Source organism: Cerasicoccus maritimus (assembly GCA_031296935.1).
In the GTDB taxonomy this organism is placed as follows: Bacteria; Verrucomicrobiota; Verrucomicrobiia; order Opitutales; family Cerasicoccaceae; genus Cerasicoccus; species Cerasicoccus maritimus.
In genome coordinates this window covers 1-57671 of sequence record JAVDPD010000025.1, presented here as the reverse complement: position 1 = coordinate 57671, position 57671 = coordinate 1, and the positions used below count along the sequence as shown (strand labels likewise).

At 55.4% G+C, this 57671-nt stretch carries 45 protein-coding genes and 2 tRNA genes (1 of these 47 running past the window's edge); 27 read left to right on the top strand and 20 right to left on the bottom strand.

Annotated elements, in window-relative coordinates:
- The 5 genes from pilM to RBB62_RS14995 form a co-directional block, all read left to right on the top strand.
- A protein-coding gene (gene pilM, locus RBB62_RS15015) for a pilus assembly protein PilM (protein ID WP_309399816.1) crosses the window boundary here: on the top strand, positions 1 to 258 show its 3' end. It extends 1383 nt beyond the left edge of the window; 258 of the gene's 1641 nt are visible here — the last part of the coding sequence; its start codon lies off the left edge, out of view; the stop codon is at positions 256 to 258.
- Positions 259 to 264: 6 nt separating this feature from the next.
- The gene (locus RBB62_RS15010; RefSeq protein WP_309399815.1) at positions 265 to 1350 is read left to right on the top strand and encodes an Amuc_1100 family pilus-like protein; all 1086 of its coding nucleotides are present in this window, start codon (positions 265 to 267) and stop codon (positions 1348 to 1350) included.
- Position 1351: 1 nt separating this feature from the next.
- A complete protein-coding gene (locus tag RBB62_RS15005) occupies positions 1352 to 2272 on the top strand; it encodes a hypothetical protein (RefSeq protein ID WP_309399814.1) in 921 nt (306 codons plus the stop codon).
- Positions 2273 to 2471: 199 nt separating this feature from the next.
- Positions 2472 to 5078, top strand: coding sequence for a type II secretion system protein GspD (locus RBB62_RS15000; protein WP_309399813.1), 2607 nt, complete (start codon positions 2472 to 2474; stop codon positions 5076 to 5078).
- A gap of 110 nt (positions 5079 to 5188) precedes the next feature.
- On the top strand, positions 5189 to 6067 hold the full coding sequence (locus RBB62_RS14995; protein ID WP_309399811.1) for a 5'-3' exonuclease: 879 nt from the start codon (positions 5189 to 5191) through the stop codon (positions 6065 to 6067).
- A 23-nt stretch (positions 6068 to 6090) separates the two neighbouring features.
- Here RBB62_RS14995 and RBB62_RS14990 read toward each other — a convergent pair whose 3' ends face one another.
- Both RBB62_RS14990 and bcp read right to left on the bottom strand, forming a co-directional pair.
- Positions 6091 to 6819, bottom strand: coding sequence for a response regulator transcription factor (locus RBB62_RS14990; protein WP_309399810.1), 729 nt, complete (start codon positions 6817 to 6819; stop codon positions 6091 to 6093).
- Between the two features lie 7 nt (positions 6820 to 6826).
- Positions 6827 to 7303 (bottom strand): thioredoxin-dependent thiol peroxidase, encoded by a 477-nt coding sequence (gene bcp, locus RBB62_RS14985; protein WP_309399809.1) that lies wholly within the window; start codon positions 7301 to 7303, stop codon positions 6827 to 6829.
- A 137-nt stretch (positions 7304 to 7440) separates the two neighbouring features.
- Between bcp and hisG the strand changes: the two genes are divergently transcribed.
- Positions 7441 to 8304: an ATP phosphoribosyltransferase gene (gene hisG / locus RBB62_RS14980; RefSeq protein ID WP_309399807.1), complete on the top strand. Its 864-nt coding sequence runs from the start codon at positions 7441 to 7443 to the stop codon at positions 8302 to 8304.
- A gap of 158 nt (positions 8305 to 8462) precedes the next feature.
- Here the strand turns inward: hisG and RBB62_RS14975 are convergent, their stop codons facing one another.
- Positions 8463 to 9314 carry a helix-turn-helix domain-containing protein gene (locus RBB62_RS14975; RefSeq protein ID WP_309399806.1) on the bottom strand — a complete coding sequence of 284 codons (852 nt, stop codon included), beginning with the start codon at positions 9312 to 9314 and terminating at the stop codon, positions 8463 to 8465.
- A gap of 78 nt (positions 9315 to 9392) precedes the next feature.
- On the opposite strand from RBB62_RS14975, the gene nagB reads away from it, so the two are divergent.
- Genes nagB through RBB62_RS14960 form a run of 3 tightly spaced genes read left to right on the top strand, consistent with a single transcriptional unit; the run spans position 9393 to position 13581 of the window.
- The gene (gene nagB / locus RBB62_RS14970; RefSeq protein ID WP_309399804.1) at positions 9393 to 11318 is read left to right on the top strand and encodes a glucosamine-6-phosphate deaminase; all 1926 of its coding nucleotides are present in this window, start codon (positions 9393 to 9395) and stop codon (positions 11316 to 11318) included.
- Between the two features lie 50 nt (positions 11319 to 11368).
- On the top strand, positions 11369 to 12724 hold the full coding sequence (locus tag RBB62_RS14965; RefSeq protein ID WP_309399802.1) for a hypothetical protein: 1356 nt from the start codon (positions 11369 to 11371) through the stop codon (positions 12722 to 12724).
- The gene (locus RBB62_RS14960; protein WP_309399800.1) at positions 12724 to 13581 is read left to right on the top strand and encodes a PIG-L deacetylase family protein; all 858 of its coding nucleotides are present in this window, start codon (positions 12724 to 12726) and stop codon (positions 13579 to 13581) included. The genes RBB62_RS14965 and RBB62_RS14960 overlap by 1 nt, the downstream gene beginning before the upstream one ends.
- A gap of 189 nt (positions 13582 to 13770) precedes the next feature.
- Here RBB62_RS14960 and RBB62_RS14955 read toward each other — a convergent pair whose 3' ends face one another.
- Genes RBB62_RS14955 through RBB62_RS14945 form a run of 3 tightly spaced genes read right to left on the bottom strand, consistent with a single transcriptional unit; the run spans position 13771 to position 16895 of the window.
- Positions 13771 to 15384, bottom strand: a complete 1614-nt coding sequence (locus RBB62_RS14955; protein ID WP_309399798.1) for an ABC transporter substrate-binding protein — start codon at positions 15382 to 15384, stop codon at positions 13771 to 13773.
- Positions 15385 to 15389: 5 nt separating this feature from the next.
- Positions 15390 to 15815 (bottom strand): hypothetical protein, encoded by a 426-nt coding sequence (locus tag RBB62_RS14950; protein ID WP_309399797.1) that lies wholly within the window; start codon positions 15813 to 15815, stop codon positions 15390 to 15392.
- Between the two features lie 6 nt (positions 15816 to 15821).
- Positions 15822 to 16895: an ABC transporter ATP-binding protein gene (locus RBB62_RS14945; protein WP_309399796.1), complete on the bottom strand. Its 1074-nt coding sequence runs from the start codon at positions 16893 to 16895 to the stop codon at positions 15822 to 15824.
- Positions 16896 to 17084: 189 nt separating this feature from the next.
- Here RBB62_RS14945 and RBB62_RS14940 point away from each other — a divergent pair, with 189 nt between their 5' ends.
- From RBB62_RS14940 to RBB62_RS14920, 5 genes are all read left to right on the top strand, one after another.
- A complete protein-coding gene (locus tag RBB62_RS14940; protein ID WP_309399794.1) occupies positions 17085 to 17810 on the top strand; it encodes a tetratricopeptide repeat protein in 726 nt (241 codons plus the stop codon).
- A complete protein-coding gene (hpt, locus tag RBB62_RS14935) occupies positions 17797 to 18372 on the top strand; it encodes a hypoxanthine phosphoribosyltransferase (protein WP_309399793.1) in 576 nt (191 codons plus the stop codon). Before RBB62_RS14940 ends, hpt begins: the two co-directional genes overlap by 14 nt.
- Positions 18373 to 18464: 92 nt before the next feature.
- The gene (locus tag RBB62_RS14930; RefSeq protein ID WP_309399792.1) at positions 18465 to 18884 is read left to right on the top strand and encodes a SufE family protein; all 420 of its coding nucleotides are present in this window, start codon (positions 18465 to 18467) and stop codon (positions 18882 to 18884) included.
- Between the two features lie 92 nt (positions 18885 to 18976).
- Positions 18977 to 19567 carry a response regulator gene (locus RBB62_RS14925; protein WP_309399791.1) on the top strand — a complete coding sequence of 197 codons (591 nt, stop codon included), beginning with the start codon at positions 18977 to 18979 and terminating at the stop codon, positions 19565 to 19567.
- Positions 19568 to 19691: 124 nt separating this feature from the next.
- Positions 19692 to 19777 (top strand) — tRNA-Leu (locus tag RBB62_RS14920).
- Between the two features lie 31 nt (positions 19778 to 19808).
- Here RBB62_RS14920 and tsaE read toward each other — a convergent pair.
- Positions 19809 to 20255, bottom strand: coding sequence for a tRNA (adenosine(37)-N6)-threonylcarbamoyltransferase complex ATPase subunit type 1 TsaE (gene tsaE / locus RBB62_RS14915; protein ID WP_309399790.1), 447 nt, complete (start codon positions 20253 to 20255; stop codon positions 19809 to 19811).
- A gap of 2 nt (positions 20256 to 20257) precedes the next feature.
- Between tsaE and RBB62_RS14910 the strand changes: the two genes are divergently transcribed.
- Together RBB62_RS14910 and secA are read left to right on the top strand one after the other, a co-directional pair.
- A complete protein-coding gene (locus RBB62_RS14910; protein WP_309399789.1) occupies positions 20258 to 21439 on the top strand; it encodes an SHD1 domain-containing protein in 1182 nt (393 codons plus the stop codon).
- A gap of 114 nt (positions 21440 to 21553) precedes the next feature.
- Complete coding sequence (gene secA, locus RBB62_RS14905; protein WP_309399788.1) at positions 21554 to 24643, top strand: preprotein translocase subunit SecA; 3090 nt, start codon at positions 21554 to 21556, stop codon at positions 24641 to 24643.
- 18 nt (positions 24644 to 24661) lie between these two features.
- Here the strand turns inward: secA and RBB62_RS14900 are convergent, their stop codons facing one another.
- Positions 24662 to 25417, bottom strand: a complete 756-nt coding sequence (locus tag RBB62_RS14900) for a class I SAM-dependent methyltransferase (RefSeq protein WP_309399786.1) — start codon at positions 25415 to 25417, stop codon at positions 24662 to 24664.
- Between the two features lie 7 nt (positions 25418 to 25424).
- On the bottom strand, positions 25425 to 26081 hold the full coding sequence (gene rsmG / locus RBB62_RS14895) for a 16S rRNA (guanine(527)-N(7))-methyltransferase RsmG (RefSeq protein ID WP_309399784.1): 657 nt from the start codon (positions 26079 to 26081) through the stop codon (positions 25425 to 25427).
- A gap of 106 nt (positions 26082 to 26187) precedes the next feature.
- On the opposite strand from rsmG, the gene RBB62_RS14890 reads away from it, so the two are divergent.
- The 4 genes from RBB62_RS14890 (at position 26188) to RBB62_RS14875 (ending at position 34137) form a co-directional block, all read left to right on the top strand.
- On the top strand, positions 26188 to 30105 hold the full coding sequence (locus RBB62_RS14890) for a methionine synthase (RefSeq protein ID WP_309399783.1): 3918 nt from the start codon (positions 26188 to 26190) through the stop codon (positions 30103 to 30105).
- A 68-nt stretch (positions 30106 to 30173) separates the two neighbouring features.
- Positions 30174 to 31109 carry a polysaccharide deacetylase family protein gene (locus tag RBB62_RS14885; RefSeq protein WP_309399782.1) on the top strand — a complete coding sequence of 312 codons (936 nt, stop codon included), beginning with the start codon at positions 30174 to 30176 and terminating at the stop codon, positions 31107 to 31109.
- A gap of 109 nt (positions 31110 to 31218) precedes the next feature.
- A complete protein-coding gene (locus RBB62_RS14880) occupies positions 31219 to 31977 on the top strand; it encodes a PEP-CTERM sorting domain-containing protein (protein ID WP_309399781.1) in 759 nt (252 codons plus the stop codon).
- Between the two features lie 90 nt (positions 31978 to 32067).
- Positions 32068 to 34137: an ArnT family glycosyltransferase gene (locus RBB62_RS14875; protein ID WP_309399779.1), complete on the top strand. Its 2070-nt coding sequence runs from the start codon at positions 32068 to 32070 to the stop codon at positions 34135 to 34137.
- 6 nt (positions 34138 to 34143) lie between these two features.
- Here RBB62_RS14875 and RBB62_RS14870 read toward each other — a convergent pair whose 3' ends face one another.
- Positions 34144 to 36243 (bottom strand): ATP-dependent helicase, encoded by a 2100-nt coding sequence (locus tag RBB62_RS14870; RefSeq protein WP_309399777.1) that lies wholly within the window; start codon positions 36241 to 36243, stop codon positions 34144 to 34146.
- 281 nt (positions 36244 to 36524) lie between these two features.
- Between RBB62_RS14870 and RBB62_RS14865 the strand changes: the two genes are divergently transcribed.
- From RBB62_RS14865 to RBB62_RS14855, 3 genes are all read left to right on the top strand, one after another.
- Positions 36525 to 36740 carry a DNA-directed RNA polymerase subunit omega gene (locus RBB62_RS14865; RefSeq protein WP_309399776.1) on the top strand — a complete coding sequence of 72 codons (216 nt, stop codon included), beginning with the start codon at positions 36525 to 36527 and terminating at the stop codon, positions 36738 to 36740.
- A gap of 76 nt (positions 36741 to 36816) precedes the next feature.
- Complete coding sequence (gene smpB, locus RBB62_RS14860; protein WP_309399775.1) at positions 36817 to 37290, top strand: SsrA-binding protein SmpB; 474 nt, start codon at positions 36817 to 36819, stop codon at positions 37288 to 37290.
- A 213-nt stretch (positions 37291 to 37503) separates the two neighbouring features.
- Complete coding sequence (locus tag RBB62_RS14855; RefSeq protein WP_309399774.1) at positions 37504 to 37977, top strand: tRNA (cytidine(34)-2'-O)-methyltransferase; 474 nt, start codon at positions 37504 to 37506, stop codon at positions 37975 to 37977.
- Positions 37978 to 38197: 220 nt separating this feature from the next.
- On the opposite strand, the gene RBB62_RS14850 is transcribed toward RBB62_RS14855, so the two are convergent.
- Positions 38198 to 39823, bottom strand: a complete 1626-nt coding sequence (locus RBB62_RS14850; RefSeq protein ID WP_309399773.1) for an FAD-dependent monooxygenase — start codon at positions 39821 to 39823, stop codon at positions 38198 to 38200.
- Between the two features lie 510 nt (positions 39824 to 40333).
- On the opposite strand from RBB62_RS14850, the gene RBB62_RS14845 reads away from it, so the two are divergent.
- A complete protein-coding gene (locus RBB62_RS14845; RefSeq protein ID WP_309399772.1) occupies positions 40334 to 41335 on the top strand; it encodes an NAD(P)H-dependent glycerol-3-phosphate dehydrogenase in 1002 nt (333 codons plus the stop codon).
- 227 nt (positions 41336 to 41562) lie between these two features.
- Here RBB62_RS14845 and RBB62_RS14840 read toward each other — a convergent pair whose 3' ends face one another.
- The 3 genes from RBB62_RS14840 to RBB62_RS14830 form a co-directional block, all read right to left on the bottom strand.
- Positions 41563 to 44064, bottom strand: coding sequence for a choice-of-anchor Q domain-containing protein (locus RBB62_RS14840; RefSeq protein WP_309399771.1), 2502 nt, complete (start codon positions 44062 to 44064; stop codon positions 41563 to 41565).
- A gap of 794 nt (positions 44065 to 44858) precedes the next feature.
- Positions 44859 to 45383, bottom strand: a complete 525-nt coding sequence (locus tag RBB62_RS14835; RefSeq protein ID WP_309399770.1) for a hypothetical protein — start codon at positions 45381 to 45383, stop codon at positions 44859 to 44861.
- A gap of 67 nt (positions 45384 to 45450) precedes the next feature.
- Positions 45451 to 47004, bottom strand: a complete 1554-nt coding sequence (locus tag RBB62_RS14830) for an exosortase/archaeosortase family protein (RefSeq protein WP_309399768.1) — start codon at positions 47002 to 47004, stop codon at positions 45451 to 45453.
- 137 nt (positions 47005 to 47141) lie between these two features.
- Here RBB62_RS14830 and RBB62_RS14825 point away from each other — a divergent pair, with 137 nt between their 5' ends.
- Positions 47142 to 47930: an aspartyl/asparaginyl beta-hydroxylase domain-containing protein gene (locus RBB62_RS14825; RefSeq protein ID WP_309399766.1), complete on the top strand. Its 789-nt coding sequence runs from the start codon at positions 47142 to 47144 to the stop codon at positions 47928 to 47930.
- 69 nt (positions 47931 to 47999) lie between these two features.
- The gene (locus RBB62_RS14820; RefSeq protein ID WP_309399765.1) at positions 48000 to 50417 is read left to right on the top strand and encodes a monovalent cation:proton antiporter family protein; all 2418 of its coding nucleotides are present in this window, start codon (positions 48000 to 48002) and stop codon (positions 50415 to 50417) included.
- A gap of 60 nt (positions 50418 to 50477) precedes the next feature.
- On the opposite strand, the gene RBB62_RS14815 is transcribed toward RBB62_RS14820, so the two are convergent.
- The 6 genes from RBB62_RS14815 to RBB62_RS14790 all read right to left on the bottom strand — a co-directional run bounded on the left by RBB62_RS14815 (position 50478) and on the right by RBB62_RS14790 (position 55803).
- Positions 50478 to 50562: transfer RNA gene (locus RBB62_RS14815), tRNA-Leu, on the bottom strand.
- 118 nt (positions 50563 to 50680) lie between these two features.
- Positions 50681 to 52693 (bottom strand): hypothetical protein, encoded by a 2013-nt coding sequence (locus tag RBB62_RS14810; protein WP_309399763.1) that lies wholly within the window; start codon positions 52691 to 52693, stop codon positions 50681 to 50683.
- Positions 52693 to 53115, bottom strand: coding sequence for an ExbD/TolR family protein (locus RBB62_RS14805; protein WP_309399762.1), 423 nt, complete (start codon positions 53113 to 53115; stop codon positions 52693 to 52695). The genes RBB62_RS14810 and RBB62_RS14805 overlap by 1 nt, the downstream gene beginning before the upstream one ends.
- Entirely contained in the window at positions 53115 to 53663 is a 549-nt protein-coding gene (locus RBB62_RS14800) for an ExbD/TolR family protein (RefSeq protein WP_309399761.1), read from the bottom strand. Before RBB62_RS14800 ends, RBB62_RS14805 begins: the two co-directional genes overlap by 1 nt.
- Positions 53664 to 54404, bottom strand: coding sequence for a MotA/TolQ/ExbB proton channel family protein (locus RBB62_RS14795; protein ID WP_309399760.1), 741 nt, complete (start codon positions 54402 to 54404; stop codon positions 53664 to 53666).
- A gap of 427 nt (positions 54405 to 54831) precedes the next feature.
- Positions 54832 to 55803: a sugar ABC transporter substrate-binding protein gene (locus RBB62_RS14790; RefSeq protein ID WP_309399758.1), complete on the bottom strand. Its 972-nt coding sequence runs from the start codon at positions 55801 to 55803 to the stop codon at positions 54832 to 54834.
- 64 nt (positions 55804 to 55867) lie between these two features.
- Between RBB62_RS14790 and RBB62_RS14785 the strand changes: the two genes are divergently transcribed.
- A complete protein-coding gene (locus tag RBB62_RS14785) occupies positions 55868 to 57253 on the top strand; it encodes a DNA recombination protein RmuC (RefSeq protein ID WP_309399757.1) in 1386 nt (461 codons plus the stop codon).
- Positions 57254 to 57671 lie beyond the last annotated feature (418 nt).

Below are 57671 nucleotides of genomic sequence, written 5' to 3'. Positions count from 1 at the left end.
TGGCTTGAAGATTTGAAACTCGACCGCGCTGCTTCTGGTAACCTCGATCTATCGGGTCGTCTACTCATTAAGAACTGGGACCCGGAAAATCCGACTCAGAGTTACGACCAGGCCTATCAGCGTGTGAATCAACTACTGGAAAGCTTCAAAGCTTCAGAATTTATCAGTGATGTGAAGGACCAATCTTTTGATGATAGCAACCCACGCATCCTGAAGTTCGATTTCTCTTTGGTCATCAACCCCGAACGTCCTCTTTAAGTCCACATGAATAAATTGAAACAGAACCCGGTATTCAGCGCGTTGGTCGTGTTGTTCATACTGCTGTTCATCGGCGGTATCGCCATGTTCTTCGTCTTGAAGGGCCAGGTGGACAAAGAAAAGAAAGCAGTTAAATCCGCTGCGAGTCAGCTGAATATGGCTCTCTCGCTCAGCCCGGCACCGACTCAGGCAAATCTGGAGGCCGCCGAAAAGAATGTAGACTTGCTGACCAAGGCGCTCGACGCACGTGTCAAATCGACGCTCGGGGCCAAGCCTAATTTACTCAAGGCGACTGCGCCGACCAGTGGCACTCAAATGCTGTTCCAACTCCGCGCCTACAGCAAGGAGTTCGCCCAGGTAGCTTCCCGCACCGTTCCGATCAACGTCAGCCAGGCTGAAATTGAAAAGCTCGAAGCTTCCGGTAAGCCTTTGCCCAGCACCACTATTCCGGCCGACTTCGCCTTTGGCTTCAGTCGCTATATCGACTCTGGTGAGCCGCCTGCGGATGACGATGTCGCTCAGGTAAATCAGCAGAAGGAAATTTTGACTTACATCCTCCGCAAGCTTTTCAATACGAGCCCGGTTGGCATCGTATCGGTTAGTCGCAGTCCAGCGGAAATCGAAGCTCTGATGGCTCCAAAGCCTACAAGCGGTCGGATCAGCGCGAATAGTGGCCCATCCATGAAAGCGGATGAATTCCGAATCGGCACTGAGTCGGCCAAGGTGGATGGTGCCGTGGAAACACTACCGTTTAAGATTGTCTTCACCGGAATTACCGAAAACCTGCGCTCCTTCCTGAAGCAGATCGAGGAGTTCGAAATTCCGTTGGTTGTCCGTTCGGTCGAAGTTGTGCCAGTAGGTGATAATGTGACGAAGACCGCTTCCACAGCAGCCAAGAACGATCCCATGTCCATCTTCGGCGCTTTTGGCGTGACCGAGGATAAGCCTGAGGACAAGCCAGCAGTGGATCGCGAGCCAATCGTGGAAGACAACGTTTCTGAATTCACCGTCGTGCTTGAATACATCACGGTGAAACTGACTGACAAATCTGCAACTTCCGCAGACGCCCTCAACGGAGAGGAGGAGCTATAAGATGAATGCCTTTTACGACAAAATCATCCTCGCTGTGGGCGTCCTCGCGCTTGCAGGTAGTGGAGCATTTTACGCCACGCAAAAAGCCTCGGCTAATAGTGATGCGAGCAAGCAGCCTTTTGGCGATGATTATTCCTCACTGGAAGTAGCTGATTTTTCTTCGTCCACAGCAGAGTGGGGCGACCCTATCCCACAAGACGAAGCCAAGCGTGAAAAGTATGACGTCTTTACGCCGCCCAAAATCTGGTGGGATGCCAAGGAAGGCAAATTTATCTTCGAAGCGCCCGGTAGCACGCCGCCTCCGCCGCCATTTGGCATTACGTTTCTTGGCGTTGAGCAGGAGCTATTCCGCATTCAGCTAGAAGCTTACTTTGAAGCGCTCTCGGGCGACTTCAAGGACGCGACCGTTTCTCTCTTTGACTACAATAGTAATGAAGCGTTTCGCGGCAAGGTGGGTGACAAGTTCCCCGAGCACAATGTGGAAATCATCGACTTTGAGGTCAACAGAGTCGTAGATGATCAGGGTCTGATTAGCCTCGTTCCTCGCGTGACCATCAAGGATGGCGAAAGCGGCGAGCTGATTGTTCTAACGACTGCAGAACGCCTTTATGTTCCGAATTCTTACAAACTAACCTTCCAAAATTACGACATCTATGGTGATGACATGATTCTCTGGGAGGAGGTCGGCCAAAGCAAAACGGTGGGCGATGTAACATTCAAATTACTTGACTTTGATTTTGACAACCAAACGGCAACCGTCGAAAAAACGTTTGCTGATGACAGTCCCACCAAAACTGAAACCCTAAACGTTGCTAATGCAGTTTCCTCTGAGCCCAGTGCTTCACTGGAAACTGAGTCCTCGGAAGAATCTGGACCGGCGGAAGAAAATTCCGGCCTTTTTGACAGTATTTTCCAAAATTAAGTGATACTCCTAATTGCAAATTTGAAGATCGACGCGCAATGACTTGCCGTTGCCTGCTAACTTAAGAACCATGAAACGACTCCGGAAACTCCATCGCTTCGCCTCAACCTTCGCCGCTGCAACGCTCGTCGCATCGGCGTGCCTCAGTACTTCTGAGGTTCATGCTCAGAGCAGCGAAACCCAAGAAAAAATCCGCCTAATGGCGACCGCACTTCGCGCCCGTGAGTCCGGTGAACTCATGACCGCGAAGGCCAATCTGGAAGAACTGCTTCGGAAGAATCCGGACGACCAGAATGTGCAGCGCTTGCTTGATGCAGTCAATAAGGACATTGAGCGTCAGGGCGCCGGTCAGCCGACTGTTTACGGTCAAGCTGCTGATGTATCTGACTACACCCCAAGTAATGTGGCAACCACAGATGCGACTACGGTAGTTTCCGTGAGCAACAGTGATGGCACTGAAACGACCACGGAGGTGATCCTTACCGGTGGCGACGACGTTGACTATTTGATGGCTGCTGCTGCAACCGAACAGCAGGCTGCAATTGCTCGTGGCGAACAGGCGATTGCCGATGCAGAAGTTCTTGTGGAAAATGGTCGTTCTGACGAAGCAGACGCAATTTTGGCGGCTGCTCAGGAATCTATCCCGGAATCTACCGCGACTGAGGTTATTATCCAGGATTTGCGCACCGCCCGCGGTGACATCATCCTCGCCGCAGGCGAAGAAGCGCTCAAAGAGCATAATGCAGTTGCTGCGGAAGCCGCTGCCCTTGCTTATCGTGATACGCTCGGTGAAGACGACCGCCTCGCTGATTACGAGAAGAAGGTGAAGGAACTGAAGATGGATCCGTGGCGTCAAGACCCGGAGAAGCTGAGTCCTGACTATGTCGAGCGCGTAAACGTAACCGATCAACTTCTGGTGACTGCCCGCGCGATGATGCTTTACGGTGACTATGCTGGTGCTCAAAGCAAGCTGCGTGAGGTGGAAGCCCGCGACCCCATCAATGCCGAAGCAAAGTCCCTGCAGATGGAAATCATGCAGCAACTGCGTAAATCCGCATGGCTCGATCATGGTAAGACCCGCGACCAGATGCTCGAAGAAGTCGCTCGTGGCTGGCAGCGTCCGCAGGTTTATGACATCGATGGAGGTGGAGAGCTTGAAAAGGTCACTGACCCTATTCAAGAGAAACTGAAGTCAATCTACATCCCACGTGTCAGCTTCTCCAGCGTTCCGCTCTCCCGCGTGATCGAAACCCTTTCCGAACTGTCGGTTGAGTATGATCCGGCCGTTGACGTTGCTGATAAGGACCGTGGCGTAAACATTGTTCTCTTCAACAATCAGGGCCGCGACCCGATGGTCAACATCACCCTGCGTAGCCTCTCCCTCGACCGCATTCTCGACTTCACCACGGAGTCTGTTGGTTTCACCTGGGACGTTAGCGACGAAACCGTGATTGTTTCCCCCGGTGACACCACTGGCGGCGGCTTGCTCGAAACTGAGTTCTTCCCGATTGGTCGCCAGACCATCATTCGCCTGACCGGTGGCGGTGGCGGCGGCGGTGGCTCCGCTTCAGCTGTGAGCGACCCGTTTGCAACACCTGTTGCTTCTAGCGGTCCTTCTGGCGGCGACGAAGAAGAATCCATCCGCGACTTCTTCCAGCGCGCTGGCATCAACTTCGAAGAACCAGGTGCCAGCCTCGTGTTTGACGGCACTCAGTTGATCGTCACTCAGTCCCCGAAGAACCTCGAGAAAATGCGCAACATCCTGCGCCGCTACGACCAAACCAAGCAGGTTGAAATCGAAGCGAAGTTCCTCGATGTCATCCAAGGTAACCTTGACGAACTCGGCTTCAACTGGGGCATCAGCAATCCGAATAATCCGACTGAGAAGTATGTCAGCACGAATAACCAAACTTTGGCGAGTGTCTTCAGCACTCAGACCGAGGAGTCCGATTTTACCATCAACGGAGTTGCCACGCCGGCAGGCGCACCTCAGATACCGAATATTATCGATCTTGGTGCCTTGGGTGGCGTTGCCGGTTCGTTCATGGGCATCGTTGAAGGTGTGGATGTGAGCGTTTCCGTAAATGCTCTTGCTCGCCAGGAAGGCAGTGACCTTCTTAGCGCTCCTAAGCTGACCGTTCTCTCTGGCCGCACCGCGCAGATCGTGGTTGCTCAAGAACTCCGCTATCCAGAAAACTATGGAGACATCGAAGCTGAAGTGTCGCAAGCGGGTGGTGATGACAGTGGCACTGGTGGTTCCGCTGCGGTAGCAATTACCGCAGGCACACCGCAAGACTTCTCAGTCCGCAATGTTGGTGTGGAAATGGAAGTCACGCCAACCGTTGAAGAAAATGACAATATTTCTCTCAAGCTTGAGCCTCGTGTTACTGAGTTCGAAGGCTTTGTGGAATATGGCGGTCCGTCCGTCGCTATTGCCAGCGGCACCACGGTTACGGTTCCTTCCGGTTTTTATCAGCCGATTTTCTCCACTCGCGAAGTTCGCACCGAAGTCACGATCTTCGATGGTGCCACAGTGGTTATCGGTGGTTTGACCCGCGAAGAGATCAAGACGATCGAAGACAAGGTGCCAGTTCTCGGCGACATTCCGTTCCTCGGACGTTTGTTCATGAACAAGGGTGAAACCGCTCAAAAGCGCAATCTCCTGATCTTCGTTACTGCCAACTTGATCTCCCCCGGGGGCTCGCCGGCTCGCCAGTCCATTGGCACGGTTGAAGCCAACTCGCTATTCCAGAGCCCGGTGGTGGTTACTCCCGGTGGTGGCGTAGGTCGCTCAATCAGCGAGTAAGCTAAACCGCTAAACTTTCAGGTCCCCGACTGCTCAGGCAGCCGGGGACTTTTTTTGTCTCGTTGAATTCGATGCTGGCCGAATTTCAGACAGGTGACTTACATGTGCCTATGCCTAAATTTCTTCTCGTTGACGGCTACAATCTTACGTTTCGCAGCTACTACGCGCTGCCGGATTTAACACGCTCTGACGGCCTGCCGACTGGCGCGCTGCATGGTTGGATTAAGGCGATGTGGAAACTCGAAGACCTTGAGCAACCAGACGTGATTGCGGTTTTTTTCGATGAAGGGGGCTCGGACCGGCACTTGGCAATATTGCCCGACTATAAGGCCAACCGCGACGAGACGCCGGAAGCGTTGGTGCAGCAGGTGCCGCTGATTCGCCAATTGACGGAAATGCTTGGCTATCCGGTGCGTTCACAGATGGGGATTGAGGCTGATGATCTTATCGGCTCCGCGGCGCGTATTTTGGCCGAGCAGGGGCATGAGGTTGTCATTGTAAGTGCAGATAAAGACTTGGCTCAATGCGTGGGCGGGACTGTCTCACAATTGCTACCAGCGCCAACTGCAAATCCGCGCATTGGCTGGCGCAAGCTAGACACTGTCGGGGTTATTGAGAAATTTGGTGTAGGGCCGGAGTTAGTGCCAGACTACCTGGCACTGATCGGTGATACATCGGATAACATTCCTGGCCTCAAGGGGTGTGGGCCCAAGACGGCCTCAAAGTGGCTCAATGAATTTGGCTCGCTGGAGAATACCATAGCGAATGCGGCTGACATCAAGCCGCCACGTTTCCGCGAGCAATTGCCGGCCAACGTCGAAAACCTGCGCCGCAACGTGAAGCTCGTGACGCTGGATACCAGTTTCGACTGTGGCGATCTGTCGCGTGCGCCAGTGGAAATGCGCAAGTTGGTGGATTTCCTCGAATCGATGGAAATGAAGCAGTCGGCCGATCAGGCCTACGAGCGCTACGGCTTGGGTCTTGGCTAAACTTGACTTGGGAGGTCGCAGGGTTACTGCGGGTCGTAAATGTAGCCAACGCCGTGCACCGTGCGGAAGATGTCCGTATTGCACTCGTGGGCGGTAAGTAGGTTGCGGATCTTTACGACGTATTGGTCCAGCGAACGGCTACGTACGTCGGCATGCACGCCCCAGACGGCGTGGATCAGGCTGCGGCGGGTCAGCACGGTGTTTGGGTAGGAGACCAGGTAGGAAATGATACCGAGCTCTTTGCGGCCGATTTTCTCGCTGCCGCCATCCGGGAATTCGATTTCCATGCGGGTGGGGTTCACGCTCGAGCCGCAGAAATCGAACGGCTTTTCCGTGATTTCAACGTTGTTGGTGATGTGCTGATCCTTGGCCGTCTCGGTGCGGCGCAGCACGGCCTTGATGCGGGCGGTTAGCTCGGGCAGGCTGAAAGGCTTGGTCAGGTAGTCATCGGCACCGAGGTCGAGGCCCTTGACTTTGCTGACTTCTGAATTATGCGCGGTGACGAAGATGATCGGCACCTGGATATTGTTCTGGCGCAGCTCTTCAATCAGCTGGAAGCCAGTGGTGTCGGGAAGGTTGACGTCGAGCAGCATGAGGTTGGCATGGTTGCTCTTGAGAAAGCGAATGGCGTTCTCACCCCGGTGAAACATCTGGGGCAGCATGTCTTCGGTCTCGAGGTGGTCGGCAACCATCTCGGCGATTTCTTTCTCGTCTTCACAGATCAAGATCAGAGGCTTGGCTTCTTTAGGCATGATTCGTTTATAGATGTGCTTGGGCGTCCTGGAGGACTTCAGCGGCGTGTTCCTCCGGTTTTACTTTGGGATAGGTCTTGAGCACGACGCCTTCCGGGCTGACCAAAAATGACATTCGATGGATGCCGTCGTATTCCTTACCCATGAATTTCTTCAGGCCCCAAACGCCGTAGGCTTTGACGATGACCTGGTCGGTATCGGCGGCGAGGGGAAAGGGCAGTTGGAACTTTTGGCGAAATTTTTCGTGGGACTTTTCGTCGTCGCAGCTAACGCCGATCACCGTGATGCCGGCCTCGGTGTAGTCTGCGAAGACATCACGGAAGGCGCAGGCTTCCTTGGTGCAACCGGGGGTGTTGTCGCGCGGGTAGAAATAGACGAGGTAGGGCCCAGTGAGCTGGTCAGTGTGGCCAGCAGAGCCGTCCGCATATCGAAATGCAAAGGCCGGGGCTTGGGCGTCGGGCTCTAATGGAACGGGTTTGTTCATCAAAAAACTATTCTAATATTGGTCGTTAAAGCGGAGACTATTGGGCCGAAACGCGAAGGCAAAGCAAAATTAGCTTGTCTGAGGGGCATAGCGCGGTTTGTCATGCGGGGGTTGTGACATCAGAAAAACCGCTCATTATGCTTGGTTTGCCGAAAGGCAGCCTGGAAGAATCCACCCTCACGCTGTTCGGCAAGGCTGGCTACAAGATAGCGAAAAGCTCGCGCTCCTATCGCCCGTCCTTTGACGACCCGCAGCTGGACGGACGCTTTATCCGCGCCCAGGAAATGAGTCGCTACGTCGAACATGGGTTCTTCGACTGCGGCCTGACCGGCTATGACTGGGTGGTGGAAAACGGTTCCGACGTCGTTGAAGTCTGTGACCTTATCTACAGCCGCGCTTCCAACGTGAAGAGCCGCTGGGTGCTCGTGGTGCCAGAAGATTCCCCCGTGAAGACGGTTAAGGACCTGGAAGGCAAGCGTATCGCCACTGAGGTGATCAACCTCGTGAAGCGTTACTTGGACGATAATGGTGTGGCTGCCGACGTCGAGTTCTCCTGGGGCGCCACCGAAGTCAAGGTCCCTGAAATGGTCGACGCGATCGTGGACCTGACCGAGACCGGCAATTCCCTCCGCGCGAACAAGCTGCGCATCGTGGACACGCTCCTCGAAACCAACACTAAGCTTATCGCGAACAAGGAAGCCTGGGCGAACCCCGAAAAGCGCGCCAAGATCGAGAGCATGGCGCTGCTGTTGACCTCCGCATTGGAAGCCAACAAGAAGGTCGGCCTCAAGCTGAACATCGAAAAGAGCAAGGTTTCGGAAATCTTGGGCGAGTTGCCTGCGCTACGCAACCCGACTATTTCGCAGCTGACCGATGAGAACTACGTGGCTCTGGAAGTCGTGCTCGACGAAAAGGTCGTACGCGAAATCATCCCTGGCCTCAAGGCACACGGCGCAGAGGGCATCATTGAATACCCGCTGAACAAGGTTGTCCCGGACTAGTTCTAATCGTATTTCATTTCAGAATCTGAAATTACCAGCCATAGAGTTACGTTTGGCAGCATGAAATGGTGTATTGCACGTTTGTGCGGCCAGCTTATCGAGTTAGTCGAATCACCTTTTATCAGGGCCGCTTGTGTGACTGAAAAACAGTGACCGGATCAGAGTTGTTTGCGTAGGGCGAGGGGAGTTAGGTTGGTTTCACGCTTGATGAAGCGATTGAAAACGGCCTGGGAATTAAACCCGCAGAGCTCGGCAATCTGGCCAACGGAGTTATTGGAATCACGTAGCAAATTGATCGCGCGATTCAGCTGAAAATTTGCGCGGTAGTCTCGTATATTAATACCCATTTCAGTTTGAAAACGCGATCGAAGCTGGCGTTCGCTTAAGCCCACCTTGCGGGCAATTTCATCGATGGTCCATCCGGCGCTGACTGACTCGACAATGTAACCTTCGACTTTGGCAATCCAAGTGGCAGGTGGGTGCTTGGTAGTGTTGCCATAGTGGGTGTTCGCCAGTCGGTAGAGCAAGGTGTCGAGCAGTGGCAGTGCCTCGCGTTGAGCGGTGACTTCACGTCTGCGTGTGCAGTCCACAATATTGCGCCAGATCTCTAGGTCGGTTTCGTTTGGCTGGAGCATACTGTGGCAGAGGTGATCGAGCTGCTCTGCGCCTTGTTCCAGGTCAAAGGTGAAAAACAGCCAGCGTAGCTCCTCGTTTTGCAGGTTCAGGTAGTGGTGAAATTGGAATGGACGGACGAGGTAGCCTTGCCCCGGCTTCAGCGGGTGCTCGGCACCATCAACGATAACCGATCCTGTAGTTTTGAGTACGAGGATGAGCACATTGCGGTGGTGAGAACGGTTATAAAAATTCTTTTGCTGGAGAGTTTCCCGGTTGGTGCGTAAAAACGTAATGAGGTTATTCACACGTGGACGCTCTGGTGCCTCTACACCCCGGTAGTAGCTGGCGGGCTCGTGCAAGGTTTCAGGAAATCCACTTTCGAGAATTTTGCTCATGGCTTAGTTCCGAAAATGTCAAAAAAAATGCCGAAAAAGGCAAATGTAAACGAATTGGCTTATGCTATACTCTAGAACATGAGTCACGCGTCTATTTCAGATTATACCCAAGCCGAGCGCATCAGCACGACGATTTACGCTGATGCTGATGAGGCCTGCGCCCACGTTGCCAAAGCCATCGGATGCCTCATTCGCGAGCGGAATGCTGCTGGCAAACCGACCGTTCTCGGCCTTGCGACTGGCTCGACGCCGGTCCGGCTATACCGTGAGTTGATCCGCATGCACCGCGAGGATCGCTTATCCTTTTTGAATGTCATCACTTTTAACTTGGATGAATATTACGGCCTGCCAGGTGACCATCCCGAGAGCTATCGCCGTTTCATGCAAGACCAGCTTTTTGATCATGTCGACCTGAAGCCGGAGAATACCCATGTGCCGGATGGCCTTGTTGCCCGCGAGGAGGTTTACGCCTCCTGCCAAGCCTACGAAGAGGCGATTCGCGAGGCCGGTGGCATCGATATTCAAATCCTCGGCATCGGTCGCACTGGGCACATCGGCTTCAACGAACCGGGTTCCGACGCCACCACGCGCACTCGTCTGGTCACACTTGACAGCCTGACGCGCCGCGACGCCGCGCGCGACTTTCTGGGTGAGGAAAATGTGCCGCGCCACGCGATCACTATGGGCGTGGGCACGATCCTTGATGCACGCAAAGTTTACCTGTTAGCCTGGGGCGAAGCCAAGGCGCCGGTCATCATGCAGTCGGTTGAAGGCGTGCAGACTGACTCCATTCCCGCGAGCTTCCTCCAACAGCACAGCGACTGCGAATTCTGCCTGGATGCCGCTGCGGCTAGCCACTTAACACGCGCGCGTTATCCCTGGCTCGTAGGGCCGGTGGAGTGGTCGCCGGAGATGGTGCGCAAATCAGTCGTTTGGTTGGCGCGCAAGGTCGAGAAGCCGTTGCTGAAACTCACCGACGAGGACTATGCGGAAAACGGTATGGCCGATCTGCTTACCGAGAAGGGCTCGGCATACAACCTGAACATTGAGTTGTTCAACATTACGCAGCACACCATTACCGGTTGGCCGGGTGGCAAGCCTCATGCGGATGACAGCAGCCGCCCTGAGCGGGCTAACCCCTTTCCGAAGCGTTCGCTGGTCCTCAGCCCGGAGCCGATGGACGATGTATTCTGCCTTGGTGGCACGCTACACCGTTTGGCCAACCAAGGCCACGAGGTCACGGTTGCTTACGCTACTTCGGGCAACCTTGCGGTGCCGGACCCCGATGCGCGTCGCGCGATTGAGCTGATCATGGAGATTGGCCAAGAGCGTTCGAATCAGGATGATGTTGGCTTCGCGCGTGAAGTCGAAACTCAGCTTGATGCTAAAGGCCAATTTGGTGAAGACACCAAGGACATTCGCCACTTAAAGGGGCTTATCCGCCGCGGAGAGACGCGCTCATCGGCGCGCTTGATGGGGATCGAATCTAGCCAATTGCGCTTCCTCGATCTGCCGTTTTACGAGGAGGGGCGCTACCGCCGCTTTAAGCGGACGGAGGCCGATATTGCCGTCATGGTGAAGCTCTTGGAGGAGCTGAAGCCACATCAGATATTTGCTACCGGTTTGGGGCACGACCCGCTTTCGGTGCCAGCGATTTGCTTCGAAGTTCTGCGCGAATCCTTGCAGCAATGTGTGTGGGGCGATTGGTTGAAACAATGCCGCATTTGGCTCTACCGAGGCCCAGGCGCAGAGTGGGATACTCACGAAATTGATATGGCGGTGCCGCTGTCTCCTGACGAGTTTGATTATAAAATTCGCGGCATCTACCAGCACCAAACCCAACGAAGCCAGTCGCCGAGCACTTTGCGTAAAAGCGCTAGCGACTCATGGAATTTGGCCAGCCAGCTCAACCGCACGACAGCAGAAATCTACGATGCACTGGGTTTGCCGGAATACGAGGCCATTGAAGGCTTCAAACAATGGAACCTCAAGGAGGACGCTTAATGATGGCCTATGGAAGCTACCTACACCGACCGGTTTTAAACCCGACATTTTTGCCTGCAAAGGTTTGGCACGATCACTACCAACAGCAAGTTGCCGAGAACCTGAATAAGCGGGAGGTCGCGGTGTGTATCCGCCGTCCCGATGGTGCGCATTGGACGTATCGTTTATCGATGCTGCCAGCGGAAGCAAGCTACCAGTCTTTCAACTACCGTTGCCTTGAGCGCATCGTAAAATTTCTCCTATGGGCATGGGGCGGCAATGAAGTTTTCATCCAAGGCGCGCCGGAAGTGGTGGCTCAGTTAAAAGCTGATTACTCGCCGGAGGGCACCAGAGCTTTTGACTACAGATTCATGGGGCAGACCTGCTTTCTGGCGGATTTCCGAGTCGAAGCGGTGAACGAGTTGGCTGACGATGCCGGTAAGGTGTCGCTGGAGCAATCTGCCACGCGCGATTTGGAGGGTTGCCGCATCGGCTTCGACTTGGGCGGTAGTGATCGCAAATGCGCGGCGTTGATAGATGGCGAAGTTGTTTTCACTGAAGAGGTGAAGTGGGACCCGTATTTTCAAAGTGATCCCAGCTACCACATTGCGGGTATTCAGGATAGTTTGGAGCGTGCGGCCAAGCACTTGCCCCGCGTTGATGCAATCGGTGGCAGCGCCGCCGGCGTGTATGTAAACAGCGAACCGCGCGTGGCCTCGCTCTTTCGGGGGGTCTCACCAGAGGATTTTCAATTACGTATTCGGCCGGTATTTACTGAGCTGCAAAAACGTTGGGGCGATGTCCCGTTTGTCGTACATAATGATGGTGACGTAACCGCGCTCGCAGGTGCGATGTCACTCGGCGCCAATGGTGTGCTTGGCGTGTCGATGGGGACAAGCCAGGCAGTGGGTTACATCAATGATTCCGGTGATATTACGGGTTGGCTCAATGAGCTCGCCTTTGCGCCGGTGGACTATGCTTTCAATGCTGCGGTGGATGAGTGGAGCGGTGATTTGGGCTGTGGTGTGCAATATTTCTCGCAGCAAGCCGTCGCGCGGTTGATTCGACCGGCGGGCTTGGACATTGCAGGCGATACTTCGCTGCCAGAGAGGCTTGAATGCGTGCAGAATCGGATGAAATTGGGCGACGAACGCGCCGCCGATATTTACCGTACGCTCGGTATTTATTTCGGTTATTCAATCGCGCACTATTGCGATTTCTACGACTTTAAACACCTGTTGTTCTTGGGCCGTGTTAGTTCGGGGCAGGGCGGGCAGATCCTACAGGCGCAAGCGGAGCGTGTGCTGGCGGATGTTTATCCAGAGTTGGCAGATCGGTTGACTCTAAGCATGCCCGATGAGAAAATGAAACGTCATGGCCAGGCAGTTGCCGCCGCCAGTCTGCCAACTTTAAAAACAACTGTCTAATGAACTTTACTCACGCGAAATCCGACCTCTTCGTCCCCGATGCTCAAGGCTGCTCAGAGGCCATGACGCGGACCACGCACCTCGGTGTGGGCGCCCATCAGGACGATCTCGAATTCATGGCCTTGCACGGTATACTGCAATGTTTTCAGCGCACTGATCGCTGGTTTGGCGGGGTGACTTGCACTGACGGCGCTGGTAGCGCGCGCACCGGTCCTTATGCCTCTTTCTCCGATGAGCAGATGAAGTCTGTTCGCGTGAAGGAGCAGCGGACCGCTTCTGTGATCGGGCAGTATTCCTTTATGGCGCAGCTCGCGCATCCAAGTTCAGTCGCGAAGAATGCCGACCAGCGCATTGCAATGGTCGATGATCTGGAGGCTATTCTCAAAGCGACACAGCCGGAGGTGGTATACACACACAATCCACTCGATAAACACGCTACGCACATCGGTGTCTTTCAGGCACTGTTGTCGGCAATTAAACGCCTGCCCGAATCGATGCGACCGAAGCAACTGATCGGCTGTGAGGTTTGGCGAGGATTCGACTGGCTACCCGATCAGTTTAAGCTCCTGCTTTCGCTTGATGCGCATCCGAATCTCGCCGCTTCGCTCAACGGTGTTTTCGATTCGCAGATCGTTGGCGGCAAGCGTTACGACCTCGCGGTAGAGGGGCGTCGTCTGGCTAATGCGACTTTCTTCGACTCGCATGCAACCGACGATGCGCAGCGCGTCACCTACGCTTTGGACATGACCGAGCTCATGTTCACTCAGTTGACAGTGCATGACTTCTGCACGCACATTTTGGATGTTTTTAATCAGGAGATCATGGATGGGATTGGTAGCGTATTTCCGCGCTGTTGAAGACCCAAGTTAGTTAGTGGAAAACCGGCCCATTCCCTGGTTTGGCCACATGAAAAGGTCTTGCTGGAGTGCAGGGCCTTTTCTTGATCACCATCTAGAGCGGTGTCGAAACTCAATTGACCTTTGCCGGAGAACCAATTCGACGAAACTAAGGAGAAGCAATGATTTTAGCGTATGCAATGTGCGGAGTTACCCCTGGCCTCCGTTAGCAATCTGTTGGGCGCTGCGATATTGTTCGCGAAATTGGCCGGAGAGCTGGGTCAACAGTTCCAGGCGGCCCAGGGCACCTTCGCCTAGTTTTTCATCGATCGTGGTTTTGGCCTGCTCGTAGTCGATGGCGGAAAGATCGCTCAGCACGGCAAATGCGGCGTCGGCGTCGGCGGTGCGGCCTTCTTCGCGGGCCCGAAGGATCGAACCCCACGCGGCGCGCAATTCCTCACCCGGGTCGATGAATGCGGCGCGGACCACGAAACGCAGCTCGCTGAACAAGCGGCCAGTCCAAGCCGGCTGGTAGACAAAGCCCTCGGTCTCATCGTAAGGGAGGACCGTGGCGTCGGAGCGGTATTCCGCAAACTGCGGCTCGTAAAGATCGCGGCGAATCGGCGAGCGGCGCAGCGCGTATTCGATCGGGCCGCCGGGCGTGCCGACCTTGAAGTCCCAGAGCTTCTGCCCCTCCTGCGAAAGCGTGTATTCGATGAAGGCCTCGGCGATTTCTTTGTGCGGTGCGCCGCGGAGCAGGCCAATCGGGTCCGCTGAGATCGATGAACCACCCGGAGGCATGATGAAGCCGAAGCGTTCGCCTCCGCCACGGTCGACCAGGTTTTGCTCCTGAAAGCGTCCGTAGAAATCGATGGCCATACCGATAGCGCAGTCGCCAGCGGACACGTCGAGCACGGGCTTGGTCGCGGAGTCGGTGAAGTAGCGGGCGTTGCCCGAGATGAGCTGGATCAGCTGCATGCCGTTCATCCAGCCTTCGGGCACGGCCTGCTCCTCGGGCACGCCGGCGGCGACGAGCTCTTGCATTTGCTGCTGCACGAGCATTTCGAAAGCCTTGGTTATAGAGCCGCTCTTGGTCGGATCGGCCACGGCGACGCTGCCATAGAACTTCGGGTCGGCCAAGTCGCGCCAATGAGACGGCTCGCCCTCGAAACCCGCGCTGCGCAGCTCATCGCGGTTGAAAATGATGCCGAAGCTCGACAGCACGGCGCCGACGTAACGGTGTTCTTTATCCCAGAATACTTCGCCGGAAAAGGTCTGCGGAATCATCTCTTCCGTGAACCAAGCCGGGTGCTTTCCAAAGACGTTGTTCGCAACGAGCATCCCCTGCTGCGCCTTCACGTTGAAGTCATACCAGCCGCCGCCGTGAAACAGGTCGATGCCCACGCCCACGTTGCTGGCCAGAAAAGCGCGGCGCGCGGCCTGCGCTTCGTCGTCTCCGGCGGGGTCGTCGGGCAAAGCGACCTTGCGGTTGTCGAACGCGTCGGCGACGGTGGCGCTCCACTCGCGGCCGAGATCACGCGTCCAATAAAGCCGGAACTGATTGGTGTATTCGGCATTTAGGTATTTGACGATCTCGCTGGTGCCGCCGGGGCTGCGCCAGTCGATGGTGACGACCTTGCCAGTCTCCGCCTCATACCATTTGCGGAAAGCCGTCTCGAACTCGTAGCGGATCGCCTCGTTGTGCGGCGAAATGATGATCAGCGTCGCGTCGGGATTCTTGACGATGTCCTGCTTCTTGCGCAACGCAATCGGCACGCCGACAACCAGCGCGATGAGCAGGACGATGATGGAATTACGCAGCATAAGAATTACTCTGGCTCAGGAGAATTCAGTAAGGAGCTGAGTAGCAGTGCTCTTATTTCCTCCTTGGACGATGCACCATTTAATTTAATGATGCCCACGAGCTCACAATCAGAATCAAAAATAGCCAAATTTCCGTATTCAATAAAGTGTTCTTTTACGAACGGTGATTGGGGTTCCTTTCCTTCAGAAATACTGTCCGGATCGAAGGGCACTGGCTTAATAACTGAAACCTTAGTTATGTTATCGTTCATTCCTACCTCAATAAGACTCCACATTGGATATGCGAATGCGACTATTGAACCTTCGCGACTGAAAACCGTACAGCGTTCGGTCAATTCTTCAAAATCGTATCGAACAAAATTGTGACTCGGCTCGCTGCATCCACTGAACATCGAAAATATCAAAACTAAGATGATGGACTTCTTGAGCATGAGAATTCAATCGGTTAGGATGACTACGTCTTCGGGGCGGGCGGCAGCGTAGATTTGGCCATCACGGGAGCCGCCGAGGTGCTGCGGGTTGATTTCCGATACGCGCAGGGACTCGCCGCCCGCAGTGGGTGCAACGTCGTAGTGCGCAACTTCGCCGTAGTAAGTCAGACCGTCGATCGTGGCGGGAATCGCATTCACGGCGGCAGCCTTTTCTTCGAGACGCAGCATCTCCGGGCGGATCATAATCGTGACCGCGGCGCCCGCCGAAAGCGTGGTCCCTTCGGGCGCTGAGCCGAGCAGCTCGCCAAAGGCTGTTTCGACCACATAAAATCCGTTGGCCATCGTTTTGAATTTGCCCGGGATGAAGTTGGCCTCACCGATGAAGTCCGCGACAAACTTGTTCTTCGGGCGACGATAGACATCCACCGGACTGCCGACCTGCTGAAGCTCGCCGCGCGAGAAAACCGCCATCCGGTCTGCGATGCTCAGGGCCTCCTTTTGGTCATGGGTCACGTAAATCGTGGTCAACTGGTACTCCTTGCAGATGCGGCGAATTTCCAGGCGCATATCGTTGCGGAGCTTGGCGTCGAGGTTGGAAAGTGGTTCGTCGAGCAGCAGGCACTTGGGGCGGATAACCAGGGCGCGCGCAAGGGCCACGCGTTGCTGCTGGCCGCCGGAAAGCGCGTTGGGCTTGCGGTCGCCGTATTCCTCCATCTGGACGGAGGCCAGGGCTTCGCGGGCGCGCGTGAGGCGTTCGGCCTTGGGCACTTTTTGCTGCTCCAGACCGAAGGCGACGTTTTCAAGCACGGTCATGTGGGGCCACAGCGCGTAGCTCTGGAACATCATGCCAGTGCCGCGCTTGTGGGGTTCCTTTTTGGTGACATCCTCGTCGCCGAAGAGGATCTTCCCCTCCTCCGGGATGTAAAAACCCGCCAGGCAGCGTAGCAGCGTGGTTTTGCCGCAGCCACTTGGCCCGAGAAGAAAAAAGAGTTCACCCGGCTCGATTTCAACATCGATGCCGGCGAGCGCCGTTGTCTCGCCAAAGCGTTTGATTACGCCTTGCACACTTACCCCAATCATGCGGGCAACGTCAGCGAATGCGGCGCCAAGTGTCAAATTAAACGCAAGAAATCCCACTTTGCGTCACAATAATGCTACCAAACGGGCTTTTGGCGCGAATTTTGGCCCGTAAATCGCTTTATAACAAGCTGTTTAGGTGCGGTTCTCATTGACAGCATTAGGTCCAATTGCACCCTATGAAGTTTATTCATGTTCAGAGCTTTTCATTACGGATTACTACTCGCGATCACCGCTGGTGCCCTGCACGCCGAGCGGGACTTGAAAGCCGACACCAGTGGTGACCAAAGCATTGCTGGTCTGGAAAAGAAACTTGCCCAAGATCCGAACAACCTCGACGTGAAATATGACCTTGGCATCGCCTACACCGAAGTTGCCATGAATGACGAGAGCGAGCAGGCGCTGGATAAGTCCATCGTGATCTTCAAAGAGATCCTCAAGGTCGATCCCGACAACGCCAAGACCCAAGCTATGCTCGGGAGCAACACCGTCATGAAGGCGCAGTATGTGTCCATTTTCAGCAAGCTCGACTACGTGGAAAAGGGCTACACCATCCTTGACGAGCTCATTGCCAGCGACCCCGACAACCCGGACACGCGCCTGATCCGTGGCATCAATTCGGCTCGTAGCCCGGGATTCCTTGGCCGTGGCGACGTGGCGACCGAAGACTTCGAATGGCTCCTGGCCGACATGGAGAAATCCAGCAACACTTACGACGACAACTACCGCCGGACCATTTATTATTATGTGGGCGATTGGTATCTGGAAGAGCGCGACAAACGCTGCGTGGCCCTACTGATGAAGGCGCACAGCACACCCGGCGCTCCCCGGCTGACCGACGACATTGAAAAATCGCTCAAGCGCGCAAAGAAGCGTTTCCCATCTACTTACAGAAAGCTCGAAAATGACGCAAATTAGTCTCATGGATGACCTCGCCGAGGTATTAGTCAGTGGAGAGGCGCTGGCCCAACGCATTGCCGAATTGGGCGAGACCATCACTAGCTACTACATGGATCAAGGCATCGAGGAAATCGTCCTCGTGGCCGTGACCAACGGGTCCATCGTTTTCGTGGCCGACCTGATGCGCCAGCTCAAGCTGCATGCCAAGCTGGACTGCATACGCGTGTCCTCCTACCGCGACGACACCACCCCCGTTTCCGAGCCGGAGATCATTGACAACATTCGCATGAACATCGCCGGCGAGCACGTGCTGCTGATCGACGACATTCTCGACACCGGCAGCACGCTGCAAAAGCTCGTGAGCGTCCTCAAGCGCATGAAACCAGCAACGCTGCGCACCTGCGTGCTCCTCGACAAGGAGGGCCGCCGCACCAAGACCTATCAGGCCAGCTACAGCGGCTTCACCATCCCGGAGGCATTCGTGGTTGGGTATGGCCTGGATTTTGCTGAACGATACCGCAATCTGCCTTGCATCGGCGTGTTGCGTCCGGAATTGCAAAACCCGCCCGAGTGGTGCTAGATTAAAGTTCGTAAGCGTTTAGGTGAGTAGGTCGTTAGTATAGACGTAACTCAACACACCTGCACACTCACGCACTTATACACTGTTTAATCATGACTTTAGAAGAGAAACGAGATGAACTGGTCGAAGACCTGTCGATTATTGAAGATCCACAGGAGCGTTTCGCATACATTATCGACAACGCGAAGAGCCAGAAGCCTCTAGCCGACGAGTTCAAAAACGACGCCTTCCGCATCGAAGGTTGTCAGTCCCAACTATGGCTGGTGCCGAGCTTCGAAGACGGCAAATGCTACTTCGAGACCGATTCGGACGCCGTAATCACTAAAGGCGTCGCGGGCCTGCTCACGCAGCTTTATAGCGGTTATGCGCCGGAGGAGATCATTGCGATACCACCGGATTTCCTCGCCCAAGTTGGCGTTACCCAGCATCTAACACCTAACCGTCGCAACGGTCTCTCGAACGTGTGGAATAAGATTAAGGCCTTCGCCGAACACTGCCTCAAAGAAGTCTAGATTCAAGTCAATAGCCCCTAATTGACAGCCCAGATATACCCCCTCTGAAAATTCTAGCAAATCCGGAGTCATTGAGCTAAACCCGCTATGTCATGAATGTGCTCATAGCAGAAGACGACGCCATCTCCCAAAACTTGCTGAAGACGAATCTACAGCAAATGGGTTACAATGTGGCCGTCGCTGGTGATGGTGAAGAAGCATGGCGCATTTACGATACTTGTCCGACCCGTATCGTTGTCAGCGACTGGCTCATGCCGTGTCTGGACGGGCTCGGTCTGCTGGAGCGTATTCGCAACCGTCCGGAATCGGACTACACCTATTTCATTATGCTCACAGCCAACGTTGCCGATGAGCAAAACTACATCCGCGCGATGGACGCTGGCGTCGATGATTTCCTCAGCAAGCCGCTCGACCGTAACCAACTCAAAATGCGACTCCGTGTCGCTGAGCGCATCCTGCAAAGCACTTCGCGCATCAAGTCGCTGGAAAACATCCTGACTATTTGCAGCTATACGAAGAAGATCAACTTCCCGGATGAAGGCTGGCAGACGATCGAGGAATTTATGCAGCGCCACCTCGGTATCCAGGTCTCGCATGGCATCGAGCCCGGCTACTACGAAAATGTCATTAAGCCACAGTTGGAGGAGCTAAAGGCTGAAAGTAAACAGCAGCAAGGGGAGTAGTGTCCCTTGGTCTGCCCGGAGTCATCATTTTCAGGTAAAATCTTTGCGATTTTCCCTTGTCGGCACTGCCGCGGAACGTAGCATACTGCCTCATCCTACACCTGTCGAGTTGATCGGCGCACCCGCCCGGGTGGTGGAATGGTAGACACTGGGGACTTAAAATCCCTTGCCCGCAAGGGCGTGCGGGTTCGAGTCCCGCCCCGGGCACCACCTTAAACGCGCGAAACTGAAGGTAAGAGAATCAACGACCGCACGATGGCAAAAGCTCCAAGCGCCGATGCTCGCCGTCTATGGTAAAATTTAGCGAAATTGCGTCTTCCAGCCAATAGCTGGGGACTTTTTGCGGCCATTCAATGACCAGGGCCCAAGGATCGCGCTGTAGGTCTTCGATCAAAAGGTCTTCTGCTGAATCAGGCGTCTCCAGGCGATATGCATCTAGGTGAAGCAGCTGTCGTTCGCCTTGATAAACATTGAGCAGGTTGTAAGTTGGGCTGGTGATGGGCTGCGTAATGCCCCAGGCGCGCGCCAGGCCACGCGTAAAGGTGCTCTTGCCCGCACCGAGGTCGCCATAGAGTGCGATGGTGCAGTTTTTGGGCATTTGTGCAGCGAAACTGCCTGCCAACTTCTCGGTTTCCTCGGGGCTGGTCGTGTTGACGCCGGTTTTCAGCTGGGTGAAAAGGTCTTCCATCGGTGTTGACTGAACTGTCGTCTCAGCGTTTCTATATCTGGATGAGATGGTTAGGTTACGTCGCCCTTTGCTGCCTGGTGCCTTGGTTGGCGAGAGGAGAGCCAAGGACGTGGACCGACAAGGCCGGGCGTCAGGTTGAGGCCGAGTTTATTGCGCTAGAAGCCGGTCATGTGAAGATTAAAAGAAGTAGCGACGGGCGCACCTATTTATTTCCGGTCGAGTCGCTATCGAGGGAGGATCAAGCCTACCTGCGTAAGATCATCTCTGAATCAGGTAAAACAGAAGCTGTTCAGGAAGCAAAGCCATTTGAAGGCTTGCAGTGGCCGCGTAAGGTTGGACTGCCAGACAATTACGACGTCCAGGTCGTGAAGGAAGACAATGCGACCAATGTTTACATTTACCGCACGCCAAACTTCGAGTTTCATTCCGATGTAAAGCTAGCGAGGAAAGTTGTCCGGGATTTTGGCAAGATTTTCGAATCTACTTATGCCGCGATGCAGGTTTTTCCGTTGAAATGGAAACCGCACCCCAGCGAAGCCCGATACGTGACGCGTCTCTTCAAACATAAGCAAGATTATTACGATGCGGGTGGTTTGCCTAACTCGGGAGGTGTGTACTTTTCATCAAAACGCGAAATTTGGACACCGCTTGCGAGCTTGGGGGTCAAAAAGTCTTCCAGCAGTTATACTTTAGATGATTCTGACGACCACGGCACGTTGATTCACGAAATCACCCACCAGGTACACCATGACTGGCTGGGCAAACTACCGCCGTGGATCATTGAAGGCATGGCCGTTTACATGGAGAGCGTTCCCTACCGCAAGGGGGAGTTTCGCTTTGATAAACGCAAGGTGGATGAATTTGACCGCTTGCAGCGGCGTGGCCTGTTTCGGATGGTCTCGCCTGAGGAGCTGATGACCATGTCCGCTAGCGAGTGGAATTCAAATTTCGCCAATGCACCGGATGAGCTCAGAAATTATTATCTATCTGCATTTCTCCTGTTCAATTACTTCCTGCACCTTGACGGGGAGGGCGAAGGGAGACGCATCTATGCCTACGTGCGGGCAATTGAGTCTGGCGCGAGTGATCAGGATGCGCGCCAGCTTCTGCTGGCAGGACGCAGCTATCAGGGGCTCACGGAGCAAATAAAAGACGCCTACAAACGTGAGGACATCGATTTGTAACTAAATATAACGACCTACTAGGTTGCTTTCATGCATAGATTCAAGGGAAAACGCCGTTGACGGCGAACCAAACGACTCCCAAGGTGTCCTATTCGCTAAATTGCCCATTTTCCAATGATCGGATCTATTCTTAAGAAGTTTTCGGGTAGCCACTACCGCAAGTTTTACAAGCGGGCGCAGCCGATTGTAGACAAGATTAACAAGTTGGAGCAGGGATTCCAGTCCCTGACCGAAGAGCAGCTCAAGGCAAAGACTCCGGAGCTGATGGAGCGCTACCAACAGGCTTGGAAGGCCGGCAAGGAGAAGCTTGGCGGTGAAAACGCAGAGCCTGACAAGCTGGTCGACCTCAATAAGGAGATCCTGGACGAAATGCTCCCTGAGGCATTCGCGGTCTGCAAAAATGCCGCACGACGACTCTGTGGTCAGCCTATCGAATACACCGGCACTCAAGACACCTGGAACATGGTGCACTACGACTGCCAGCTCATCGGTGGAATGGCTCTGCATGACAACAAAATTGCGGAAATGGCCACCGGTGAAGGTAAAACACTGGTGTCGACTCTGCCGCTTTACCTGAACTCGCTGACCGGTCGCAACTGTCAGCTCGTCACCGTCAACGAATACCTTGCGCAACGTGACGCCGAGTGGATGGGCCACCTCTTCAAGTATTTGGGCCTCACCATTGGCGTGCTGCGTAACCAGCAGCCCAACGAAGAAAAGCACGCTGCCTACCAGTGCAACCTGACCTACGGCACCGCGTCCGAGTTCGGCTTCGACTACCTGCGCGACAACGGCATGGCTGGCTCCAGTGAGCAGCAAGTCCAGAAGGATCACTATTTCTGCATCGTTGACGAAATTGACTCCATCCTCATCGATGAAGCGCGCACGCCGCTGATCATTTCCGGCCCAATGGCCGAAAACCGTGAAGCGCCTTTCCAGGATCACAAGCCTGGGATTCAGAAGCTGGTCGCCGCTCAGTTCAAGCTCTGCAATAAGCTCATCATCGAAGCCAAGAATGAGCTGGAGAAGGAAGACCCGGATCGCGATGACGCGTTCCGGAAGATGCTTCAGGTCAAGCTTGGCATGCCGAAGAATCCGACCTTCATGCGCCTCATGGAGCGCGGCGATGTCCGCTTGCCATTTGAGAAGTATGACCTCGAGATGCACGGCGATTTCAACAAGGAGCAGCTCTACGCGATCAAGGAAGAGCTCTTTTACCAGATCGACGAAAAGCAGCATCAGGCTGACCTCACCGAAGCTGGTCGTAGCACACTGCGTCCGGGCAACCCCGATGCCTTCGTGATGCCCGACCTGCCGACGGAGTTCATCGAAATCGATCGTGATGACAGCCTCGATGACGAAGGCAAAATGAAGGCCAAACAAGAGGCCGAAGCAAGCTTTGCACAGCAGAGCGAAGACCTACACTGCATCAGCCAGTTGCTTCGCGCCTATTCACTTTACGAGCGCGACAAGCAGTACGTGGTCACCGAAGAAGGCAAGGTCGTCATCATTGACGAGAACACTGGCCGCCCGATGCCGGGGCGCCGTTGGTCCGAAGGGCTCCACCAAGCGGTGGAAGCCAAGGAAAACGTGAAGATCGAGAGGGAAACCAAGACCTACGCAACGATCACGATTCAGAACTATTTCCGACTTTACGAAAAGCTCGCTGGTATGACGGGCACGGCGGAAACCGAGGTTCAGGAATTCCATGACATCTACAACCTCGATGTGATGATCATCCCGACCAACAAGCCGTGCATCCGCGTCGACGACAATGACGTCATCTACAAGACCGAGCGCGAAAAGTTCGCTGCGGTCGTAGAAGCAGTTGCCGCCGCGCACGATCGTGGCCAGCCGGTGCTGCTGGGCACGGCTTCGGTTATCTCCTCGGAAGACATCAGCAAGCTGCTGACCAAGCGTAAGATCCAGCACTCCGTGCTGAACGCGAAATACCACCAGCAGGAAGCGGAGATCGTCGCCAATGCTGGCCAGCGTGGCGCCGTTACCGTGGCTACGAACATGGCAGGCCGCGGAACGGACATTAAGCTCGGCGAAGGCGTTCGCGACTTAGGTGGCCTGATGGTGCTCGGCACCGAGCGCAATGAGTCGCGTCGTATTGACCGCCAGTTGCGTGGTCGTTGTGCACGTCAAGGCGACCCCGGCCACACGAAGTTTTACATCTCGCTGGAAGACGACCTTATGCGCTTGTTTGCGAATGCTGGGCCGATCTCCAAAATTCTGCAAACCACATTCAACGAGGGCGAAGTGCTGGAGCACCCGTTGCTCAACCGCTCGATCGAATCCGCACAGAAGAAGGTGGAGCAGCAGCACTATTCGGTGCGTAAGCGCCTTCTACAGTTTGACGAAGTGCTCAACCGCCAGCGCGAAGTCGTCTATGGCCTGCGCAATGACGCGCTCCAGGTGGATGCTCCGCGCGACTTGATCTTCGATATGATCGAGGAAGAGCTCGAAGAGCGTTGGGACAACATTGCTCCCGGCGGTAAGGAGCCGAGTAGTGAAGATCTGGAGAATCTCCTGAGCTGGCTCAACAGCCACTTCCCGATTTCGCTCAAGAACGAGGATTTGTCAGGCAAGGGCCGCATCGACGCGATTGCATTCCTTAAGTCGGCCGTTGAGAAGGTTTACGCCGAGAAGGAAGCGTTGGAAGACCCCGAGCACATTGTGGGTCTGCAGCGCAAGCTCATCACCATCTCGCTCGATAACAACTGGCAGGACCACCTGACCGAAATCGAAGACCTCCGCCGCGCGATCTACTTGCGCAGCCATGCGCAGAAGGATCCGCTTATCGAGTTCAAGACCGAAGCTTTCACTTATTTCCAGGAAATGATGGGCCGTGTGCGCAATGAACTGTGCCGTCGCTTGTTCCGTAGCTCGACTTCACTGGAAGCTCATGCGCGTTCGCAGCAGATGATGCAGCAAAAGGCGCAAATGAGCGGGCCGGATGAAGGCGCGGTGGCGCAAGGGCAGGGCGTTGGTTCTGCCGGGTTGGCCGTAGCTTCCAAGCAGCAAGTGAAGCTGCCGAAGGTACAGAAGTCAGAGCCAGTGGTCAATCTGCCGAAAATTGGCCGCAATGAAACGGTGACGATTCGCCGCGGTCCGCAGACTCAAACCCTGAAGTTCAAGAAGGCCGAGCCGCTTATTCGAAACGAAGGCTGGGTGCTGGTGGAATCGGTCAAAAAATAACTCCAGACCCTAGACTTTTTAGATCGTTTTCGTCGTTTTAAAGCCTGGTTTTGTGTCTTGATTTAACCGTATACGGAAGCCCACAAAGCTCGGGTAAGCGTTGGTGCGTGCGTGGTAGTCGGGGAACTTTTCTTTGACTTCGTCGACCATGCGCCCCTCGCGGAGATCTTCGACCACGAAGCCATTCGCGAATTGCGCTTGAGCAATGTTTTCAAAGGTGTGGTGGTAGGCTGTCAGGTCCATGCCTGCCATTTCAAAACGATAAGGCTCGTTGTGAAAATAGGGGCGGATCGTAGGTTGGCCATTCGCACGCGTGCCCATGCTGGTTACCTCGTCCATGGGGTGGTGCATGCTGAAAACCACTTGGCCACCGGGTTTCAACAGTCGGGCAAACTCCGCAAAAACCGGCTGTAAATCTTGCTCATAATGCAGGACCAGCGCGCTGACAATCAGCCCGAAAGAGGCGTCGGCAAAAGGCGTCTTTTTCACGTTGGCCACGTGGAATTCGAGCTCGGGATTTTCCTGCCGAGCGATCCCAATCAGCGATTCCGAGAAGTCCGCGCCAACGACATCAAATCCGCGCTTGGCCAGCCATTTTGTTAGCAATCCGCTGCCACAGCCGAGGTCCGCGGCGGGGCAGGGCGCAACATTGGCGAGCAGTGACTCGATCATCGGATGGTCGATGTAGCGGTTCCACGCGCTTTCTTCCTCGCGCTGACGCTTCGCATGGTAGTCCGCGCCAAAGTGGTTATACATGTCTTGGTTGGCCGACATGGAATACTCAGGTTTGCGGCTTGGCGGCCCGTGGTAGGTCTTGCGCCAGGAAGTGCAGCAGGTATTTACCCTCGAACTCTTCGCCGGGCAGGAAGTCATTCACCTTCCAGACGTGGCGTGGCTTGATTTTCAGCTTCGCGACTTCCTCGGCGTACTCGCCGCCTTTCCAGTAGATGAGGCCGTTTTCCAGCGAGTGTTTTTGCCCGCGGCGGCCGAGCTTGCGGACCCAATTGCAAAACAACGGCAGCTCCTTAACAGCGCGGCCGGTGATGAAGTCGAACTCGCGGTTAATTGTCTCGGCGCGGCAGTTACGAACCTCGACATTGTCCAGCTTGAGTTGCTTGGCGACGTCTTCGACGACCTTGATTTTTTTGCCAACCGAGTCCACCAGCGTGAAGTGCGCGTGCGGGTAACAGATTGCCATGACGAGGCCGGGGAGGCCGCCGCCGGTGCCCACATCGATCACGCGGGCGCCTTTCATCAGCTTGAGCACGCGGGTGACGATCAGGCAGTGCGCGAGGTGTTTCTCCTCGAGGCGCTCGATGTCTTTGCGCGAAACGAGGTTGATCTTGGCGTTCCAGTCGCGCATCAGGGCGGCCCAGGCGGTTAGCTGGTCCCAAGTGGCGGTGTCGATGTCAGGAAAATGCTGTTTTATGGTTTCCACGGTCAGAAATCCCACGTTATGTAGAGCGCTTTTCTTCGACGCAAACCGCAACTTCATGCTTGCAACGCATCAATTCATCCGAATTTATTGATGCGTTAATTCCGATATGTCCAATTCTGCAATCAACAAGCCGTTTACGAAAAAAGGTCAGCTCCTCGCCGATTTGCTGGCGGAGCGCATCGTCTTCCTCGATGGAGCGATGGGGACCATGATCCAGCAATACAAGCTGCAGGAAAAGGATTTCCGTGACGAGTCACTGGCCGACGCCCCGGGCGACCTCAAGGGCAACAACGACCTGCTCAGCTTCACGCGCCCGGACATCATCAGCGAAATTCACCGCCAGTTCTTCGAGGCCGGCGCGGACATTATCGAGACGAATACCTTCAGCGGCACCACGATTGCGCAGGCTGACTACAAGCTCGAGCACCGCGTGCGCGATATCAACGTCGAGTCCGCCAAGCTGGCGCGCAAGGTCGCGGACGAAATTTCCGAGAAGGAAGGCCGCCCGACGTTCGTCGCCGGCGCCATGGGCCCGACGAACCGCACGGCCTCGCTCTCGCCCGACGTGAACCGCCCGGAATACCGCGCGACGAGCTACGACGAGCTTTACCAGGCCTACTACGAGCAGGCCGAGCAGCTCATCGAAGGCGGCGTTGACTTGCTGCTCCCGGAAACGACTTTTGACACGCTGAACCTCAAGGCTGCACTGCACGCGATTGCCGATTTGCAGGACACGCTGGAAGAGCGTATTCCGGTGATCGTGTCGGTGACGATTACGGACAAGTCCGGTCGCACCTTGTCCGGCCAAACTGTCGAAGCGTGCTGGAATTCCATCCGCCACGCCAAGCCGCTTTGCGTTGGCCTCAACTGCGCGCTCGGCGCCGACCTGATGAAGCCTTTCCTCGAAGAGCTGTCCGCCGTCGCCGATTGCTATGTGCACGTTTACCCGAACGCCGGATTGCCGAATCCGCTCGCGCCGACTGGCTATGACGAGACCCCGGAAACAACCGGCAGCGCCGTGGGCCAATTTGCCAAGGATGGCCTCGTGAACCTGGTGGGCGGCTGCTGCGGAACGACCCCCGCGCACATTGCCGCTGTGGTTAAGGAGCTTTCCCCGTTGCCTCCGCGCAAGGTCCCGACTTTCGAGCCCAAGCTGCGCCTCAGCGGTTTGCAGGCATTGAACATCGATCCGTCGATGGGCTTCATCAATGTCGGCGAGCGCACCAACGTGACCGGTTCGCCGCGCTTTAAGAAGCTAATCAAGGCCGACGATTTCAATGGCGCACTCGCCATCGCGCAGAGCCAAGTCGACAGCGGCGCTCAGGTCATCGACATCAATTTCGACGAAGGCATGCTCGACGGCGAGGAGTGCATGACGCGCTTCCTCAACCTCGTGGCGTCGGAGCCCGACATTGCGAAGGTGCCGATCATGATCGACAGCTCGAAGTTCTCAGTCATCGAAGCCGGTCTCAAGTGCGTGCAGGGCAAGTGCATCGTCAACTCGATCAGCCTCAAGGGCGGCGAGGAAGAATTTAAGGCGCAGGCGAAAAAAATTATGCGCTACGGTGCGGCAGTTATCGTCATGGCCTTCGACGAAAAAGGCCAGGCCGACAACCAGGCCGACAAGGTAAAGATCGCTCAGCGCTCCTACAAGATCCTGACCGAGGAAGTCGGCATGGACCCGCAGGACATCATTTTCGACCTCAACATCCTGACGGTTGCGACTGGCATGGAGGAGCATAACAACTACGCGGTGGACTTCATCGAAGCCGTCCGCGAAGTGAAGCAAAAGTGCCCCGGCGCGCGCACCAGCGGCGGCCTGTCGAACATTTCGTTTTCGTTCCGCGGGAACAACCCGGTCCGCGAGGCAATGCACGCCGCGTTCCTGCACCACGCTTGCGCGGCAGGGCTCGACATGGCTATCGTCAACCCGAGCCTGCTCATGAAGTATGACGAGATGGATGCGACCATGAAGAAGATGGTCGAGGACGTCTTGCTCAACCGCGATGCCGACGCCACCGAGCGCCTCATCGAATACGCGGAGAAGGTCAAGGACGGCAGCGTCACGCTCGGCGCGGGCACACCGGAAGAGCGCATCAACGCGGCCATGATTCAGGGCATGAACACGCTGCGAGAGCTCTTCGAGCGCGCCAACGCGGAGAAGAATCCCGAGATCATCGAAAAGTTTTTGCAGGGCGGCGCAGGCGCGGTTCCCGCAGCGGAAAAAAAAACGGCTGACGTAAAGACCGACTGGCGCAATGGCACGGTCGAGGAGCGGCTGAGCCATGCGCTCGTTAAGGGCATTACGACCCACGTCGACGCCGACACGGAAGAGGCGCGCCAAAAATACGGCCGCCCGCTGGAGGTGATCGAAGGTCCGCTGATGGACGGCATGAAGGTCGTCGGCGATCTCTTTGGCTCCGGTCAGATGTTCCTGCCGCAGGTGGTGAAGAGCGCCCGCGTGATGAAGAAAGCCGTGGCCTACCTCATGCCTTACATGGAAGCGGAGAAGGAAGACGGCGCGGGTAACAGCGCGGGGAAATTCCTGATCGCGACCGTGAAGGGTGACGTGCACGACATCGGCAAAAACATCGTTGGCGTGGTGCTCGCGTGCAACAACTACGAGGTCAAGGACCTTGGCGTGATGGTCGACTGCGACACTATTTTGAAGGAAGCGGAAGAGTGGGGCGCGGATATCATCGGCATGTCCGGCTTGATTACGCCATCGCTCGACGAAATGATTCACAACGCGCAGGAGATGAAGAAGCGCGGCTTCAAAACGCCGCTGCTCATCGGTGGCGCGACGACCAGCTCGGCGCACACGGCGATCAAGATTGCGCCGCACTACGACCAGCCAATCGTCCGCGTGGGCGACGCCTCGCTCGTCACCGGCGTTTGCAACAATCTGCTCAACCCGAAGAAGCGCGACGCGTATTTGCAAGAGCTTGCCGCTGAGCAGCAGAAGCACCGCGCGCGTTTCGAGAAGGGCAAGGACAAGGTGAAAATTCTGCCAATTGCCGAGGCGCGTACGAAGGCACCGCAGATCGAGTGGGGCGGCTACGAGCCCGCCAAGCCCGCGAACTTTGGATTGCAAAGTTGGGACAACATCCCGCTCGACCGAGTACTGGAATACTTTGACTGGTCGCCGTTCTTCCATTCGTGGGAGCTCAAGGGCGTCTTCCCGAAAATCCTGACGCACAAGAAATACGGTGCCGAGGCAACGAAGCTTTATGACGAAGCCCAGCGCTTGCTGGAAGACATCATTAAGAACCAGCGTTTCCGCCTGCGTGGGGTGACGGCGCTGTGGCCCGCGCAAAGCGTTGGCGACGACGTGGTGATTTACACGCCAGAAGACCACGCCAAGGAACTCGCGCGTTTCCACTTCCTGCGTCAGCAAAAGGAGAAGCTCAACCAGGGCGAAACCTACAAGTGCCTCGCCGACTTCGTGGCGCCGCAGTCAACCGGCATCATCGATGTACTCGGCGGCTTTGCCTGCACGGCGGGCGAGGAAGTCGACGCCTACGCGAAGACCTTCGAAGATAAGGGTGACGACTTTACGGGCATCATGATCAAGGCCCTGGGCGACCGTTTTGCGGAAGCCTGCGCCGAGTGGCTGCACAAGCAGGTTCGCGATGAGTGGGGCTTTGGCCTAGAGGAAGCTTTCTCTGGCAAAGCTACTTTGGATTGCAAAGTTGGCGAAGTCAATGAGCACGTTGTGTGGATGGTCAAGGAGCAGTACCGCGGTATCCGCCCGGCGGCGGGCTACCCGGCCTGCCCGGACCACTTGGAGAAGGACACGCTCTGGGATGTGCTCGATGTCGAAGCGCGCACCGGCATGAAGCTCACCGAGAGCCGCGCCATGTGGCCGGCGGCATCGGTCAGCGGTCTCTACTTCGGGCACCCGGACGCCAACTACTTCAACGTGGGCCTGATCGGCCGCGACCAACTGAAGGACTACGCCGAGCGCAAGGGCATCACCGAAGACGTCGCCGCGAAGTGGCTCGCTCCGAACCTGAATGAGTAAGGGTTACGTTCTTTTCATCGGGTGGAAAGCGGCTTGAAGCTGCGGTGGAATGAGGCCATGCTGACGGTATGTGTTCTCAGCCATCTCCCTATCCGCGTGACTTGAAAGGCTATGGCGGGCAACCGCCGCATCCGCAGTGGCCGGGCAATGCCCGCGTGGCGATGTCCGTCGTTTTAAATGCCGAGGCCGGTGCCGAGCTTTCCCTGGCCGATGGCGATGAGCGCAATGAGGCTGTTTACGAGATTTTGGAGCCGATTGAAAATGTGCCCAACCACTGCCTGGCGTCGCACTTCGATTACGGGCCGCGTGTGGGCTACTGGCGGATTATGCGCGTTCTGGACCGTTTTGGCGTAAAGAGCACAGTTAGCTCGGCGGGGCGCACGATTGAAAAAGCGCCCTGGCTTGCGCAGGACATCGTGGCGCGTGGTCATGAAATTTCCGCCCACAGCTACCGCTGGGAAAACCATTCGCAGATGGATGAAGCGCATGAGCGGGAGATCATTCAAAAGACCATCGACGCCATTGAGAACGCCTGCGGTGAGCGTCCGCAGGGCTGGCACACCAAGGGCGCGCCGTCGCCGATTACGCGGCGGCTGCTAGCGGAGATGGGCTTCCTCTACGACTCCGATGCCTACGACGATGACTTGCCGCGCCTGCAAACAGTGGCGGGCCGACAACATGTGATCGTGCCTTACGCTTTCGACACGAATGACATGCGTTATCAGGCGGGGCCGGCGGGTAAATTTCTCTCAGCCGACGACTTTGCGCAGGTCTGCATCGATGGCTTTGACACGCTGTGGGAGGAGGGTGCCGAGCAACCCGCAATGATGTCCATCGGCCTGCATCCGCGCTACATCGGGCGGCCGAGTCGCATTGGCGGATTGATCAAATTCCTGGAGCATGCCACCGCGAAGGGAGACGTGTGGTTTGCGCGGCGGGTGGACATTGCGCGCCACTGGCAGGCGCGATTTGGCGAATTGCGGGACCGCGTGCAGAAGCAGTGAAATTGGGTAGGTTTCGTGGGGCTTTACTGGGTATCCATTTACCCAGGATTTCCTCCGAATATGAATTTGACGGTTGTGACCTCTGCCGCTAGACTAATTCACAATGTTTATGCGTTTGTTTGGAATATGCCCCTTCGCAGTATTTCTCGCAGTGTCTGCTAGCTATCTTCAAGCAGCCACATTAGATGGTTCTTTTGTCACTACCACCCAAAGCACAACCTGGGATCTTACTGCTTTAGGAACGGATGATTGGGAATACTGGAGCACCACAGCTTCTTCGTTTGATGGCTCGCCGACTAATTTTAAGAGCGGAGGCAATGGTTCTCTAAGTGATCTTTACGCTGTGGGCGGAGGAGGGTTGCGGGGAACCGGCAGCTCAGCGCTAACCGACATTCATATTAGCTATACGGATGGGAGTAGTCCGACGTCTGCTGATGCTTCTCTGAGAGGCGCATTTAATTCTCAACTAAGCGTTGAAGGGGCTGGTGTAGGCTTAGATATTACGCTGCCTACCACTGATACCTACGAAGTTAAGATTTTTACGGGCGGCTATTTTGATTCATCTGCTGGTTCAGTGGGCACATTCACGGCAACTTTGGATGGAGCGACTACCTATACTGATAGTAGCCTGATTAGCACCGTTAACAATCCTAAGGCGGGGATTGTCTACACGCTTTTGGTGACGCCTGATAGCGCCAATGACGTGCTTAGCGTATCTATGGTGCTCTCCAGCCGCCAGGGGACGAATGGCAATCAACACACCTACATGGCTGCGGTGACCGTGTCGCAAGTACCTGAGCCTGCAACATATGCCTTATTTGCTGGGCTGGCAATGCTTGGACTGGCAGTTTATTTTCGCCGTCGATAGGCGTAGGCTGGTTCTTTGCCGTTAACTACGATTAATTCGGTGGAATAATTGAAGGTTGATCCGCGTTGCGCTCTGCGCACTCTCTAGGTCGTGAATCGGAAGGCTGAGATTGTGGGTGTGCTGCTCTTGTTGGGCAGTTATTTCCTGCTAGGTTTGTATAGTCTGCCGAGTACTGCCAAGACCTATGATGAGGGCATTCACCTGATCGGCGGCTACACCTTCTGGACAGAGCAGGACTTCCGACTGCATCCGCAAAATGGTAACCTGCCCCAGCGCTGGGCGAGCCTGCCGATGCTTTTTTTGGAAACGCCGGCATTTCCGCTGGAGGCCTCTTCGTGGCGCTTGCCAGATGGCTGGTACGCCGAGGAGTATTACCTTTACCAGATGCAGACGGAGCCATTGTGGATACTCTTTTGCGGACGCGTGATGATGCTGCTCATGACGACTGCAATGGGGCTGCTGATTTATGTTTACGCGAAGCGATTATTTGGTGTGGCTGGCGGGTTTATCGCGCTGACGGTGTTTGCCTTCAATCCGGAAATGCTGGCGCATGGGCGGTTGGTCACATCGGACATGATGGGCGCTGCCATGTATTTGCTCAGCCTCTGGGGGCTGGGCCGCTTGTTGGAAACGCTAACCATCGGCCGGGTGCTGATGCTCGGCGTAGCTGTTGGCTCATTGACGGTTTCGAAGAACCACGCGGCTTTGTTTGCTCCGGTAGCGGTGGTTTCATTGATCGCGACCAGTGTAGGTTGGCGTGAATATAGCGTGAGATGGGGGCGACGATCATGGCAATTGACCGGCTTTTGGCGCGTTTTTGCCGCACGTTTTGCGGTGCTGGCCGTGGCAGCAGTATTGGCCGTGGGGGTGTTGTGGTCGTATTATGGATTTCGTTACGAAGCTTTCAATCCTGAGCTGCCTGCACCTGAGCGAAATTGGGATTGGGACTGGGCTCTGGGGGATGGCTCTGGGGCCGTGAAAGTCGTCAGCTCGCTGCGTGAAGCAAGGCTTTTGCCGGAGGCCTACCTCTTCGGCGTGGCGCATATTTTGCGAGGCGGTGAGCAGCGCCACGCTTTTCTTCTAGGCGAGTATGCTTATAAAGGTTGGTGGGTTTATTTTCCCATCGCGCTGCTTTTAAAGTCACCGGTGGCCTTGATCGTGTTGGCTAGCGCCGCAATCATTTGTTATCTAATTTATATCAAGCGCCGGAGACGCGGTCTTTGGGGCGATGAGGCGCTAGCCGCGAAGTTATTGCTAGGCTTGCCGCTCATTTTTTTTATCGCGATTTACTCGTTGGTTGCCAGCAACAGCGCGTTCAACATTGGTTTGCGCTACCTGATGCCAGTCATCGTATGTGGCATTGTGCTGTTGGGATCGCTGGCCTACTGGTGGCGAAAGAGCCGCCTCGGGCGCATCGTGATTAGTGCTTTGCTGGGCTTGTATGCCTTGGAAAGCACGTTGGTGTTTCCGCGGTATTTATCGTTTTTTAATGTGGCCGTGGGCGGACCACAGAACGGTTACAACCTGCTCGTGGATAGCTCGCTGGACTGGGGGCAGGACTTGAACGCGTTGGCGGATTGGCTGGCCGAGCACAACCCCGAGCCTAATGCAGAGCCAGTTTATCTGGGCTACTTTGGTGCCGAGAGTCCACGTTATGCGGGCATTGACGCGCGCTACCTTACGTCGATGGGGGCGCACCACAACGAGTCTTATCACTTGGGAATACTGGAGCCCGGCTACTACGCGCTCAGTGCCACGATGCTGCAAGGCATATCCTATAATATTGAGCGACCTTGGAGCGAGAGGCAGGCCAAGGCGTATGTGAAAGCCCACCAAGCGATCAGCGAGTTAGACACTTCATCAAACAATGCGCAGGCGTTGTTCCAATATGTGATGCACCACGATCCAAAACATTGGATGGATGTGATGAATTCCTACGAGGTGCTGCGGGCGGAAAGTCTGCGTATGTACATACTGGGGATGCAACCGGTCACGCGCATCAATGACACCATCTTTGTTTATCATCTGACGCAAGCTGACCTCGATGCCGCAGTGCTCGACCCCAGCTTTGGCTTTGCGGCAGACTTTCCGTATGCGGTATGGAAGGAGCAGATAAAGATCGCGCTTAAGGGGCAGCGTGTGCGACTCGATAAGCCTTAATTGCCACTACCAGCCGCCTTGAAAATGCAAGGCTTCGTAGAACTCTTCGCCAATGGATTGCACGTCGCGCAGGAAGCGGCTCGGCTGGAGTAGGCGGGGTGGCCCGCCGGTCACGGTGACCTTCGGGTAGCACAGGTAAAGCTCCTCCTTGGCGCGGGTCACGGCCACGTAAAACAGACGGCGTTCTTCCTCCACGTCGCCTTCTTCGATGGCGCGCTTGAGCGGGAACAATTCATCCGCGCAGCCGAGCACAAACACATAGGGAAACTCCAGCCCCTTGGCCTGGTGAATCGTTGACAAACGCACGGTCTCGGAGTCCGGATCGATCTTGCGGTCGCTGGTCTCGGAGTTGAGGAGGACGAGTTGCGCGAGCAGCTCGGTCATGTTGTCGTAGCGGCTGGCAAAGCCGATCAGCGAGTCGAGGTCGTCGCGGCGCGTTTGCCAGTTTTCATAAACGGTGCGCAGGTAGTCGCCGTACCAGCCTTCGATGCCGATGCGGACAATTTCCTCCGGCGTTTTGGCCTTGGCGGAGACTTTTTCTTCGGCCAACACTTCGGCAAACAGGTCGCGCTGCGGGTCGTCCGCCTGCTCGGCGGGGGCGGGCTCGGGAGTGCCGAGGGCCTCAAACATATCCTGCATGGTGTAGCCCATGTCCGTCCAGTCGTCTGCCGCGTCCTTGGGCACCTTGGCCAACACGGTCTCATCGGTCAGCGCTGAGATGAGGTGCACCTTATTTTTCTCGGCGACTTTGAGCGCGAGCTTGAGCAGGCGCTCAGCGGTCTTCGGGCCGACCTTGGGCAACAGACCGGCCACGCGCTTAAACGCGGTTTCGTTGCCGGGATTCGTCACGAAAGATAGCTGCGCCACGAAGTCGCGAATGTGCGCTTGCTCGAAGAAACGCACGCCGCTGGTGATCGTGTAGCCCACGCCTTGGCGCGAGAGCTCCATCTGTAAATCCATGGCCTGAAAATGCGCGCGGTAAAGCACGGCAATGTCCTTGAGTGGCACGCCTTCCATCTGGAGGCCTTCGATGCGCTTGATGATGAACGACGCCTGCTGGCGGGTGTCCATCGCCGGGACGACGTACGGGCGCTGGTTGCTGTGCTTGGCGGCCTTGAGCTCCAGCGGGTAACCGTCGATGGGCGGGTGGTGGAGCATCAGCGCGTTGGCCAGGGCGAGGATCTCCGGGCTCGATCGGTAGTTCGTCTCGATCTTATAAATTTCGCGTTCCGGGTAAACCTTGGCGAATTCCTCCATGTTACCGAACTCGGCACCGCGCCAGGTGTAAATGCACTGCCAGTTGTCGCCCACGATCATCACGTTGCGGTGCTTCTCGGCCATCTTGTTGATGATCGCCGCCTGGACGGTGTTCGTGTCCTGAAACTCGTCCACCAAGATGTAGCGGAAGCGGCTTTGCAACACCTCGCAGACTTCGGCGTCTTCGTTCAACAGCTTGAGCCACATTTCGAGCAAGTCGTCGTAATCGCAGACCTGCTGGGCGCGCTTTTTCTTCTCGTATTCGTCGGCAAATTTGCGGGCTTGCTCGGGGAGATCTTCGCGCCACGGGTAGCGCTCGGCGGCGACGTCTTCCACGTCGCGGTTGGTGTTGCGCGCGTAGCTGACGAGGTCCAGGACGACCTTGGGCTTCGGGTTTTCCTTGTCCTTGGTGAACTTCGGGTCGAGCGTCTTGAGCGTGTCGCCGAAGAGACTCTCGGCGTCGCCCTGGTCGAGAATGGTGTAGTTTTTCTCCAAGCCAATCGACTCGCCATGCATGCGCAAAATGCGGCTGCCAATCGAGTGAAACGTGCCGCCCCAGAACTTCTTGCCCGGCACGCCGGTCAGCTCTTCCACGCGGGTGAGCATTTCGCGGGCGGCTTTGTTGGTAAAGGTGAGCAGCAGGATTTCGCGCGGCCACACGCCTTGCTCCAGCAGGTAGGAGACGCGGTAGGTGAGCGTGCGCGTTTTGCCCGAGCCCGCGCCAGCCAGCACCAGGCAAGGCCCATCGGGCGCCTTGACGGCCGCCAGTTGCGACGGGTTGAGCTCCGCATCGTAGTCGATTGGCGCGAAGGCGCGATCGGCCCCCGAGCTATTTCCAGCAAAATCCATCCGGGCAGCTTTGCGACCGCGGCGCCGCGGATCAATTCATTTTCCCCGGGCATACAATAGTTATTTTTACTCTCTAAACTTGAACGCCGAGTGCTGATTCATCGAGATCGTGCCACAGGTGCTCACTGCATCGCGCAGCGTGTGCAGAGGAATCAAAGAAGTGCCCCACAGTTGAAACGACATTTCGACTCAAAACGAATGCACGTTTTTGCTTGTCTTTGTTGGTTTGTAGGGCAATTTTTATCGGTTTTCTCAAATTTCCAATCAACCGAAGCCGTTACATGCGCGACGAATACTTAATCGAAGCCCAGAAAAAAGTCGAAGATCCCAACATTCTGATCAACTTGGTAAGCCGCCGGGTGAAGCAGCTTAAGTATGGGATGAAGCCATTGGTCGAGTCACTCGAAAAGCTTGAGCCTGAAGATATCGCTTTGCGCGAAATTATTGAAGGCAAGATCGACTACGAACTTTACCACGGTTCGGAATCGGCTCTCTAGTCAAGCAGAGCCACCAAATTTCCAGCGGATTGGCTCGATAAGGGCCAATCCGTTTTTGTTGCTGATTGTTATCCTCATGGCTAAGAAAAAGAAAGACGATCACTTAAAGGAGGTGCGCAACGCCAAGGCGTACCACAATTATTTTGTGGGCGACAAGTTCGAGGCGGGCATCAAATTGACGGGGCCCGAGGTCAAATCTATTCGCGCTGGCAAGGGGCAGATCAGTGAGGCATTTGTCCGGATTGACAGCGATATGGTCCCCAAGCTGTACCACGCCTACATCGACGAATTTCAGTTTGACAGCAGTGGCAAACACAACCCTACACGCCCGCGCACATTGCTCCTTAACAAGAAGGAGATCACGCGCATCAAGAAGGAGATGGAAGCCGGTGGCCAAGCGTTGATCCCGACCCGTTTGTATTTCAAACAGGCCCTGATCAAGGTCGAGGTTGCTCTCTGTAAGGGCAAGAAACTTCACGACAAGCGAGATACGCTCAAGGCCAAGCAGCAAATGCGCGAGGCAGACCGCTACGTTTCTGGGCGCCGGTGAACGGAGGTCGGAAGTCGGAGGTCGGAAGTCGCAGAGCTGAGGTCAGAAGGGAAGAGAGCGGACATTGAAATTCTTAATTTCTGGTTGTTATGAAGCCGTGCGTTTCTCATCGTTTTCTGCATACCAATTTATTTAGGTGAACGCTGATCTCCGGTCTTGTAAGCTCAGTTCACCGACTTCTGTCCTCCGTCCTCCGATTCTCCGAACTTCGCCATGCTCCACGTTGTCCTGCATCAGCCTGAGATCCCGCAAAACACTGGCAATATTGGCCGGATGTGCGCCATTACAGAATGCCGCCTTCACCTGGTTCATCCGCTTGGGTTCATCATTACGGACAAACAGCTCAAACGCAGTGGTATGGACTATTGGAAGGATCTCGATGTGGAGCATCATGCAGATTGGAGCGCTTTCCGCGCAAAGGTCCGTCCGCCCAAGGCCTGGCTGCTAACCACTAAAGCCGAGCGCACAATCTGGGACGCTGATTTTGCCTCTGGCGACGCCCTCGTATTTGGTAATGAAGGTCATGGAGCGCCAGACTGGCTGCATGATGAGCTCGATGCCACCAGGATCACGATTCCGCAGTTCGCGACAAATCTGCGTTCACTCAATCTTTCCACGGCTGCTGGCATTGTAGTCTATGAGGCTTTGCGTCAGATCAGGCATGCACCGCAGAACTCTTTGATTTGATCCGGCTTGTCACGCATTTCAGAATTGACGAATTCCGCACATTGAGTGCTGATAAATGCTTATGATCAAGCGAATCTTCCTTCTTGCACTGACTGCTCTCACGCTCTTACTGGCGGGTTCTGGCTGCTCATCGACAGATACTGATGAGCATGGTGTCGTTCGTGACAGCGGTGGCTGGTTCTAACCGCAAGCTGACGCGCTACCGGTAAGTTCAGCTAGCTTAGCCTAATTGGATACGATCAAGGTAGGCATTTAAAGCATCGACATTCAGCGGCATACTGCGGAAGGCGATGTAGCCGTCTGGGCGTATTAGATGTAGCGCTTGGTCGAGCGTGACCCCGTAGTTTTTGTGAGCGGTAGAGCGGGCGTCGAGGTAGAGGCACCTTTCGGGCAGTTTCTTCGGTGCCTTACGGCCCGTTATGTATGCGCACTGGACCCAGTTGCCTATGCGATTACGGATTTGTTCAGCAATGCTGTTGAGATGTTCCAGATCGTCATCCTTGGCATCGGAATTGGTGAACAGCAAAAGCGTGTAGTGGCCGCCACGAAACAGGTCGAAGAGTCGAATAGGTTTGCCGCTGGTGCTATGGGTGATGATGGCGTCCGGTGCACGATCACCGGCCATAGGGCCATGAGAAAAGGGTGAGCGGGAGCTGGATTTATTGCTTCCAAAATACTCGTCCACCCACTGCGAGCCACGGTAGTTAACACTGACTTCCTCAATGGTCTCGATCATTTTATGCTGCACGATGCCGAGGCTCACTACTACTGGCAACAAGCGATTGCGAATCGCGGCACCCAACGAGTTTTGGAGTGTAGCGACTTTGGTCATGCGGTCGGTCATCTCTACTACGTCATGGCCAACGGGCAGTCGCTCTGGCGAATAACTTTCTAGTAAGTCACCTTTATCCTGAAGCTTCAAGGCGAGCTTCCAAGCTAGGTTGTAAGCGTCCTGCATACCGGTATTCATGCCCTGGCCGCCAGCGGGGCTGTGAATGTGCGCGGAGTCACCTGCCAGGAAAACTCGGCCGACTCGGTATTCATCCACCATACGGTGATGGATACGAAAACTGGAAAACCAGACGCCATCACTCACGTGGCATTGATGCCGTGTGCGGCGATCAAGCAGGTCCTGAATGTAGGCTTCGTCGAGTTTGGCGTCGTCCTTACCTTCGACTGTAGCGATCACTCGGTAGCGTTTATCGCGCATCGGAAAGAGGATTACGAAACCTTCGCCGTGAAAGAACATGTGCATCTCTTCGGGTGAGAGACCCCAGTCTATGTGGACGTCGGCGAGCGCAAAGTGTTCGGGGTAGGCGGCACCTTCGAACTTGAGGTCGAGCTGATGGCGTACGGTGCTGTGTGCGCCGTCACAGCCGATCACGTACTCATAAGTGGATTTCTCGATAAGCCCTGCCTTCTTGCGGAGCTCTACGTGCACGCCATCTTCGTCTTGTGTTAGTTTTTCAAGTTCGACATACCGTTCCACGGTGACGCCTTGTTTCGCCAGGTGCTCAATGAAGATGCCTTCCGTATTACATTGTGGAATATCGAGCGTGAAGTTATACGGGCTATCGACTTCGCTTAGGTTTACGTGGGTCAACACCTTTCCCTCAGCGTAGAAATTGATTCGGTGTACTTTGAGGCCGTTTTCGATAAACTGTTCGACGAGTCCCATGTCTTCAAGCATCTCTAGTGACCGGGCATGGACCCCGAGCGCCTTGGATGTCCTCGACGCCTCGGGCTTCTTCTCTATGATGCGGAAAGGCACATCGTAACGCTTCAAGTTACAAGCCAAGCAGAGGCCGACTGGGCCGGCACCGACGATGAGAACTTTGGGTCGCATGAGAACAGTGTAGACTGAATGACAGGTGGGGCGTAATTCAATCAATATGCTTATCGTATTTATAAACGAAGGCAATGGGGATTCGCATTTTTTATCTGTTTAGTGGATATGACTTTTTGGGCGATATGTGGCGCTTCGTCAGCAATGAGCATATTGGTCGCGGGCACCATGCTGAGACCGAGCGCCCAGCTTTGCGCAGGTAGTATGCGCAGGCGATTCTGAGGATGTCGCCGCCGACAATGGCTATGTCGTGGTGTTTTGCCATTCATGAAAGACGTTTGTATAACGCAATATAATTCTAAATTTGAGCGCGTTCTAGACCAAATTGCTCGAATTTACCGAAATATAAGAAAATGTAACCTGTCATAGAGGACTTCTAAAACCTCAATTGACTTTCGTAGGAGGGCGTCTTCGTGGTCAAAATTCGATTTCACCAACTCGATTAGACTTTTTAGACACTCTCATAAAATTTAGCGCGACTCTCTGAGGGAGGTTTGTTTAGCTGCCACTATGAATTTTGCGATACTTGGTGCCGGCGCTTGGGGCACGGCCATGGCCATCAGTCTGCATCGGGCGGGAGAAAGCGTTACCCTCGTGCCGCGCCGCATGGAGCAAGCCTTCTTGCTTGCTTCGGATAGGGAAAATAAGGACTACTTGCCAGGTTATGAGCTCCCGCATAGTATCCAGATCGGCCACGAGATCGCACCCGTGCTCATGGAGGCAGATTATGCCATTCTGGCTTGCCCATCGACTGGCTTGCGCGAGCTTTGCGAAAAGATACGCCCCGCCTTGTCTGGTGCGCGCCAGCTCAAGATGGCCATTACCCTATGCAAAGGCTACGAACGCTCGACACTCAAAGCGCCCGCGGAAATCGTTCAGGAGCTCTTGCCCGAGCTGACTGCCGCCGTGCTCTCGGGCCCGACCTTTGCAGGTGAAGTCGCCGCCGGCCAACCTACGGCTATCGTGCTGGCAGCCGAGGGTGATGAAGCTGAGCTGACCGAGGCACAGCATGCTGTCAGCAGTGAAAGCCTGCGCGTGTATCGCAGCGATGATTTGCGCGGCGTGGAGCTCGGTGGTTGCCTTAAGAATGTATACGCGATTGGCGCGGGCCTTTGCGATGGCCTGAAGCTGGGTGACAACGCCAAGGCGGCCTACCTGACCCGCGCGTTGGCCGAGCTTGTGCGCCTTGGCGCGTCGATTGGCGGTAAGCCAGAGACCTTCTATGGGCTCAGTGGCTTCGGCGATTTGGTGGCCACCTGCAACGGCGAATGGAGCCGTAATCGCACTTTTGGCGAAGCTTTGGCGCAAGGGCAGGGCGTCGACGATTTAATGTCCGGTCGCAAAACGGTGGTCGAGGGCTACTGGGCCGCTCAATGCGTGAAAGAGATCGCAGAAAAGGCAGGCGTCGATGCGCCGATTCTTGGTGAAATCTACCGTGTGTGCTACGAGAGCGGTTCGCCGGTCAAGGCCGTGGCCAACCTCATGGGCCGCGACCTCAAAGCCGAATCCTAGGCAACGTGCCGTTGCATCCGGAGCCAGCCTCCGGCTGGACCGATGGATTTGCCCATTGGGCAAATGGCCTGAAAAACGTTCCAGCAGTATGCAGGCGGCTTGTCTGGAGACTGCACCCTACCTTTTTCTTATTAAACTGCAACAAACCCCGGTCATTGAAGACCGGGGCCTGTGTTCAGGGGGTTATCGAACGAGCGTAGAAATCCGTGCGTTCAGCCTGAGCTGACTTAGAGATACTCGTCGGCACCGATGTCGGGCAGGGAGTCGCGGGCGTCGCCTTCGAAGTCATGGCTGGGTGCGCTGATGGTACTGCCAGCGTTGATGGCCGTGCTGGTGGATTTCAGGCGCAGATCGAAGTTTGCCCAGTCGACGAAGTGGTCATCGTAGTTGCTGCCCACCGCGACGTTGTTGTCCACCGTGGCTTGGCCATAGGTAACGCTGTTGATGCTGCGCACAAGGTTGTTGCGGACGATGGTGCCGCTCGAAGATGTGCCGTTTTTATGTGGGTAAACTGCTAGCCACGGCTGATAGGTTTTCCCGATAACAGGGTTGGCGGTGACGGTGTTGTTGATGATCAGGCAGTCGATAGCGCCGTAGAGCGAGAGGCCGTGGTACATATCGGTGATGACGATGTTATTCTCCACGATCCAGTCCTTGAAGTATCCGTCGAAGCAGCCGATGCCCTGCATGCTGGACTTCAGGTTGTTGTCCTCGGTGTAGCCAATGATAACGTTGCCGCGAAGCACGATGTCTTCCACGTAGCTGTCGTTGCCCGTCGCGCCCGACCAGCTCTGAAAGCCGTCGTCGTGGTTGCCGTTTTGCAGGTCTTTGGCGTTCATGATGAGGTTGTATTCGAAGAGGCCGTGGTCTGCCAGGCCGCGAATGCCGTCACCTGAGAAGCCGTCTATCGTGTTGCGGGAAACTACGGCGTATTCCGCGCCGCCGCCTACTACGATGGAGAAGCCGGTGTTGAGGATTGTGTTGTTGTCGGCCGTGCAGTTGTCACCATCGAAGCTGATGCCCTTGCAGGCATAGGCATTCCAGTCGGCTATGGTCCAGTTGGCAGAGTCGGCTTTGGAATAGATCAGGCAGTTCTTAATGGTGATGTGGTGGGAGGTGCTGTGGACATCCACGAGGTCGGTCTGGGTAATATTGCCTTCGAACTCATGGCTGAGCTCAAGACCGTCGATGACCCAGTTGGACGCATTGTTGAAGTGAATGTAGCCGTTGGTCGGCGAGTGGCCATCGTCGGGCATGATGATGGTTGGCTCAGTCTTATTACCACTGATGTCGACGCTGCCATGATAACCGTCGCGCAGCTTGAGGATGTTGCCGCTGTAGATCGGCTTGCCAGCGGCAAGGGAATCTTTGAGCCCAGGCCAAGGCAGGGCGGAGGTGCCGGGATTGCTGGCGAGGCCGTTGACTGGATCCAGGTAGCGCGTGGTTGGGACGTCTGAAGGCGTGCCGGTAATGGTTAGCGTGGGGCGGTTTTCAACGACGCTGGCACTGGCTGTGCTTACCGTTAGGTAGCGGTAGTTGGCGCTCGGATACGCATCCAGCGTGAGCACGAGGAAGACGATGTCGCCGGGCTGTGCGCCCTCGGCGTAGCGGGCTTCGATGAAGGACTTGATGTCGACGCTGGTTACCGAGCCATAGCCATTGGCCACGAGATCGGAAGTGTCGGCTAGATTGTCCTGCAGGAGCACGGCGTCGGGATTGGTCGGCGCAGGGCCATAGACGTAGTATTCCGCCTTGGCCGTATCGCTGCTGTTGCTGATCGTTTCGATGCCATAGAGGTCGACGTCGCCCAGATTTGCGGCGTTGTAGGAACCACTTTCAAAGTTTACTGAGAGCGTTGCCTCGGTCAGCGTGCCTGGGACGAGAGCGGGCAACTGGAAGGGCATGATGAAGCAGTAGAGATTGCCATCGGTGTTGAAGCGGCCAAGACGCTCGTCGCCACCGCCATTGTAGGGCTGGTAGCCGTTGGCGTTCAGCAGTCCGTCATCACCATTGGCGATCACGCCTTCGCTGATCAGGTCTGGCCCCACGACTAGGTCCAGCGTCGGTTTGAGGGAGCCATTGGCGGTGTTGGCGGTAAGGTAGCGGTAGTCCGAGCCGGGAATTGCATCGATAGAGACTGTGAGGAAAATGTAGTCTCCGGGCTGGGCACCGCCATCATACATGGATTGCACAAAGTCGCCAATATCCACTGAAGTCACCGGGCCGTAGCCAGCGCTGACGAGATCCGCAGTCACCACGAAATCATCCTGCAGGAGCATGGCGTCGGGGTTCAGCGGGTTATCGGCCCCGGCGTAGTAGCTGGCGTTGCTCACGCCGCTGGATGTGCTGTAGAGTTGGATGCCGTAGAGGTCGAGATTGCCGAGGCCCGCCGCGCCGTAGGAGCCCCCCGCAAAGTCTATGGTCAGCTCGGCGCTTTTCACGATGTCGTCATGTAGATCAGGCAGTTGGAACGGGATGACGTAGTCGTAGCTGTAGCCGTTGTTACTGCGGCGGCCGATGCGGCAAGTTGGGTAGAGATACCAATCACCGGCCGATCCATTGATGCTGATGTTGTTGTCGCTCGCGTTTGCGGTTAGCGTGATGGAGGTGTCGGCAGATGCGGTCGTGGCGGAGAGGAAACCGGCGAACGCCAGTGAAGTCAGGGAGACTATCGGCGGTATGCGGGTAAACGCTGTCCGGCCCAAGTGGGGGAGTCGGGATGAATGCATGTGAGAGTATGGGTTGTGCTCCGAATTTTCATGGGTGTCGCAAGGATTCGAAGCAGAGAGGTTTGGATACGACGGCAGCGATGATTAAACGTAGTAATCTTGCTCGTCAATTCTAAAGCGTTAGGTTTTTGGCATGGGTCGTGATTTTGACTAGAGATAACATGAAGTTGCCGGGTCCAGCACTTGTTCAACCCGGTAACTTCATGTTATCTCTAATGTGTGGATCGAGCAGTGAAATTAATTAGCAAATTAGATAACTCTACTCTGATCATAGCCTGATTTATTGATTTTAATCATTGATCAAACAGGCTTGCCACATTGACCAGGCAGAAGTGAAAAAGCAGGCTGGTCGGCACTGTTGCGTGGGATGAAGAAAGAATAAACAAATGCTAAAAAATTCACCTAAAAAGCTTGCTCATGGTTTCACTGTATGCATAATGTAAATTAGATCATGGGGAATGCCTCCCCGTTGAACTTCAACCATCATCCTACTATGAGTTCTTTCCTCACAATTGGCCGGGCTTGCGTACCGGCGGCGGAGCCTTAGCGCCCGATTGATACCTCAGTTTAGTCGTTGCTCTCGGGTTGTGCGATTGCGCCTGGAGCTGGGCCGATGCAACCTCCGCAACTTCACAGACGTTGCTGCGTGGGTAGACCGGTTTAATTGCTTGTGTGTAAAGTCCGCAACGGGCTTGATTGCACTGCGCCAGCTACAGCCAAACTATGCCAGGCAATTCGGGTTAAAAACGACGTTACTAACGCAGCACATGTTTACGGATGTGGCACCCTGGACCTTATTTTTTCACCGCTTCTTCGGTTTCGGGCTTCGCCAAAGGATTTGGCCTTAGGGTCGGATCCTGTGCAGGCGCTTTGCTTTTGGGATTCTCCCGCTGGGGTACTCGCTCTTGGTCGACTTCTGCGACTTCAGTCAAGGCTTGCATGACGGCTAGCGTCAATTCACTGGCGAGTTTTTTGGCCAGTATACGTATGCCAGGCAAGTTCGCTTGCTTTTGAGCGGCTACTGCCACTGCGCCTTCGCGGCCACGAATCATGTGGATCGTGAGGCTGCCACGGTCATGGGATTTAAGCTGGTCGGAACCAATGCTGTTCCGATTGTCTTGATAGTATTTCAGGACGTATTTGCCGGCATTCTCAGCCTCGTTGAGGCCAGGATACGTCATGCTAGCGAAGGTGTCACCCTCCACATCCATGACGAAGACGCCAATTACGTGGGATAAGTCAAACAGGCAGCGCACGCGACGCTCAACTTTGTCAATCGCAGACACGGTCAATTCCAAGCTAAAAGCATGCCAAGGCATTGTATGGTGCTATTAAAATGCAATCTGATCAGAGCGCATCTGCATAAGCTGCACTACCAAGTGTTTGCTAGCTCTGGTTGATTTCAGGCTCGATCACTTGGTCTAAAATCTCCCGCAGTGCAGTGACAGCTTCGGTCCGGGTACGGGCGTCATAGACGAATAGCTCTAATTTGATCTTCCCGTCTTTGCGCTCTCCCCGCCATGAGTCCTGAAAGCGGTCCATTTTGAAACGACCGGTTTTTTGATGGTAGGGAAAGTTCGTTTTATCCCACTGACAGTAAAACACATACATCTCTTCTTCGCCGTCTTTGAAGAGATAGGAGTTAAAAATGAGCTGTAAACCGTCTGGCCCCTGCCAGTGGATATCTTCATCGCGTCTAACCATCTGAAAGCCACTGGCTGGCAGACAGGCTTCGGGGCGGTGTATTCCCCCTAGCTGGGCGGCCCGGGCGCTGTCCCAACGCAAAAAATAGGCCATCCATGTCATTTTTCCTGGGCCATTCCATTTGGCGAATGCGCCTTCATTGTAGTGGAGGACCTCCTTGATGCGCGGATTGACAGTTTGGAATTCCACTGTGCTAGGCATCGCATCCCAATTAAAGTTCCAGCCAGCCAAGGGAACTGGCTTGGTTCGCCATGCATACCACCCCCAGACAGCAGGGACCGTGGCTAACATTGCAGCCATGAGAGCAAGCAGGGGCGTGATCGGCAGTAGGCGCGGGGTGAAGTCATCGGGTAGGGGTGCGCCGTCAACGGGACCCGCAGGGTCTGAGCGAAATTTCTGCGCTAGGGCGGTCAGCATCAGTAGCCCAAAGAGGCTCATGATAAAAACCATGTAGCCCGCAGGGTCATGCCACTCCTGCATGACTTCTCTGCCTTCACGGGCGGTGACTATAGTCAAAGTGATCGTACGAACGTAGTTGAAAAACACTGCCAGGAGGCAGGCTGACGCAATGAGACCGATCCGCACACGCCAACGAAAACGCAGCAACTCACCCAGGAAGTACCCCGCCATCAGCGTCGATTGTAGCGAGCGCACGCCGCTACAAGCTTCTTCCACACTGACGAGTCCGCGGCTGAGCTTGATAATATTCCCGCTACGCTCTGCATAGACTCCCAGCAGGTTGGCGGATTCGACTACCCAACTGGCAACCATGGTCATGAGACCTGTTACGATGGGCTTCTCAATTGAAACCACCCAGGGATTGGCGAAGAGCCAGAAAAACATGGCCGGGGCAAAATGCTTCATCCATGGGCGCCCCCCCCAGTAGTTCAAGCAGGCAAGGCTCACGCCAAAGGTTAGCAGGCCCTGCACCCACGTTAGGAAGCGCCAATCAGCATTGGCGTCGAAAATAATACGGAACGGAAAGAGCAGGGTGGTCATCACGAGCAACATGGCCCACAGGATGCCGGTGCCCCCCCCCTGGGAAGTTGGCTCGGGCCTATCTCCCCACCGACGAAAGAGCAGATACGCGCCGAGAAATGGCACAAAGAGCCCGTAGCCATATTGGTCATTGAGCATCCATTCCGACGACAGCTCAGACCACAACAATACCCACATCAAGCCTGGCGCCGCCAGGTTGATCCAGCCTTGTAGGGGAGGTCGTGGGCTTGCATTCATGGCTTTATTAGAAGTGATTCTGATGCACAGCGTTACTTAATTGTGACTGGATTTCAAAAAAGATGTGGAAATTATTGCGCTACATGCCTTTATTATCACGGACTTTATAATTCTCTAACGGCGGCTATTTACTCACAATGGATCCAAAGAAAGCTCCTCTCAAGCAGAACCGCAGCACTTTTGACAAGGTTTTTGACGCCCTGATCAGCTGGGTTGAAAAGCAAAATATTAAGTATTCGATTCACGGCAATCCGCCTATTTATGACAATGCTGATTTTCCCTGGGCAGCAGAGTTTGAACAGGATTGGGAGCTGATTCGCGCCGAGCTGGACGAAGTGATGAAAGACCATGCTTCGCTGCCGAGCTTCCACGAAATCACCAAAGAGGTGGAGACGATTACCACCGACAACAACTGGAAAACCTTCTTCCTGGCAGGCTACGGTATCGAGTGTGAAGAGAACCGCCGCCGCTGCCCGAACACCGTCAAAGCTCTGGAAAAAATCCCCGGCATGAAGACGGCCATGTTCTCCATTTTATCGCCACAAAAGCACATTCCCGCGCACCGTGGGCCCTACAACGGCGTGCTCCGCTACCACCTCGGCCTGATCTGCCCCGAGCCGCGTGAGAACTGCAAGATCCGCGTCGACCAGCAGTACTATTCGTGGTCTCAGGGCAAGGGCGTCATCTTCGACGACTGCTTTGACCACGAGGTCTGGAACGATACGGACGGTATCCGCGTCGTGCTCTTCATCGACTTTCAGCGCCCGATGACCGGCTTTGGAAACTGGCTGAACTCAACCGTGATCAACCTCGCTAAACACACTCCGTACCTTAAGGAAGCCAACAAAAACCAGAAGGAATGGGAGAAGAAATTTTACGCAAAGCAAAAGCAAGCTAAGCCGGAAGAAGTGGGCGCCGGAAAGTAACCTTCGGTTGTGACGGCAACGTGAATTCTTCATTGATTGGCGGCAGGTGAGCCGCCATCTTTTAGCTTAGTGGAAGAAGCTACTATATTGCGCGATCTGACTCTGGTCGTCGGCGTTGCTGCCGCCGTAACCGTTGTTTTTCAGTTGCTGCGGCTGCCAGTGATCCTTGGCTACCTGCTAGCCGGTTTGTTGATCGGCCCGCATTTGCCCGAGCTGCCCAACCTGCGCGACGCCTCGATTATTCAGCAGCTCAGTGAGCTGGGCGTGGTATTCCTGATGTTTACTATTGGCCTCGGCTTTGACCTGAGCCGTGTGCAACGGGTGTTTTGGCCGGCGTTGTTGGCCGTGTCTTTGCAGACGGCACTCGCGTTCTTTATTGGGATGCTGTGTGCGCCGTTTGTGGGCTACACGCCGATGGAAGGCGTCTTTCTGGGCGCGGTGCTGACGAACTCGGCGTCGATGGTGTGCATCCGCATCTTGCGTGACAAGGGACGGCTCAACAGTGTGGAGGCGCAGCTCGCGGTCGGCCTGCTGGTGTTTGAAGACATCGTGGCGGTGCTTTTGTTGGTGATCCTCGGCGGCGTGTCGGCCTCGGGTCACATTGATTTTGCCCAGGCCCCTTACGTGATTCTGGGCGTGGCGATCTTCGTGGTCGCAGTGTATTTCTTTGGCCGAATGGCTGCCGCAAAATTGACGGCATTCCTGAAGCGGGCGGGTAGCGTGGAGCTGATTACATTGGTTTCCGTGGCGCTCGTACTGGGCGTTGGTTGGCTGGCCAGCGTGCTGCAATTGTCCGTGGCGCTAGGGGCGTTCCTTGCTGGCGCAATTCTGGCGCAAAGCCATCTTTCGAAAGAAATCGAGCGCGTGACCGAGCCGCTGCGCGACCTGTTCTGTGCAGTGTTTTTCGTGGCAATCGGCATGCTGATCAACCCGGGATGGATTTGGGACAACCTCTTTGCCGTGCTGGGCATCGCACTACTGGTCGTGGTGGGTAAATTAGCTGCATGCTGGCTGGGCTTTTTCTTGGGTGGCGCTTCGCCGGAGATCGGTTTTCGCGCCTCGCTGCCCAAGGCCAGCGTAGGGGAATTTGGCTTCATTCTGGCGGCGATGGGCTACGCGCAGGGCATTACGGGCGATGGTCTGACGAGCATGACTGTCGGCCTGGCTATCGTTACTTACCTGATCATGCCCGCCGTCAACGCCAAGCCCGATCAGCTATTTCAGACTTTGGCTGACCGTTGCCCGGACGTCCTCAAACGCGCCACCCGAATTTACGCAAGCATGCTCGATGCCGTAGGGCGCTACATCGGGCGCAGTGCATTTGCCCGTTTGGCGCGTCGCCCGTTGCTGCAAGTTGTCTTTTATTTTCTGGTGCTTAATTCGATTATCGCCAGCGCTTACCTGGCCTCACACCTGTTAGAAAACTGGGACAAGATACGAGGCTACGAAGACCTGACTCAAGCGGGAGTTTGGATCGTGGCTGCCGGCCTTTGCCTCCCTTTTTTGACCGCTATTTTGCGTAACCTAGATGCGCTGGTCCTGCTCGTGACTGATGCGGTTATCGGCGAGTCACGCGACCGCCAAACGCTGCTTGGGGGCATGAAAAACCTCTTCCATACGCTGTTGCTCTGTGCGGTTTTATTACTCTTTGGCGGCCTTTATCTATCGGCTGCGTCTTACTTTTTTCCGTCTGGAATAACGCTGGTGATATTCCTCGTTTTATGTGGGGTGGCGTTGGTGTTGTTTTGGCGTTCGATCAACCAGATTAATAGCCGCATCGAATTCCTGTTCTACCAAAGCTTCCAGCAACACTCGCGTGAGAGTGATGAGCAGGCCCGTGAAACGGCGCTCAAGGAAATCACCGGTCGTAATCCGTGGAAGGCGCAAATTCAGGAATATGAGCTGCCAGCTGAGTCTATTGCCTGTGGCCGTGAGTTGTTGCAGCTCAAGTTACGTTCCGAAACCGGCGCGCAAGTGATTGCTATTTCTCGCGGTGGGATGACGCGCTTTGATCCCTCGCCGAATATGCCGCTTTTTCCAGGTGACCAGCTGATTCTTTATGGAGAGCAAGAGCAGGTGAACGCCGCCGTCCGTATGCTGGAAAATAAGCGCAAGGTCGATGCAGAGCAGGTCGATGGCCAGGCGTTTTTGATTGAAAAAGCATACATGGGCGGGGAGTCGGATTTGGTTGGCCGGACCTTGGCTAGTGCGAGTTTGCGCAAAGAATATCAGGTCACAGTATTGGGGATTCAGCGCGGCAAGAAACGTATTGTTTCGCCGCCAGCTTCGGAGCTGATTCAACTGCGTGATGTTCTCTTGGTGGCAGGGCGCAGTGACGCGGTAGAGGCGTTTATTGCCGCTTATCATTTGGAGGACGAAGGTTCTTTGGACACTTCCGATCAGGCCGAAGATGAGACCTCAACTGAATGCCCTGAAAAGTATTTCGACAAAGAAGGTCCCGAGCCGCCAACTACTTCTTCGAAGTAATTCAGCTCTATCAGGACACAAAAAGCCCACACCGTAGTTTCGATGTGGGCTTTTTGAGGATGGTACCCAGGATCGGGGTCGAACCGATACTCCTTTCGGAAGCGGATTTTGAGTCCGCCGCGTCTGCCAATTCCGCCACCTGGGCTCTCGGAAAGGTAAGGAAAATGGCGGTGGAACGTAGCCTTGTAAAGCCTACATTTCAAAGAGTTTGTATCCGTGTTTTTCAGTATTTGCTGGTGGGTGTCGGTGAAAGCCTGACTAGCTCAGTTTCTGAGTGCTTCCGTTGGGCACATGAGGACGGAGAAAAAGCAGACGACGGGGCCGTTTTCCAGACGGATGAGCACCTTGTTATAGCCGGGCTTGAGCAGGATAGTGCGGAAGCCTTCATCCATTTGCCAGCCCGAGAGCCCAGAGTCTTCGTAGACTACGAGATCATTGATCCAGAGCTTGGCCATGTCGTCACTAGCCACGGCTACAGTGACCTCGGTGGCAGCTTCACAGAAAACCTCGGTGTAGCCGTAGTAAACCGCGTCGTTGATCTCGTCCGGTGGATTGATACGGATGTTTTCCGTCTGCACGAAACGCCACTTTAGCTCCATGCGCTCCTTGCGGTAGCGGCTCATTTTGCCTTCATAGGTGGCGTCGAGATCGATGAGGGTTTCTGGCGGGAATTTGACTGCAAACGAGTCCTTGCGCTTGGGGCGTTGCCAGGGGCCAATGACATACCATGTGTCGAGAAATATCCACCCCTGACGCTTGGAATTCATGTCCAGGCGACGTCCGGGAATGGCCTGTGCCAGTGTGCGCTTTGCATCCAGACGGACTTTGGAGGGCAGGGCATTCTGGCTCATGTCGGTTTGGTAAGACATGCTGGCTGCTTGGCCTTCATGCTGACCGCCGCCGTTTAATCCACCGCCGTTCAGCGAGTAATTCTCGGCCATCAGGCCTCGCATATCCTGCACGTTTCCCTGGCCACGACCGGCGTTTTGGGCAAGCAGATTCATCTTGGCCTGAATCTCGTTTTTCTGGGCAAGCTGGGCCTGTAAATCCCCGCTACTTTGGCCCTGATTGCCCTGTTTCCCGCTTTCGCCGGTGAGGGCGGACTTACGGTTGGCGGCAGAGCGGGACATCTGCTCGGCGGCCTTGGTGGCATCCTTCAGGGCTTCATTAAATTGCTGAAATTCTTCGCGGGTGGATGGATTGTTTTGGCTGAGTGCATTGCCCAGATCGGGCCCTTTGTCAGACTCCGGCTTGTAAACCTCGTCGCGCGCTTGTTCCAAACTCATGCCTTTTTCCTGGGCGAGCTCCGTGGCTTTGCCTTCTGCAAAGGCTTCATCGACCATCTCCGACATTTTCTGAATTTCTTGATAAAGTTCGGCGGTGTTGAGCTCTTCCAGCTGATCGTCGGTGAGCAGCTCGTTGCCGAGGGGCGTTTCTTCCCCGATGGGGGCCGTCAGCTCTACGCCCAGTTGATCGTCCAACTGAAGTTCAGTAAGGTCAGTCTCCTCGGTTTCCGGTTCTGGCATGATTTGCAGCATGTGGTCGGACTTTTCAAACTCCGCCATCTCCTTATAGTGCTCGTTGATTTGTTGTGCGAGCTCGCGGAATTCATCGCGCAACTCGGTGGCGGCCGCTTTGTCTTCGGTCGGAGACTGCGAGGTAGCTAGGTCGAATTTACTTTGGAACGAATTGGCTTTGTTGCGTAAATTGCGGGCGGCAAGCGAGGCCTTCTTAGCGTCCTCTTCGGTGACGGCACTATCCTTCATTTCGTTGATCAACTCAGCGTATTCCTCGACGAGCTCTTCGAGGCTTTCCGCTTCTGGCTCGGCGGTTTCGAGATTGGCCGGAGCGTCAATGGCCTGTAGGTGTTCGTTGAATTCCTTGGCGGCTTCGGCGAGGTCCTGCGCCTGTTGGGCAATGCGATCCCATTCCGTTTCGGGCAGTTCTTTCAGCTTCTTTTGCGCTTCGACGACTTCTTCTATCTCGAAAACGGTCTCACGTAGCTCCTTGGCTTTTTCCTTTAGTTCCTCACGTTTTTTGCGCTCTTGATTGCGGGAAATTTCCCGCACTTGTTTTTCGTTTGGCTCAGGCTTTTCGATCTTAACCCGCTTCACTTTTTCGCCTTCCTCGTTGGTGATCTCCTCTATTTGCGCAATGGTGTAACGTCGGAGGTCTTCATCGAGAATCAACGCAGTGGCAAAGCCGCCAACAAGTATCAAGGAAAGCACGAGAGCAATGACTAACGGCTTATGACTGGTGAGTGGATTGGCGGCCATTAGTCGAATTTTTCGTGGTAAGTGCGCACACCGACGTTGCGCAGATTGCGGAAGCTCAGTGCGTCAAGGACTTCGACCAAGCGGTAAAAGGGCGTGCTTTCGTCGGTGTCCAGGCGAATGCGGCGCTCGGGATCGTCTTGCTCGATAACCTTCAGTTCTTCCAGCAATTGCCCAATGGTGGTCTCTTCGCCTTCGAGGTAGATCCCGCCTTCGGCGTCGATCGCAATGGCGAGCACAGACTCATCCGGTGGCACTTCCAGAGACGAGCGGGAAATGGGAAGGTTGAGGTGTTCCACATCACGTAGGTCCTTCTTGAGCATCGTGGTGACAAGGAAGAAAATGAGCAGCAGGAACACGCAGTCAATCAGCGGCGACATGCTCAGCGCGACATCTTCATCATCTTCATATACGTTCCGAGGCATTAGTTGTCGCTGGGTGGGTAGAGTTCAAAGAATTCCTTTTCGCGATGGCGCAGGCGCACCCCGACTTTTTCAAAGCCCTGCAGGGCGAGGGCGTCGAGGGCGTCGATCACCGTTTGGACGGGCACTTCGCGTTCGGCATCGATGCGGATTTCCACGCCGGTTCCGCGGTTGGCGGCCAGGTCCTTGAGGTTGTTTTCGAAGGACTCAATTTGGTAATAACTCAAGCCGCTTAGCGTACGTTTGCCTTCTTTTGCCTGGAGGATGTCCCCATCTTCGGTGATGGCGTAAATGACGACTTCGTTTTCTGCTACCGGTGCCAGGGCCACGGTGTAGTCAGGCAGCACGACAGGGATCTGCTTTTCCAACTTTTTGAGCATCGTGGTGACCAAGAAGAAGATGAGCAGCAGGAACACGCAGTCGATCAAGGGGGATAGGTCCACCTCGATATCCGAATCGCCGCGTCGCCGTTTGCGAAGTCGGCGAATCGTCGCCACTCGCGAAACTGGGCCGTTCGCGACGGGTGTAAACGCTGTGGGCGTTTTGGCCATTTATTCGGTTTCTTCTGCGCTTTTTTCGTCCGGGTGGAGCCAAGGCGACATCAGCACGTCTACGAGCTCTTCGAGCCGGATGCCGTAGCTGTTCACACGGGACTTGAAAAAGTGATAACTCGCCAGCGCAGGGATGGCGATCATCAGACCAAGCGCCGTTGTGATAAGTGCTTTGCCAATAGAGTCTGCCAGCACGGAGGCATCGCCAGTGTCGCCCATGAGCGCAACTTTTTGGAACGACTCAATCATGCCGATAATCGTGCCGAGCAGGCCGAGCAACGGGGAAATCGTTGCGACCACGGCCAACGGATAAGTGCGCTGGTGCTGACGTGAAACCGTGCGCCCGATCATATCGGTGACGCCAAAGGACAGAATCTCAAATGGGATGTGCGTGTGCGTGGCCACGTATTTGCCGATGTCTCCCAAGACGCTCTTGTTCTTATGACAGACGCGCTGGATAGCCTCGAAGTCGGACTGGAATGCATACTTTTTAATGTCCTTCTCCAGCTTACCGGGGAGGAAGTTGCCCGCCCGCACGACCAACAGGCGCTCAATGAAAAAGATAATACCGACGAAGCCGACAACCAAGAGCACAACCGAAGTGGCACCGCCTTTAAGTACTTCTGCCACCCAGTCAATCGTGCCGGTTGCATCCGTTTCGGGCACAATCGGGGCGGTATCTTGGGCAATAGCCTGGCAGGCAAGCAGTAACGAAATGATGAGGGGGAATATTCGCTTCATGTTGTTATGGAGGAACCATTGGGCTCCCTATGGGTGAATGCAAGAGCAGACCGAAACTTTTTGTGCATCTTATTGCATAAAACTTCTAGCCTGTTCCTATCTATCACCTTTCAGCTATTCTTCTTGAATACCCAACCAAATAAATCCGTTCCAGGTGCATAGCTGCCAGATTCTGATATGATATTGCGGAAGGTGCGGTATCCGCAGTCCGATCTCGGTGTGTCATCCAAGCCTTCGAGGGCAGGGAGGCCTATAGCGAGAACCGGGGGGGACCAGTTAGGTTGCCCAGTTGCGCGGTCAGGTCGCTGTCGCCATAAGTCGTGTAGATGACGCCATCGATGGAGCCGTGGCATTCGGCGTGCCGGAGAATGTTGCGCGCAGGCGAATCGGGACTGTAAGGCTGAGGTATTCGCGATTCTTTAATTGATCACAGAAGCCAATCTGCCCAATCCTGACTGACTTGGTCGAGGTTTTGCCCGGAAATTACAGAGCCTCCGGTGGTTTGGTCCATCTCGGGCATTTCCTGTTTTTGAACAAATTGAATGGCGGCGTTCATGCCGATTTTGCCCCACTGCACGTACTCCTCGGCAATGAGCGCATCGACTTGCTGGCTCGCGAGGTAGGCCAGATTTGGTGGTAGGGCCTCAATGGATATGCACACTTTTTCGCCGGGGCGCCAGGGCAGGGTGGCGGCGGACTTCAGTGGCCAGGGGCCGACGAATATCCAGCCATCGATCGTCTCGTCGCGGTCGGCGGCTTCGACTTGGCGCAGCACGTTGAATGCGTCGCTGACGTCTTCCTGGCACGGGTAAACGCCGCGTATCGTCACCTTGGAGTCGGCTTCGGCAGCGGCGGTAATCGTGGCTAGCCGCTCGGCGGAAATCGGGTTGCCCGCGTCGCCAGCCAGGATCGCTAGGCGCCCACGGCGGGGGAGGCGTTTTTTGGCTTCGTCAAAGGCGAGCTGGGCCAGGGCGGATTCATCGGTATGGACATTCATCAGGCGCATGGTCTCCGGCACATCGCCATCGAGTGTGACCACGCCGATGCCTTGCTTCTGTAGTGTGTCCAATTGGTCTTGTATAGACGCCGCGTCCACGGGACGAATCAGCACCGCTTTCACGCCTTGCAAATAGGCTTGGCGTAGGGATTCTTTTTGGTCGTTCGGCTCGGCGGGCGTCAGGTCGAGAATCGTCACCGCCAAGTGGTATTGATGCTCCAGCACATCGGCCTCTGCCCGTGCGCCGGCGATGATTGGACCGTTGCTGGAGTCGTCTTTGCGCTCGCCGATGTAGGCCACCGAGTAGCGTTCCCAAATCTCACGCGGGCGCGCGGCGTGAAGCCCGGCGGTGGACAGAATCAGGGCAAATAAAACTGCGAAAATGGGGAGTCGTTTGAACATTGGCTTGGTTTATCGTTGCCAGCAACGTAAAGGTTGGACGGGTTAGATTGGCATAAGTTCCTCTATGGATGCAATAACGGGCATAGTCATTTTCGTAGTCGGGTTGGGCGGCGGTTTCGCCGTCGCGTGGTTCGTGCTGAACCGTCAAATCAAAGCCGTGCGCGAGGCCGCGCAGGCCGAAGCCGCCACCGAGCTCGCCTTGGCCAAGCAGCAGATCGACCAACTCACCGCCCGCGCCGCCACGCTGGAAAAAGAAACCGCCGAGCGCACCCAGGCCGCCAACGACCTCGCCCTTCAGCTCCGCGAATCCGACACCCTGCGCGAACAGGAGCGCAAGGCCATCAATGCTCAACTGAAGAATTTCGAGGAGGTGAAGCGCCAGCTCTTGGAGTCGTTTAAAGGTCTGTCCGCTGACGCCCTACGCGCCAACAGTCAGGACTTTATCAAGGCCGCCACGCAGACCCTCGGCCGCTACCAGGAAGGTGCCAGGGGCGAACTCGAAAAGCGGGAGCAAGCCATCACACAGATGGTCAAGCCGATCAGCGAGTCGCTCGAAAAGGTCCAGAAAAACATCACCGACATGGAGAAGGCCCGCGAGGGCGCTTACCAGGGCCTCCAGGAGCAGCTCAAGCACATGCAGACCACGCAGCAGTCCCTCCAGTCGGAAACCGCCAACCTCGTCAAGGCGCTGCGCGCGCCGCAGGTCCGCGGTCGCTGGGGCGAAATGCAGCTGCGCCGCACCGTCGAAATGGCGGGCATGATCAACTACTGCGATTTTCAGGAGCAGGAAAACGTCAACACCGAGGAAGGCCGTCTGCGACCAGACATGGTCATCCGCCTGCCCAACAGCCGCCAGGTCATCGTCGACGCCAAGGCGCCGCTCGCGGCCTATCTCGAGGCCCTCGAGGCCGACGACCCCGCCGTGCAAAAGGCCATGATGCAGGACCACGCGCGTCAGGTCCGCGACCACCTCAAGAAGCTCGGCGAAAAGCGCTACTGGAGCCAGTTTGAGCAGACTCCGGAATTCGTCGTCCTCTTCCTCCCCGGCGAAACCTTCTTCTCCGCCGCGCTGGAGCAGGACCCGACGCTCATCGAATACGGCTCGGACAACAAGGTCATCCTCGCGACGCCCACCACGCTCATCGCGCTGCTCAAGGCCGTGGCCTACGGCTGGCGCCAGGAAGCCATCGCCGCCGAAGCCAAGAAAATCAGCGAGCTCGGCAAAGACCTTTACGACCGCATAGTGGTCTTGGCGAAACACTTCGACGGCATCCGCAAGGGCCTCGACTCCGCCACCGGCTCCTACAACAAAGCGGTGTCGTCGTTCGAGCGCCGCGTGCTGGTCTCCGCCCGTCGCTTCAAGGACCTACAAGTCAGCTCCGACAAAGAACTCCCCGAACTCGAAGACGCCAAAATCCAACTCGACGCCGCTCCGGAGGTGGAAGAGTAGGGGCGCGGCGGGCTTTGTCATTCTATTTTGGTTACATCTAGGATGAGCGCGGCGAAGCGGAGTTACCACAACTCGCTTGATCAAATTTATCTTTGCTTACGCGAGCCGATTTCACAGCTATGCCGACAAGATTATCGACCACAGAGTCCTCCAATTCGGAATAGATATCGTTTCATCGCGCTACATAGTTTTTTCAATCTTTCCCTCCCAAAGTTCCATGTGATCACATCGTTTACTCCCGTCAGTTGGAATCGATCCTTTGGGGAATGCCTTTTTATCTTCTTAAACTCTTCTGCAAGGTTCGCCTCACCAATCACGAACGCACCCACCAAGTTAAATGAAAAATGCTGCTATGAAGTTTTTTGAGTCAAGCATGCTGTTTGTTATTTTTTCTGGTTGAAGTCCTCCCTCGATTGCT

Excerpts from the sequence above, each read along its gene's own strand:
- RBB62_RS15010 (WP_309399815.1), top strand. The coding sequence starts at position 265 with ATGAATAAATTGAAACAGAACCCGGTATTCAGCGCGTTGGTCGTGTTG.
- RBB62_RS15005 (WP_309399814.1), top strand. The coding sequence starts at position 1,352 with ATGAATGCCTTTTACGACAAAATCATCCTCGCTGTGGGCGTCCTCGCG.
- RBB62_RS15000 (WP_309399813.1), top strand. The coding sequence starts at position 2,472 with ATGGCGACCGCACTTCGCGCCCGTGAGTCCGGTGAACTCATGACCGCG.
- RBB62_RS14995 (WP_309399811.1), top strand. The coding sequence starts at position 5,189 with ATGCCTAAATTTCTTCTCGTTGACGGCTACAATCTTACGTTTCGCAGC.
- RBB62_RS14990 (WP_309399810.1), bottom strand. The coding sequence starts at position 6,819 with ATGCCTAAAGAAGCCAAGCCTCTGATCTTGATCTGTGAAGACGAGAAA.
- bcp (WP_309399809.1), bottom strand. The coding sequence starts at position 7,303 with ATGAACAAACCCGTTCCATTAGAGCCCGACGCCCAAGCCCCGGCCTTT.
- hisG (WP_309399807.1), top strand. The coding sequence starts at position 7,441 with ATGCTTGGTTTGCCGAAAGGCAGCCTGGAAGAATCCACCCTCACGCTG.
- RBB62_RS14975 (WP_309399806.1), bottom strand. The coding sequence starts at position 9,314 with ATGAGCAAAATTCTCGAAAGTGGATTTCCTGAAACCTTGCACGAGCCC.
- nagB (WP_309399804.1), top strand. The coding sequence starts at position 9,393 with ATGAGTCACGCGTCTATTTCAGATTATACCCAAGCCGAGCGCATCAGC.
- RBB62_RS14960 (WP_309399800.1), top strand. The coding sequence starts at position 12,724 with ATGAACTTTACTCACGCGAAATCCGACCTCTTCGTCCCCGATGCTCAA.
- RBB62_RS14955 (WP_309399798.1), bottom strand. The coding sequence starts at position 15,384 with ATGCTGCGTAATTCCATCATCGTCCTGCTCATCGCGCTGGTTGTCGGC.
- RBB62_RS14950 (WP_309399797.1), bottom strand. The coding sequence starts at position 15,815 with ATGCTCAAGAAGTCCATCATCTTAGTTTTGATATTTTCGATGTTCAGT.
- RBB62_RS14945 (WP_309399796.1), bottom strand. The coding sequence starts at position 16,895 with ATGATTGGGGTAAGTGTGCAAGGCGTAATCAAACGCTTTGGCGAGACA.
- RBB62_RS14940 (WP_309399794.1), top strand. The coding sequence starts at position 17,085 with ATGTTCAGAGCTTTTCATTACGGATTACTACTCGCGATCACCGCTGGT.
- hpt (WP_309399793.1), top strand. The coding sequence starts at position 17,797 with ATGACGCAAATTAGTCTCATGGATGACCTCGCCGAGGTATTAGTCAGT.
- RBB62_RS14930 (WP_309399792.1), top strand. The coding sequence starts at position 18,465 with ATGACTTTAGAAGAGAAACGAGATGAACTGGTCGAAGACCTGTCGATT.
- RBB62_RS14925 (WP_309399791.1), top strand. The coding sequence starts at position 18,977 with ATGAATGTGCTCATAGCAGAAGACGACGCCATCTCCCAAAACTTGCTG.
- tsaE (WP_309399790.1), bottom strand. The coding sequence starts at position 20,255 with ATGGAAGACCTTTTCACCCAGCTGAAAACCGGCGTCAACACGACCAGC.
- secA (WP_309399788.1), top strand. The coding sequence starts at position 21,554 with ATGATCGGATCTATTCTTAAGAAGTTTTCGGGTAGCCACTACCGCAAG.
- RBB62_RS14900 (WP_309399786.1), bottom strand. The coding sequence starts at position 25,417 with ATGTCGGCCAACCAAGACATGTATAACCACTTTGGCGCGGACTACCAT.
- RBB62_RS14890 (WP_309399783.1), top strand. The coding sequence starts at position 26,188 with ATGTCCAATTCTGCAATCAACAAGCCGTTTACGAAAAAAGGTCAGCTC.
- RBB62_RS14885 (WP_309399782.1), top strand. The coding sequence starts at position 30,174 with ATGTGTTCTCAGCCATCTCCCTATCCGCGTGACTTGAAAGGCTATGGC.
- RBB62_RS14880 (WP_309399781.1), top strand. The coding sequence starts at position 31,219 with ATGCGTTTGTTTGGAATATGCCCCTTCGCAGTATTTCTCGCAGTGTCT.
- RBB62_RS14870 (WP_309399777.1), bottom strand. The coding sequence starts at position 36,243 with ATGGATTTTGCTGGAAATAGCTCGGGGGCCGATCGCGCCTTCGCGCCA.
- RBB62_RS14865 (WP_309399776.1), top strand. The coding sequence starts at position 36,525 with ATGCGCGACGAATACTTAATCGAAGCCCAGAAAAAAGTCGAAGATCCC.
- smpB (WP_309399775.1), top strand. The coding sequence starts at position 36,817 with ATGGCTAAGAAAAAGAAAGACGATCACTTAAAGGAGGTGCGCAACGCC.
- RBB62_RS14855 (WP_309399774.1), top strand. The coding sequence starts at position 37,504 with ATGCTCCACGTTGTCCTGCATCAGCCTGAGATCCCGCAAAACACTGGC.
- RBB62_RS14850 (WP_309399773.1), bottom strand. The coding sequence starts at position 39,823 with ATGCGACCCAAAGTTCTCATCGTCGGTGCCGGCCCAGTCGGCCTCTGC.
- RBB62_RS14845 (WP_309399772.1), top strand. The coding sequence starts at position 40,334 with ATGAATTTTGCGATACTTGGTGCCGGCGCTTGGGGCACGGCCATGGCC.
- RBB62_RS14840 (WP_309399771.1), bottom strand. The coding sequence starts at position 44,064 with ATGCATTCATCCCGACTCCCCCACTTGGGCCGGACAGCGTTTACCCGC.
- RBB62_RS14835 (WP_309399770.1), bottom strand. The coding sequence starts at position 45,383 with ATGCCTTGGCATGCTTTTAGCTTGGAATTGACCGTGTCTGCGATTGAC.
- RBB62_RS14830 (WP_309399768.1), bottom strand. The coding sequence starts at position 47,004 with ATGAATGCAAGCCCACGACCTCCCCTACAAGGCTGGATCAACCTGGCG.
- RBB62_RS14825 (WP_309399766.1), top strand. The coding sequence starts at position 47,142 with ATGGATCCAAAGAAAGCTCCTCTCAAGCAGAACCGCAGCACTTTTGAC.
- RBB62_RS14810 (WP_309399763.1), bottom strand. The coding sequence starts at position 52,693 with ATGGCCGCCAATCCACTCACCAGTCATAAGCCGTTAGTCATTGCTCTC.
- RBB62_RS14805 (WP_309399762.1), bottom strand. The coding sequence starts at position 53,115 with ATGCCTCGGAACGTATATGAAGATGATGAAGATGTCGCGCTGAGCATG.
- RBB62_RS14800 (WP_309399761.1), bottom strand. The coding sequence starts at position 53,663 with ATGGCCAAAACGCCCACAGCGTTTACACCCGTCGCGAACGGCCCAGTT.
- RBB62_RS14795 (WP_309399760.1), bottom strand. The coding sequence starts at position 54,404 with ATGAAGCGAATATTCCCCCTCATCATTTCGTTACTGCTTGCCTGCCAG.
- RBB62_RS14790 (WP_309399758.1), bottom strand. The coding sequence starts at position 55,803 with ATGTTCAAACGACTCCCCATTTTCGCAGTTTTATTTGCCCTGATTCTG.
- RBB62_RS14785 (WP_309399757.1), top strand. The coding sequence starts at position 55,868 with ATGGATGCAATAACGGGCATAGTCATTTTCGTAGTCGGGTTGGGCGGC.